General features: G+C 52.6%; 38 protein-coding genes and 1 pseudogene (1 of these 39 running past the window's edge). 19 read left to right on the forward strand and 20 right to left on the reverse strand.

Going from position 1 to position 57671, the window contains the following annotated elements:
• The 7 genes from AC0IWZ_RS09285 to AC0IWZ_RS09315 all read right to left on the reverse strand — a co-directional run.
• Positions 1-846: the 5' portion of an FGGY family carbohydrate kinase gene (locus AC0IWZ_RS09285; protein ID WP_471677503.1), read on the reverse strand. 645 nt of this gene lie to the left of the window's left edge; only the first 846 of its 1491 coding nucleotides appear in the window; the start codon lies at positions 844-846; its stop codon lies beyond the left edge, outside the window.
• A 2-nt stretch (positions 847-848) separates the two neighbouring features.
• On the reverse strand, positions 849-1793 hold the full coding sequence (locus AC0IWZ_RS09290) for a transketolase family protein (RefSeq protein ID WP_410372508.1): 945 nt from the start codon (positions 1791-1793) through the stop codon (positions 849-851).
• The gene (locus AC0IWZ_RS09295) at positions 1786-2616 is read right to left on the reverse strand and encodes a transketolase (protein ID WP_034495215.1); all 831 of its coding nucleotides are present in this window, start codon (positions 2614-2616) and stop codon (positions 1786-1788) included. The genes AC0IWZ_RS09290 and AC0IWZ_RS09295 overlap by 8 nt, the downstream gene beginning before the upstream one ends.
• Positions 2617-2702: 86 nt before the next feature.
• Positions 2703-3803 (reverse strand): ABC transporter permease, encoded by a 1101-nt coding sequence (locus AC0IWZ_RS09300; RefSeq protein WP_034495216.1) that lies wholly within the window; start codon positions 3801-3803, stop codon positions 2703-2705.
• A 1-nt stretch (position 3804) separates the two neighbouring features.
• Complete coding sequence (locus AC0IWZ_RS09305) at positions 3805-5322, reverse strand: sugar ABC transporter ATP-binding protein (protein WP_471679480.1); 1518 nt, start codon at positions 5320-5322, stop codon at positions 3805-3807.
• A complete protein-coding gene (locus AC0IWZ_RS09310; protein WP_471677501.1) occupies positions 5322-5924 on the reverse strand; it encodes a DUF2291 family protein in 603 nt (200 codons plus the stop codon). The genes AC0IWZ_RS09305 and AC0IWZ_RS09310 overlap by 1 nt, the downstream gene beginning before the upstream one ends.
• 13 nt (positions 5925-5937) lie before the next feature.
• Positions 5938-6879, reverse strand: coding sequence for a substrate-binding domain-containing protein (locus AC0IWZ_RS09315; RefSeq protein WP_471677500.1), 942 nt, complete (start codon positions 6877-6879; stop codon positions 5938-5940).
• 211 nt (positions 6880-7090) lie between these two features.
• Between AC0IWZ_RS09315 and AC0IWZ_RS09320 the strand changes: the two genes are divergently transcribed.
• The 3 genes from AC0IWZ_RS09320 to yncE all read left to right on the forward strand — a co-directional run bounded on the left by AC0IWZ_RS09320 (position 7091) and on the right by yncE (position 10855).
• Complete coding sequence (locus AC0IWZ_RS09320; protein ID WP_034495221.1) at positions 7091-8035, forward strand: sugar-binding transcriptional regulator; 945 nt, start codon at positions 7091-7093, stop codon at positions 8033-8035.
• A gap of 211 nt (positions 8036-8246) precedes the next feature.
• On the forward strand, positions 8247-9686 hold the full coding sequence (gene aldA / locus AC0IWZ_RS09325) for an aldehyde dehydrogenase (RefSeq protein ID WP_471677499.1): 1440 nt from the start codon (positions 8247-8249) through the stop codon (positions 9684-9686).
• A gap of 107 nt (positions 9687-9793) precedes the next feature.
• A complete protein-coding gene (gene yncE / locus AC0IWZ_RS09330) occupies positions 9794-10855 on the forward strand; it encodes a 7-bladed beta-propeller protein YncE (RefSeq protein WP_471677498.1) in 1062 nt (353 codons plus the stop codon).
• A gap of 75 nt (positions 10856-10930) precedes the next feature.
• Here the strand turns inward: yncE and AC0IWZ_RS09335 are convergent, their stop codons facing one another.
• Positions 10931-11884, reverse strand: a complete 954-nt coding sequence (locus AC0IWZ_RS09335) for an alpha/beta hydrolase (RefSeq protein ID WP_471677497.1) — start codon at positions 11882-11884, stop codon at positions 10931-10933.
• Between the two features lie 173 nt (positions 11885-12057).
• The gene (gene nifJ / locus AC0IWZ_RS09340) at positions 12058-15588 is read right to left on the reverse strand and encodes a pyruvate:ferredoxin (flavodoxin) oxidoreductase (protein WP_471677496.1); all 3531 of its coding nucleotides are present in this window, start codon (positions 15586-15588) and stop codon (positions 12058-12060) included.
• Between the two features lie 286 nt (positions 15589-15874).
• Between nifJ and AC0IWZ_RS09345 the strand changes: the two genes are divergently transcribed.
• Entirely contained in the window at positions 15875-16141 is a 267-nt protein-coding gene (locus AC0IWZ_RS09345; RefSeq protein WP_034495231.1) for a putative hemolysin, read from the forward strand.
• A 10-nt stretch (positions 16142-16151) separates the two neighbouring features.
• Here the strand turns inward: AC0IWZ_RS09345 and hslJ are convergent, their stop codons facing one another.
• Positions 16152-16577 (reverse strand): heat shock protein HslJ, encoded by a 426-nt coding sequence (gene hslJ, locus AC0IWZ_RS09350; protein WP_471677495.1) that lies wholly within the window; start codon positions 16575-16577, stop codon positions 16152-16154.
• A gap of 527 nt (positions 16578-17104) precedes the next feature.
• Here hslJ and AC0IWZ_RS09355 point away from each other — a divergent pair.
• Positions 17105-18462 (forward strand): IS3 family transposase gene (locus tag AC0IWZ_RS09355; RefSeq protein ID WP_471677313.1). Its coding sequence is split into 2 segments (ribosomal slippage): positions 17105-17555 and positions 17555-18462, totalling 1359 coding nucleotides; the frame shifts between segments, so codons are not numbered across the junction.
• Between the two features lie 132 nt (positions 18463-18594).
• Here AC0IWZ_RS09355 and AC0IWZ_RS09360 read toward each other — a convergent pair.
• A complete protein-coding gene (locus AC0IWZ_RS09360) occupies positions 18595-19584 on the reverse strand; it encodes a 2-hydroxyacid dehydrogenase (RefSeq protein WP_034495235.1) in 990 nt (329 codons plus the stop codon).
• A 212-nt stretch (positions 19585-19796) separates the two neighbouring features.
• Between AC0IWZ_RS09360 and AC0IWZ_RS09365 the strand changes: the two genes are divergently transcribed.
• The 5 genes from AC0IWZ_RS09365 (at position 19797) to AC0IWZ_RS09385 (ending at position 26184) form a co-directional block, all read left to right on the forward strand.
• Positions 19797-22439, forward strand: a complete 2643-nt coding sequence (locus AC0IWZ_RS09365; RefSeq protein WP_471677494.1) for a YdbH family protein — start codon at positions 19797-19799, stop codon at positions 22437-22439.
• A complete protein-coding gene (locus tag AC0IWZ_RS09370; RefSeq protein ID WP_034495239.1) occupies positions 22436-22636 on the forward strand; it encodes a YnbE family lipoprotein in 201 nt (66 codons plus the stop codon). Before AC0IWZ_RS09365 ends, AC0IWZ_RS09370 begins: the two co-directional genes overlap by 4 nt.
• 2 nt (positions 22637-22638) lie before the next feature.
• Positions 22639-22965, forward strand: coding sequence for a YdbL family probable chaperone protein (locus AC0IWZ_RS09375; RefSeq protein ID WP_259267281.1), 327 nt, complete (start codon positions 22639-22641; stop codon positions 22963-22965).
• 346 nt (positions 22966-23311) lie between these two features.
• Entirely contained in the window at positions 23312-24697 is a 1386-nt protein-coding gene (locus AC0IWZ_RS09380) for a diaminobutyrate--2-oxoglutarate transaminase (RefSeq protein WP_259267180.1), read from the forward strand.
• Between the two features lie 17 nt (positions 24698-24714).
• Entirely contained in the window at positions 24715-26184 is a 1470-nt protein-coding gene (locus AC0IWZ_RS09385) for a pyridoxal phosphate-dependent decarboxylase family protein (RefSeq protein WP_034495242.1), read from the forward strand.
• Positions 26185-26751: 567 nt separating this feature from the next.
• On the opposite strand, the gene azoR is transcribed toward AC0IWZ_RS09385, so the two are convergent.
• Positions 26752-27357, reverse strand: a complete 606-nt coding sequence (gene azoR / locus AC0IWZ_RS09390) for an FMN-dependent NADH-azoreductase (RefSeq protein WP_034495243.1) — start codon at positions 27355-27357, stop codon at positions 26752-26754.
• Between the two features lie 205 nt (positions 27358-27562).
• Here azoR and hrpA point away from each other — a divergent pair, with 205 nt between their 5' ends.
• The gene (gene hrpA, locus AC0IWZ_RS09395) at positions 27563-31462 is read left to right on the forward strand and encodes an ATP-dependent RNA helicase HrpA (RefSeq protein ID WP_410372499.1); all 3900 of its coding nucleotides are present in this window, start codon (positions 27563-27565) and stop codon (positions 31460-31462) included.
• A gap of 179 nt (positions 31463-31641) precedes the next feature.
• On the forward strand, positions 31642-32406 hold the full coding sequence (locus tag AC0IWZ_RS09400) for an SDR family oxidoreductase (RefSeq protein WP_034495256.1): 765 nt from the start codon (positions 31642-31644) through the stop codon (positions 32404-32406).
• 63 nt (positions 32407-32469) lie between these two features.
• Here the strand turns inward: AC0IWZ_RS09400 and pepT are convergent, their stop codons facing one another.
• Positions 32470-33699 (reverse strand): peptidase T, encoded by a 1230-nt coding sequence (gene pepT, locus AC0IWZ_RS09405; protein ID WP_471677493.1) that lies wholly within the window; start codon positions 33697-33699, stop codon positions 32470-32472.
• 121 nt (positions 33700-33820) lie between these two features.
• On the opposite strand from pepT, the gene AC0IWZ_RS09410 reads away from it, so the two are divergent.
• A complete protein-coding gene (locus tag AC0IWZ_RS09410; RefSeq protein ID WP_471677492.1) occupies positions 33821-35425 on the forward strand; it encodes an ABC transporter substrate-binding protein in 1605 nt (534 codons plus the stop codon).
• Positions 35426-35471: 46 nt separating this feature from the next.
• On the opposite strand, the gene AC0IWZ_RS09415 is transcribed toward AC0IWZ_RS09410, so the two are convergent.
• Positions 35472-37862, reverse strand: coding sequence for a glucose/quinate/shikimate family membrane-bound PQQ-dependent dehydrogenase (locus AC0IWZ_RS09415; RefSeq protein WP_471677491.1), 2391 nt, complete (start codon positions 37860-37862; stop codon positions 35472-35474).
• Between the two features lie 214 nt (positions 37863-38076).
• A complete protein-coding gene (locus AC0IWZ_RS09420; RefSeq protein WP_471680496.1) occupies positions 38077-40374 on the reverse strand; it encodes an FdhF/YdeP family oxidoreductase in 2298 nt (765 codons plus the stop codon).
• A gap of 246 nt (positions 40375-40620) precedes the next feature.
• On the opposite strand from AC0IWZ_RS09420, the gene AC0IWZ_RS09425 reads away from it, so the two are divergent.
• A complete protein-coding gene (locus AC0IWZ_RS09425; RefSeq protein ID WP_471677489.1) occupies positions 40621-42300 on the forward strand; it encodes a methyl-accepting chemotaxis protein in 1680 nt (559 codons plus the stop codon).
• A gap of 100 nt (positions 42301-42400) precedes the next feature.
• Here the strand turns inward: AC0IWZ_RS09425 and AC0IWZ_RS09430 are convergent, their stop codons facing one another.
• Positions 42401-44122, reverse strand: a complete 1722-nt coding sequence (locus tag AC0IWZ_RS09430) for an ABC-F family ATP-binding cassette domain-containing protein (protein WP_471680497.1) — start codon at positions 44120-44122, stop codon at positions 42401-42403.
• 385 nt (positions 44123-44507) lie between these two features.
• Here AC0IWZ_RS09430 and AC0IWZ_RS09435 point away from each other — a divergent pair, with 385 nt between their 5' ends.
• Positions 44508-45764: a putative acyl-CoA thioester hydrolase gene (locus tag AC0IWZ_RS09435; protein ID WP_471677487.1), complete on the forward strand. Its 1257-nt coding sequence runs from the start codon at positions 44508-44510 to the stop codon at positions 45762-45764.
• A gap of 333 nt (positions 45765-46097) precedes the next feature.
• Positions 46098-46597 (forward strand): annotated as a pseudogene (locus AC0IWZ_RS09440) (helix-turn-helix transcriptional regulator); the annotation flags it as partial.
• Positions 46598-47018: 421 nt separating this feature from the next.
• On the opposite strand, the gene AC0IWZ_RS09445 reads toward AC0IWZ_RS09440, so the two are convergent.
• From AC0IWZ_RS09445 to AC0IWZ_RS09455, 3 genes are read right to left on the reverse strand one after another with little or no spacing between them, the layout of a single operon-like run.
• Complete coding sequence (locus AC0IWZ_RS09445) at positions 47019-49154, reverse strand: virulence factor SrfC family protein (protein WP_471677486.1); 2136 nt, start codon at positions 49152-49154, stop codon at positions 47019-47021.
• Positions 49151-52123: a virulence factor SrfB gene (locus AC0IWZ_RS09450; RefSeq protein ID WP_471677485.1), complete on the reverse strand. Its 2973-nt coding sequence runs from the start codon at positions 52121-52123 to the stop codon at positions 49151-49153. Before AC0IWZ_RS09450 ends, AC0IWZ_RS09445 begins: the two co-directional genes overlap by 4 nt.
• Positions 52124-52125: 2 nt before the next feature.
• Positions 52126-53451, reverse strand: coding sequence for an SrfA family protein (locus tag AC0IWZ_RS09455; protein ID WP_471677484.1), 1326 nt, complete (start codon positions 53449-53451; stop codon positions 52126-52128).
• Between the two features lie 195 nt (positions 53452-53646).
• On the opposite strand from AC0IWZ_RS09455, the gene AC0IWZ_RS09460 reads away from it, so the two are divergent.
• From AC0IWZ_RS09460 to AC0IWZ_RS09470, 3 genes are all read left to right on the forward strand, one after another.
• Positions 53647-54360 (forward strand): glutamine amidotransferase, encoded by a 714-nt coding sequence (locus tag AC0IWZ_RS09460; RefSeq protein ID WP_471677483.1) that lies wholly within the window; start codon positions 53647-53649, stop codon positions 54358-54360.
• Between the two features lie 274 nt (positions 54361-54634).
• The gene (locus tag AC0IWZ_RS09465) at positions 54635-55390 is read left to right on the forward strand and encodes an alpha/beta fold hydrolase (RefSeq protein WP_471677482.1); all 756 of its coding nucleotides are present in this window, start codon (positions 54635-54637) and stop codon (positions 55388-55390) included.
• A 65-nt stretch (positions 55391-55455) separates the two neighbouring features.
• Positions 55456-55689 carry a DUF2526 family protein gene (locus AC0IWZ_RS09470; RefSeq protein WP_034495278.1) on the forward strand — a complete coding sequence of 78 codons (234 nt, stop codon included), beginning with the start codon at positions 55456-55458 and terminating at the stop codon, positions 55687-55689.
• Positions 55690-55757: 68 nt separating this feature from the next.
• On the opposite strand, the gene dtpB is transcribed toward AC0IWZ_RS09470, so the two are convergent.
• Positions 55758-57236 carry a dipeptide/tripeptide permease DtpB gene (dtpB, locus tag AC0IWZ_RS09475; RefSeq protein WP_115628686.1) on the reverse strand — a complete coding sequence of 493 codons (1479 nt, stop codon included), beginning with the start codon at positions 57234-57236 and terminating at the stop codon, positions 55758-55760.
• Positions 57237-57671: the final 435 nt, after the last annotated feature.

The raw sequence follows: 57671 nt of genomic DNA on the forward strand, positions 1-57671 counted from the left end.
ACTGCGGTTTACCGGCTCCGGGAGTGAAAGCATCAAAGAAGAACCGGTGCCATAAGTGGCTTTCACCACATGGCCACAGACACTGCGCTGCGCGTAGAGTGCCGCGTGTGAATCACCGATAAGCGCCAGCACTGGCGTGCCAATCGGCAAACCGGCAATGGTGTTGATTTGCACTTCGCCATGGTGACCGGAAGATGCGCGCACCTTCGCCAGTGCCGCACGCGGAATGCCGAATAATTTGAGTAATTCGTCGTCCCATTCGCCCCGGTAAATATTAAACAGCTGGGTGCGGGCGGCATTGGAGTAGTCGGTAGTGAACGAATGCCCGGCGGTCAGTTGCCAGTTCAACCAGGAGTCGATTGTCCCGATACACAGCTCGCCCGCGTCGGCACGTTTCATGCCGTCCGGAATGGCATCGAGCAGGGCGCGGATTTTCGCCGCCGGGAATAACGGATCGACGGGCAGGCCAGTCAGGCGAGCGATCAGTTCGCCATGCCCCTGCGTTAACAGTTGCTCGCAAGTTTGTTCTGAACGGCGATCTTGCCAGCTCACAACGGGTGTTAACGGTTTACCATCAAGGCGCTGCCACACCAACACGGATTCACGCTGGTTGCTTATCGCAACGCCCGCGACGTTGGCTGTGCCGAGTTGTCGCAGACAGCCGCTCAATGCTTCACACACGGCATGCCAAAGTGCTACGGGGTCTTGTTCTGCAAGCCCTGGTGCCGGGTGCGTCATTGCCACGCCGACACTGTAACGGGCGCAGATTTCCCCGTTACGATTCACCGCCACCACTTTGGCGTTAGTGGTGCCCTCATCAATAGCCAGAATTACCGGGCTGGACATGGCTATGCTCCTTTGCAAAGCGCCGTGGCGGAACGTGTGACTCCTGCGGCATCAATTCCATGATGAGCACGCATCTCCTTGCGATCCGCCGCAATAGCATAGCTACCGTCTGCAATGCCGAGCCGCAACAACGGTATACCGCATCCGGCTTCCGCTAAGACTTCAGCGACCAGGCTGCCGACACCGCCATTCACGTTGTGCTCTTCAACGGTTATCACGTGGCGTGAATTTTTAAGCATGGTGAGAAGTTGTGCGGTATCGCAAGGGCGGATAGACGGAACGTTGATCACCGCCGCATTAATACCCAAATCTGCGAGTTGTGCCGCCGCCGTGACGATTTCATGTACTGTTGAGCCCATGGCGACTAGTGCCACATCATCGCCTTCGCGCAGCTGATTAATGGCACCGGGTTTGAACTGATAATCTGCGTCGTGCAGTTCCGGCAATGCTTTGCCGTCAAGACGAATGTAGACCGGGCCGATGTGTTCCAGCGCGTAGTCAATAATCTGGCGGCATTCAATCGGGCACGATGGCGCATAGATTTCGATGTTGCCAAAACCGCGCAGCACGGCGATGTCGTCAATGCTGTGGTGGGTGCTGGCGAGCGGGCCATAGCTGGCTCCGGCATTGAGGCCAAACAATTTTACGTTGCTGTTGTTGTAGCAAACGTCGACTTTGATCTGTTCGTTTGCGCGCGAAATCAAAAACGGTGCCGCGTTGCAGGTGACGGCGATTTTGCCGCCCATCGACAAGCCGACCGCCGTGCCCACCAGCGTCTGCTCTGCAATGCCGACATTCACCAGTCGGTCAGGAAACTGCTTCATAAAGGGTGAAATTTTTGCCGTAGAGGTTGAGTCTGCAACCACCGGTACCAGGTCTACGCCGCGCTCGACGGCGTCAATAAAGGCATTCACCATTACGGTTGCCAGGTGTTCGCTATTACTCATCTTTCAGTTCCTCCAGCGCCAGTTCGATTTCGTCACCTTTTGGTATCCGGTGGTGCCACTCCGCGCGTCCCTGAATAAAGGAGATGCCCGCGCCTTTGGTGGTGTTGGCAATGACAACGTGCGGTTTACCGTGCGGCTGTAATCCTTCAATTGTGGCGACCACATCAGCCATGTCGTTGCCACGGCACTCGGTCACTTCCATGCCGAACGCGCGCCATTTCTCATCCAGCGGGTCGGTATTGAGAATGTCTTTGGTCGAGCCCGCGAGTTGCAGATTGTTTTTGTCGTTAATGATGATCAGGTTATCGAGCTGGTAATGTGCCGCGACTAACGCCGCTTCCCAGTTGCTGCCTTCCGCCAGCTCACCATCGCCAGTCACGACAAAGACGCGGCGCTGGCTGTTGTTGCGTTTGGCCGCCAGCGCGATGCCTACGGCGACCGGCAGACCGTGGCCTAGCGCACCTGTGTTCAGTTCAACACCCGGCGTTTTGTGTTTCACCGGGTGGCCGGGCAGGTGAGAGTCGGCATGCTGATAGGTCGGTAGCCACTCCACGGGAATAAACCCGGCTTCGGCCAGCACGCAGTAATAACCGCCTACCGCATGGCCTTTAGACTGAATGTAGATGTCACGTTCATCGCTGTTAATCAGCTGCGGCGAACAATTCAGTATTCGGAAGTACAGGGCGGTTAAGATTTCTACCTGCGATAAATCAGCCCCGGTATGACCGCCAGCTGGGCTGTTGGCATTAAGCAGGACGATGCGGCGACGGACGGCGCGCGCTCTCTTTTCCAGATCCGTAACTGACAGTGCGAACGGATTCATAGTGTTACCTCTTGCATTAAAAATCATAGATGAATAATTATTCCGTGCGGGTAAAAAAATACCCGCCATTCAGGATCTGTGACGCGCTACACCTTCCCGCTACTTTCCATGATTGCTTTCTGGGCCACGACCGCCGCTTTTTGCTGCATGCGGTTTTGCATCTGGTCGATGATGACCGCCACAATAATAACGATGCCTTTGATGACCATTTGCCAAAACTCACTCACGCCCATCATCACCAGGCCGTCAGCCAGAAAGCCAATCACGAATGCGCCGACGAGGGTGCCAAGAATGGTGCCGCGCCCGCCTGCCAGCGATGTTCCGCCGAGCACAACCGCGGCGATAGCGTTCATCTCAAATGCCGTGCCGTTTGCCGGGTGGCTGGCAACTAACTGCGCGGAAACGACAATCCCGGCGATGGCGGCGCAAAAACCGGACAGTGTGTAGACCCAAATTTTTACCTGGCGGACTTTGACGCCAGAGAGTTCAGCGGCGCGTTCGTTATCACCAATCGCGTAAACATGGCGGCCAAAGGGCAGGCGGCGAGCCACATAAGCAATGGCGATGGCGAGCACAATCATCATCCAGATAGCCCACGGGATACCGAACAAATTGCCGGAGCCAATCAGGTCGAAACCGGTATTGCCGAGCTGTGGATTGCCGGAAAGTCCGGGGAAGGTTTCACCGCCCGAGGTCAACATGGCGGCCCCGCGCAGCACATACATGGTGCCGAGCGTGCAGATAAACGGTGCGACGTTATAGCGGGTGATAATCCAGCCGTTGCCCGCGCCAATCAGCCCGCCAATCAGTAATACCAGCGGCACAATTACCCACACGCTTGGGAAAATGGCGATACCAAACATCGGCAGCACAATACCTTTGGTGATAAGCCAACCGGCAATCATGCCGCACAGCCCGAGCGTGGCGCCAATCGACAGGTCAATGCCTGCCGTGATGATGACAAACGTGATGCCGAGCGCCAGGAAGGCGTTGATAGCAATGTGTTTAATCATGATCACCATGCTGCCCATGGCGAGGAAATCCGGCACCATGATGGCGAAGAAACCGACAATCAAAAACAGCGCAATAAAGGTGCGCAGTTTGAGCAGTAACAGCAGCAGATTTTCCCGCGAGCTGAACGGCGAGCCTGGTCTGGCGTTGAGCGCGACAGTATCATTCGTTTTCATATCAGAACCCTTGTGCACTAGCGGAAACCAATGCCGACTCTTCGGCGTGTTCGCGGGGAATATCGGCGGTGACTTTGCCGCCGGACATCACCAGAATGCGGTCGGAAACCGCCATAATCTCTTTGAGATCGGAGGTGGAAAACACCACCGCAATCCCTTGTTCGGAAAGCTGAACCATCATGCGGAACACGTCGGCTTTCGCACCCACGTCGATCCCACGCGTTGGCTCATCGAGCAGCAGCAGTTTCGGGTTGGTCAGCAGCGAGCGGCCAATCACCACTTTTTGCTGGTTGCCGCCGCTCAGCGCCTGAATTTCCACTTCCGGGGATGAGACTTTAATCGAGAGGTTGCCAATGGTGCTGGCCACGACCGCCGTTTCATCAACCTGCGAAATCGCAAAACCACGCTGTAAACGCCGCCATAAACTGGCAATCGTCAGGTTGCTGGCGACCGACGATATCGGGAAAATCCCGGTACGTTTACGGTCTTCCGGCACCAGACTCATGCCCATACGAATGCGTTCGGCGGTGGCAAGGCGCGGCGGCACCGGTTTGCTGTCGAGCCATAATTTGCCCAGATAGTTGCGTTGCGTACCCAACAGGCATTCAAACAACTCCGTGCGTCCGGCACCCATCAGCCCATAAATGCCGACGATTTCACCTGCGCGTACTTGAAAACTGACGTCGTTCACCACCGTGTTTCCTGCGGAATTGACGCAGGTGATGTGTTCCGCTTCCAGAATGGCGGCACCAAAATCACGCCCCGGTTTAAGGAAGCTGGACACCGGTTCACTGCCGAGCATTTCGCGCACGATCCATGGCACGTCGATATCACACACCTGTGCTTCGGCCTGAAATTTGCCATCGCGCAAAATGGTTATCACGTCGCCAATTGCCATTAACTCTTCGAGGCGGTGGGAAATATAAATAATGGTGACGCCCTGGCGGGTGAGTTCGCGAATCACCCGGAACAGAATTTCCACTTCGGTTTTGCTTAATGCCGAGGTCGGTTCATCAAGAATTAGGATGTCCGCGTCTTCAGCCAGCGCTTTGGCGATTTCTACCAACTGCTGTTGGCCGACTTTCAGGTTTGCCACTATCTCTTTCGGGGAAATAGGCTGATCCAGGCGCTTGAGCAATTCCGCGCTGCGTGCCTGCTGCGTGGCTTCATCAATGGGCGATAAACCGTGTTGCAGTTCACGCCCGAGGAAAATGTTCTCGGCAACCGTCAGGTTTTCGAAAAGATTGAGTTCCTGGTGAACCATGCCGATGCCATGCGCGGCGGCCTGGCGGGTGCTGTTAAACTGCACCACTTCACCATTCAGGCGCATTTCACCGAGGCTCGGCTGTTGAACGCCCGCCAGAATCTTCATCAGCGTCGATTTGCCTGCACCGTTCTCACCGATGATGACGTTCACTTTGCCGCGCCAGACGTTGTAATCAATGTTGTCCAGCGCCACGGTGCCGGGGAACAGCATCGAAATACCACGGGTGCGCAGAATGATAGGATCTTGCGACATTATGGTTGCCCCCGTTCCAGTGAAATTGCCGCCGCGTCACTTAATGCACCGTTACGCATCGTTACGGCCATTACCACGGTGACCGGTTGCTGCTGCCAGCTTTCATCGACTTTCGGCAGGTGTTTTGCTGCTTCGCGGTTATAGGCTTTCGAAAGCTGCGCGAACTGCACCTGATTAGTGAAATCTTCGAACTTGTAGCCGGTCGCATCACGGATTGCGTTGCCGCGAATCATTGGCCCAATTTGCACCTGCAGCGGTTGGTCATTGACGGTCACGGTCAACGTGCGTTCGCGTTCGTTATCCAGAGAAACGCTATCGACTTTGCCTTGTACTTTGACGAATACGCTTTCGTTGTTGGCGTTGGCGGCGCGGGTTTTCAGGGTAGTACTATCCAGCGCATGGCTCTGCGCGGGCGTCAGTACTTTGCTGTTCCAGGTTTGTTGCGCTATCTGCGCGGGTGTCTGGTTTGCGAAACTCGCTTTCGCATTCGGATCTGGCGGAATAATCGGTTGCCCGTTTTCATCCAGATCCACCACCCGGCAGGCAGTGAGCAACAGGGCACTGCAACATAACCAGCCAATACCCCATTGTTTGAGCGACATACAGCCTCCTGGACTACTTAGCCAGCTTGAAGGTTTTCAGCTGATTGGCATTGCTATCGTCAATTAATACGCAGTCCATCAATTGTTTTTCCTGTAACTGCGGTTTGCCGTTTTTCAGGAAGAAATCCGCTTGTACCACCGCCATTTGCGCTTGCTCCCAACCGGGTTGCAGCACGGTGGCTTTGATATTGCTCTTGGCGATAATCGAGTCGCGCACGTAGTCGCTACCGTCAAAACCCACCACGATGACATTGGTTTTTCCGGCGGCTTTTAAGGCGGCTTCTGCGCCAAGCGCCATGGTGTCGTTACCGGAGATCACGCCGACGATGTCGGGCTGAGTTTGTAAGATGGATTCCATGCGGGTGAAGGCTTCGGTCTGGCTCCAGTTTGCGGTTTGCTGGGCCACCATTTTCATATCCGGGTAGTCGTCGAGAATGTCGTGATAACCCTGCGAGCGCACGTGGGCGTTGGTGTCTGACTGGCGGCCCAGCAATTCAACATATTTGCCTTTGCCGTTGAGCAATTTGGCAAATTTCTCTGCACCCAACTGCGCGCCCTGATAGTTATTGGAAACAATCTGCGCTACGGCAACGCCAGTTTTGTTGATTTCACGATCGATAAGGAAGGTAGGAACTCCAGCAGCTTTGGCTTTTTCTAATGGGCCGACGGTGGCATCCGCCCCAGCGTTATCCAGAATGATGGCTTTTGCTTTGCGGGCAATAGCGGTCTCAATCAGCTGGTTTTGTTTATTCACATCATCATCGTGTGACGCGACCAACGTGGTGTAGCCCAGCTCTTTTGCCTTCGCCATCGCACCATCGGCTTCTGCTTTAAAGAATGGGTTGTCATGCGATGGGGTAATAATGGCAATCAGCCCATTATCAGCGGCATAGAGATTGGCAGATGAAGCAAGCAGTGCAGCAACGAGTGAGGTCTTCAGTAGGGTAAATTTCATTTTTATCTCCACATTGAATATATATTCAAGCATGATTTATTATTCAATGTAACGATATGCCCCGCTTATGGTTCTGTCCATGTGGAATTGATTAAAATGATAAAAAGGCGAATGTGATCACAAATTGTACGAATTAACGGCAAAAGGAATGCTGTCTTGTTATTTATGCAGCCTTGAATAAAAATATCAGGTAGAGAATCAGGAGGCGCACATGTCAAAGCAGGATGAACAACGTTTGTTGGTCAAGATTGCGACGCTCTACTTTGTTGAAGGGATGAAGCAGTCAGAAATCGCCGGGTTATTGCATCTGTCGCAATCATTTGTCTCACGCGCCATCACACGCTGCCAGAAAGAGGGCGTGGTAAAAATCAGTGTTATCCAGCCCGCTAATATTTTTCTCTCGCTCGAACAGGCGCTGGAGAAAAAGTACGGTATTCGCCAGGCGATTGTGGTGGATGTCGATGAGTCAGCACCCGCCTCGCAAATCAAACACGCGATAGGCAGCGCGGCGGCGCACTATGTTGAAACGCGTTTACGGCCAAACGATCTGGTGGGGATTTCATCCTGGAGTTCCACCATTCGAGCAATGGTGGACGAGCTGCACCCGCAGAGCATTAAAGCACGCGGTGTGATTCAACTGCTCGGTGGTGTGGGGCCAAACGGCAATGTACAGGCGACGATTTTGACGCAAAACCTGGCGGCACAACTCGACTGCCCAGCCTGGTTGCTACCGTCGCAAAGTATTGAGCATTCCGTAGAAGAACGAGCAAAACTGGTCGCCAGCGACGATGTGGCCGAAGTCGTGAAAAAGTTTGCTGAAGTCGATGTGGCTATTCTCGGTATCGGTGAGCTTGAACCGTCCCAGCTGCTGAAAAATTCGGGCAACTATTATGGCGAAGCGATGCTGAAAACGCTGGCCGAACGCGGTGCGGTGGGGGATATCTGCCTGCACTATTTCAATGCGCAGGGCGAGCCGGTTTTGAGCAAAGAAGAAGATCCGGTTATCGGCATGGAGCTCAGCCAGGTTCGTGACTGCCCGCATGTGGTGGCACTTGCGGGCGGAAATGACAAAGCCAATGCCATTCGTGGAGCGCTGCACGGCGGTTATATTGACGTGCTGATAACTGACTATCCGACAGCCCGGCAACTGCTCTAATTCTCCCATAATGACCGTTTTCTGATGAAGATGCTGAAAACGGTCATTCCTATGTTTCTAATCTGTAGCTAATTTGCTGCTTTTCTGTTGTTTTTATTGAGTCCCATCACACTTCATGACCGTTTTGCCCGAATAGCTGTTGTCGAACTCTAAAGTATTCACAAATGCTTTACATAGACGAAACAAAATAGCGAACGCAAAGGAGCCGGTCATGACAGCACCTGTACAACACCCGATGTATATTGATGGTCAATTTGTTCAATGGCAGGGCGAGAAGTGGATTGATGTGATTAATCCGGCCACTGAAGCGCTGATTTCGCGCATTCCTGACGGCACCGCGCAGCAGGCGCGTGATGCGATTGATGCCGCTGCAAAAGCACAGGCAGGATGGGAAGCGTTACCCGCCATCGAGCGCGCTGGCTGGTTGCGTAAAATTTCTGCTGGTATTCGTGAGCGTGCAAAAGCCATCAGCGCATTGATTGTTGCCGAAGGCGGTAAAACGCAGCAGCTGGCCGAGGTCGAAGTGGCGTTCACCGCCGATTATCTTGATTACATGTCCGAATGGGCGCGTCGTTATGAAGGTGAAATTCTGCAAAGTGACCGCCCGGGTGAAAACATTCTGGTGTTCAAACGTGCGCTGGGCGTGACGACCGGGATTTTACCGTGGAACTTCCCGTTCTTCCTGATTGCCCGCAAACTGGCACCTGCGCTGATTACCGGTAATACCATTGTTATCAAACCCAGCGAATTTACGCCGAATAACGCCATCGCCTTTGCGGAAATTGTCCATGATATCGGGCTGCCAAAAGGTGTATTTAACCTTGTATTGGGGCGCGGTGAAACGGTCGGCCAGGAATTGGCAGGCAACCCGAAAGTGGCGATGGTCAGCATGACGGGCAGCGTCGGCGCGGGCGAGAAAATCATGGCGGCGGCGGCCAAAAACATCACCAAAGTGTGCCTGGAACTGGGCGGTAAAGCGCCAGCGATTGTGATGGATGATGCGGATCTGGATATCGCCGTGAAAGCGATTGTTGACTCGCGCATGATTAACACCGGGCAAGTGTGCAACTGCGCGGAACGTGTGTATGTGCAAAAAGGCATTTACGACGAATTTATTACTCGCCTGAGCGAAGCCTTCAAACAGGTGAGTTTTGGCGACACTGGCGAGCGTAACGATGTGTCGATGGGGCCGTTGATTAACGCCGCCGCACTGGAGCGCGTGGAGCAGAAAGTCGCTCACGCGGTAAGCGAAGGCGCACGTGTGGTAGTGGGCGGTAAAGCGCCGGAAGGAAAAGGGTATTTCTACCCGCCAACGCTGCTGGTGGATGTGCGTCAGGAAATGGCGATTATGCACGACGAAACCTTCGGCCCGGTGCTGCCTGTCACGACGTTTGAAACGCTGGAGCAAGCCCTGGAAATGGCGAACGACAGCGACTACGGCCTGACATCGTCGGTCTATACCCGCGATTTAAACACCGCCATGAAAGCGATAAAAGGGCTGAAGTTCGGCGAAACCTACATCAACCGTGAAAACTTTGAAGCGATGCAGGGCTTCCATGCGGGCTGGCGTAAATCAGGTATTGGGGGAGCGGATGGCCGCCACGGCCTGAACGAATATCTGCAAACGCAGATGGTCTATTTACAGGTGTAATGATTTACTTTCTCATCTATAAATGATAATAATTATCAATATTATTTTCACCCTTGGCTAACGCTATGTTAGCTAAGGGTTTATCCACGCTATTGATAAGGACATTTATGCCAGTTTTACCCCAAACCCGTCTGCGCGTTTTGCCTGCGCTCATGCTTTCCAGCCTGCTGTTTTCCACTTCCTTATTTGCCGACACCTCATTCACGGTTGAAAGAAAACCCGTTGGCAAAGGCGCGTATGAAATGGCCTACAGCGCAGACCAATCTGCCCTGTATGTTGCCACTTCCCAAAGCCGCAAAACGGACAAAGGTGGGGTGGTTTACCGCCTTGATCCCGCGACTCTTGAAGTGACTCAGGCGATTCATAACAACCTGAAACCGTTCGGTGTGGCGCTCAACAAAACAACAGGCACGCTGTTCCTCGGCAACACCACCAGTAGCGCGGTGACGGCGATTAACAGCAAAACGGGAGATGTGATTAAGACGCTGGTGGTGGATGAAACCAAACGCACCGAAACCACGCGTCCGCTGATGCCGCGCCAGTTGGTGGTGGATGAAGCGACCAACACGCTATACATGGGCGGGTTGGGCGAATCCAGCGTGCTGTGGGTGATTGACGGCGACACGTTAACGCTGCGCGATACAATTAAAGATCTCGGCAAAATGGCGACGGGACTGGCGATTGACGCGAAAGCATCACGCATTTACATGACCAACGCCGACAACGAATTTATCGTTATCGATAGCAAAACCGACAAAGTTGTCTCGCGCACAAAACTGGACACCGAAGGCGAGCATTTCTATCTGAATATTGCGCTGGATGCCGCAAATAACCGCGCGTTCGTCAGCGATTCTAAGACACCGCAGTTGCTGGTTGTGGATACCAAAACCAGCAAAGTGCTGAACAAAGTGGATGTGCCGCTGGGTCTGGATGTGCTGTTTAACCCGGTGCGTAACGAAATTTACGTGACACACCGCAAAGCCGGTAAAGTCAGTGTGATTGATGCGAAAAGCTACAAAGTGCTGGAAACCATCGACACGCCAGCGCTGCCAAATAGCCTCGCGTTGTCTCCTGACGGGCAGCAGTTGTATGTCAGTGTGAAACAACCGGGCAGCCGCGAAAAAGAGCCAACCAGCCCGGACGATATCGTGCGCATTAGCTTTAAGTAAGATTTAAAAATAGTTCAGAAGGTATCGGGTGGCACGACGCTTACCCGACCTTCAAAACTCCCGAAGCCGCAGCTGTCATGCACCATTTTCGCCAGAACCAGGCAACGCCTCCATCCAGTTCATCAGCAATTCAGGCCAACTGGCCGCCGGTAACCCGACCGCTCCGCGGATCCCAAAACCATGTTTACCGTGCTCAAAAAGATGCATTTCCACTGGCACGTGCTGGGCGCGTAAGGCCGAGAACATCACCAGACTGTTATCGACCGGCACGGAAGGGTCATCAACCGCGTGAACAATAAAGGTTGGCGGGGTTTGCTGCGTCACGTTCTGTTCTGGTGAATATTTCTTAATCTGTTCAGGCGTCGGATGATCGCCAATCAATGCGTTGCGTGAACCGGGATGGGCGATATTTTTATCCATGGTGATAACCGGATACATTAACGCCAGAAAGTTTGGGCGAGCACTTAGTTTGTCTATTGAATCTGTGGCGGGATAAGCCGCTTCGTCATAGCGAGTCGCCAGGCTTGCCGCGACATGACCGCCAGCCGAAAAGCCCAGCACACCGATACGCTGCGGGTCAATTTTCCACTTTTGCGCATCTGCTCGCAGTGTGCGAATCGCTCGTTGTGCGTCCACCAGTGGCGCATCGGCTCCTTCGGCGTGTCCGTCGGCGGGCATTCGGTAGGTCATGACAAACAGCGTGTAACCGTTGGCATTGAAGATTGGGGCCAGATCGCTGCCTTCTTTATCGAGCACCACACGCTGATAGGATCCGCCTGGCGTGACAAGCAGCGCAACGCCATTGGGTTTTTTAGGTAAATAAGCGGTGATGGTGGGGGTGCGTATCCCTGTTACGGCTCTGTCTGCCAGCCCACCCGTTTTACGCCTGTCGACAGTTTCTTCTTTGACGGGACTGTTTTTAGCGCCTGGGGCTTCGCCTTCCGGCCAGACAGGAAATTCAGGCAGCGCGAATGCGGCACCGCTCATAGACAGCAAAATTGAGGTAGCGAGCAGAGTTCGACCTAACATAACGTTTCCTTTTTAGAATAATTAACCGAGATATAACATACCGTTAATATCAGAAAAGGGATGGAGTGCTCATTTATGAATCAGGCGGACGAAATTATTGAAATAGTATTTTGAAGTTTATCTGAAAGAAGCGTCACGCTCACCAGATGACTGATGAGCGTGACGTTTAGCGGTTACTCGCTATCGGTTTTTTCCGCTTTCCCGGCCATTTGCGCCAGGAAATCATAGCGTTTTTGCAAATCGACGGCGGCGTCTTTCGACAGTTGCTCAGCGACTTCCGGTTGCTGCGCATTCAGGCGGCGGAAACGCTGTTCTTTCATTAGCGTATCGGCCAGCGCATCAGACGGCGGACGAGAATCCAAAGCCAGTGGCAGTTTGCCTTCATCCGCACGACGCGGGTCGAAGCGATACAGCGGCCAGAAGCCGGTGGCGGTGAGCTGGCGCATTTGGTCATGGCTCAGTGCGAGGTCGTAACCGTGCTCTTCGCAAGGGCTGTAAGCAATAATTAGCGACGGCCCCGGATACGCTTCGGCTTCCTGAATGGCTTTCACCGTCTGGTTAAGCTGTGCGCCGAGTGAAATCTGCGCCACATAAACATGCCCGTACATCATCATGCTGACACCGAGATCTTTACGCGCTTTACGCTTGCCGTGTTCGCCGAATTTAGTTACCGCACCCAATGGTGTGGCTTTCGATGCCTGGCCGCCAGTGTTGGAATAACACTGCGTATCGAGCACCAGAATATTGACGTTTTCGGTCAGGCTTAACACGTGATCCAGGCCGCCGAAACCGATGTCATACGCCCAGCCGTCGCCCCCAATCAGCCAGATAGATTTATCAACCATCGCGTCGGCGTCGGTGAGGAGCTGGCGAGCGTCCGGGTCGTCGATATTTGCCAGATGTTTGCGCAGTTCGATAACCTGTTCGCGGCGAACTTCTGGCGTGGCTTCGGTGTGAAGCTGCTCATTAAGTTCGGCGGGCAGTTGGTCAGCAAATTTATCCACCAGACGCATCACGCGGGCGCGGTGCTGGTCAACGGTTAGGCGGAAACCGAGGCCAAATTCGGCGTTATCTTCAAACAGTGAGTTTGCCCACGCCGGGCCGCGTCCGTTGCCATCGGTGGTGTACGGCGTAGAAGGCAAGTTACCGCCATAAATTGACGAGCAACCGGTGGCGTTGGCAATCAACATACGGTCGCCATACAGCTGCGTCAGCAATTTAATGTACGGCGTTTCGCCACAGCCGGAACACGCGCCTGAATATTCAAACAGCGGTTGCAGCAGCTGCGAAGTACGAATATCAATGCGTTCGAGGCTGGTGCGATCCATTTCCGGCAATTGGAGGAAGAAGTCGTAATTCTCTTTTTCTTCTTCCACATGCTCAAGGCGCGACATCATATTGATGGCCTTGATTTCTGGGTTCTGGCGGTCTTTCGCCGGGCAAACTTCGACGCACAAATTACAGCCGGTGCAATCTTCCGGTGCCACCTGCAACACGTATTTCTGACCGCGCATATCGCGGGATTTCACATCCAGTGATTGCAGTGCGGCAGGGGCGTTTTCCATCTCTTCTGGCTGCACGACTTTGGCACGAATTGCAGAGTGCGGGCAGGCGGCGACGCAGTGGTTACACTGGGTACAAATGTCCGGTTTCCAGATGGGAATTTCTTCGGCGATGTTGCGTTTTTCCCACTGCGTAGTGCCCATCGGCCAGGTGCCGTCAGGCGGCAGTGCGGAAACCGGCAGCGCGTCGCCAAGGCCTGCGAGCATGGCGGCGGTGACGGTTTTGACGAAATCTGGCGCGGCATCAGAAACGACCGGCGGGCGCATCGGGCTGGTTTCGTTGACTTCTTGCAGCGTGACTTCGGCGAGCGATTCACGCGCTAACGCCAGCGCCTGCCAGTTGCGCTCAACCAGTTCCTGGCCTTTGCTGCTGTAGCTTTTGGCGATGGCACCTTGCAACTCAGCCAGCGCGCTGTCGCCCGGCAGAATGTGGGTGAGATGGAAGAACGCCATCTGCATGACGGTGTTGATACGCGCACCCAACTGGCATTCACGGGCGATTTTCGCCGCATTCACCACGAAGAAACGCGCTTTTTTCTGGTTCAGCACCGCCTGAACTTCTTGCGGCAGTCGGTGCCACACTTCATCCGCGCCATACGGCGTGTTGAGCAGGAAAATGCCGCCGGGTTTCAGGCGTTCGGCCATTTGATATTTGTCGATAAACTGCAACTGGTGGCAGCCGACAAAATCAGCTTTATCAATCAGGTAGGTGGAATTAATCGGTTGTTCACTGACGCGCAGATGCGAAACCGTCAGACCGCCCGCTTTTTTCGAGTCATAGACGAAATAACCCTGGGTGTAAAACGGCGTCGAGTTACCGATAATCTTGATGTTGTTTTTGGTCGCTGACACGCTGCCATCGCTGCCCAGGCCGTAAAACAGCGCTTCGAGTTTGGCGCGGTTGGGCAGGGTGTTTTCTGGCAACGGCAAAGAAAGATTGGTCACGTCGTCGTAAATACCGACGGTAAAGCGCGGGCGCGGTTTGGCCTGTGTCAGTTCGTTGAACACCGCCAGCACGCAATCCGGGCCAAACTCTTTCGAAGACAGACCGTAACGCCCGCCAATCACGCGCGGCAGCGTTTCGCGCTCGGCACGGTTAAAGGCTTCGGCAAGAGAGGTCATTACATCAAGATACAGCGGTTCTGCGAGTGCACCCGGTTCTTTGGTGCGGTCGAGCACAGCAATCTGACGCGCGCTTTCTGGCAACACTTCCAGCAAATGGTCGGCGGAGAAAGGGCGGAACAGGCGAACTTTCAGCACGCCTACTTTTTCGCCGCGCGTCAGGAGTTCATCAACCACTTCCTCGCACGTACCAATGGCGGAGCCCATCAGGATAATCACGCGTTCGGCTTGCGGGTGGCCGTAGTATTCAAACGGGCGATACTGGCGGCCAGTGGCTGCGGCAAAGCTGTCCATCGCCTGCTCAACGTGTTGGTAAACCGCGTCGTACCACAGGTTGCTGGCTTCGCGAGACTGGAAATAGGTATCCGGGTTGGCGGAAGTCCCGCGAATCACAGGGTGCTCTGGGTTTAATGCCCGGGCGCGGTGTTCATCAATCTCTTTTTGCGGCAGCAGTTCCAGAAGGGTGCTGTCGGCCAGCGGGACGATTTTGTTGATTTCATGCGAAGTGCGGAAACCATCGAAGAAATGAATAAATGGCACACGGCTTTTGAGTGTCGCAATGTGTGAAATCAGCGCGAAGTCTTGAGCTTCTTGTACGCTGCTGGCACACAGCATGGCGCAGCCCGTCTGGCGAATGGCCATCACATCGGAATGGTCGCCGAAAATCGAAAGGGCGTGAGTCGCAACCGTTCGCGCCGCGACATGCAATACAAACGGCGTGAGCTGCCCGGCCAGTTTGTAGAGTGTTGGGATCATCAGCAGTAAACCCTGCGATGAAGTGAACGAGGTGGAGAGCGCGCCGGTTTGCAGAGCGCCGTGAACGGCGGCGATGGCACCTGCTTCGGACTGCATTTCTACCACGCGAGGCGTATCGCCCCAGACGTTTTTGCGCCCGTCCCCGGACCACGCATCGGCAAGTTCTGCCATGGTGGAGCTGGGAGTTATCGGGTAGATGGCAATTACTTCGCTGGCACGAAACGCGACAGACGCGACTGCACCATTGCCGTCAGTTGTGATCATGAGAACACCCTTACATTGCGCAATAAGAACTGAAATGACCCGCATGCTTGCGCGAGTCGAAGAATAATCTTTTAATTCTAGCAAAGGACACAAAAGGTGATTTTCGCTTTTGTGTCTTGCGTTGCGCTTTGATTGAGGTTGTAAAAAGAGTAATTGGTGATGTTTTGCGCAATAAAGTGATCTGCTTTGCAAAATCACACACATTTTATGGCTTTACGGCCTCGACGGAACCTAACGCCTGCGCTTATGATTCTTGGGTTTTGCAACGTTTAGGGGGAGTAGAGTCATGCGCGCTGCGTTTTTAGCCGGTTGTGCGGCAATTTTATTGTCGGCATGTAGTAATGAACCACCGCAACAAGCCACGGCGGCCCACGTTCCACCTGGAATGCGTGCGGCAATGTCGAATCAGGGTGAAGCAAGTTGTGCAATGATTGGTGGGACGCTGAGTGTTGCTCGTCAGCTGGATGGTTCGGCTATTGGTATGTGTGCGATGCCCAACGGCAAACGTTGTAGTGAAAACGCGCTTGCCGCCGGAACATGTGGAACGTACTAGCTCATCAGATCTAGTTGACCAGGTCGGCCAGTTTATAAACTAAAGTATGCTGGCTGGTTTTCAGCGTCAGCTGTTGCGGGGCTAAATCCACTTTTGCGCCGCTGGTCAGCATATCGTTAATCATATGGTCAAGCCCGTTAAGCTGCGGCTCGGCACACATCATCATGGTCATTCCCAGACCTTTCGCTTTCAGAGTGCCGTCTTCAAGTGTGGCCTGGCCCATAAAGCGGTTACACATCGCACCTGAAACATGCATATTTTCACCGAAGCTCAGTTCCGGCGTGCGATCAATGCCCGTTAACGGCTTGCCATCAACGCTTTGCAGAATATAACGATGGTGTTGCAGATCTTGCGCGGTGACAGTGGATTTCTCGTTCGATTGTGCGCAACCGGCCAGTACCATTGCAGCCAGAGCCAGTGAAGCTAATTTTTTCATCTTCTTTTCCCTAAGTTATTCAGTTCATCAATGAGTTGAATGACTATATCAAAATTATATCTGATTATTATAAGGATATTCTTAAAGCCATCCTGATGCTGAGGCTCTGATCGATAAGCCTCGCTGTTTTCCGTTCACCTGAACGTTATTCGATCCCAGACTGTTCAGTGAACGGTGAACGTATCAAGGAGAGAACGCCCTCTCCTTGATAATCCTGGCGCCCGGTCATTAAATTGCCGCTACGCGGTAAACCCCAGCTTATCCCCAACGTTCAGGGTCGTTCGCGATTCGCTCCCGGCGATCGCTCACTTTCGCTGCTCCCGGCAACTCAACCCTGACTTATGGGGAACACTGGGGCAATTTATACCGGGAACAAGGTCTAAACCGACCCAGGGACTGAAAGGAAAAACGGAGGTTTACCGCGCAGCGGCGATTTAAAGACCGGGAGCCGGGATTGCGAAGGGTGCTGCGGTTGTACTGAACCCCAGATCCTGGATCTTTGTATCCAGTATCTTGAGGTTCAAACCATGAAATATCCTGTCTCAGTCCGGCTGTCTGCCGTTCAGTATTATCTTTCCCGAAAAGGGACACTCAATGAAACAGCCCTTTTGTTTGGTGTCGGAAAATCGCCCCTGGGTCGATGGATCCGTGCATTCAGGCAGCAAGGCGAAGCCGGGCTGGAGCACCGACTTTCCCGCACTTATACTCAGGACTTCAGGCTCGGGGTTATTCGCTACATGATGAAACACAAATGCAGCAGTGCCGAAGCTTCTGCGCACTTCGCCATTCCTAATGAAACGCTCATCCAGCAATGGTTGAAGCGTTACCGTGAAGGAGGGGCGGAGGCGCTTCATCCTGTTAAAAAAGGAGTCTCTGTGCCCAAAGCAAAATCCCCTCCTGGCTCAAAACCCTTCTGTGAGATGACCCACGCTGAACTGCAGGAAGAGCTCGAATATCTGCGTGCGGAAAACGCTTATCTAAAAAAGCTGAAAGCCCTGAGAGAGGAAAATGCCCTCAGGGAGCAGCAGAAAAAACAAAAATAGTGCAGTCACTGTTACCCGCGCACCGGCTTGTTTTTCTGCTCCGTGCAGCCCGACTGGCGCGGAGTTCGTACTATTACAATGCCACGAAGCCTGCAGCGGAAACCGACAGATATGCTGGTATTGTGCGGGCTATCATGGCCATTAATGTGCGTCATATGGGGCGCTACGGTTACCGGCGTATGACGCTGGCGTTGAGAAAAGAAGGTTTTACGCTGAACCATAAGACAGTCCGCAAACTCATGAAGCAGCACGGCCTGACCTGCCACATTCGCCGCAAAAAGTATCGCTCGTACATGCCCGGTGGCGGACCAGCTTCAGATAATCTGCTGGCCCGTAACTTCAAAGCGGAAAGCAGCGGCATGAAATGGTGTACAGATGTCACGGAGTTCCGGGCCGGAGAGCATAAGCTTTATCTGTCGGTTGTCCAGGATCTGTATAGCCATGAAATCGTGGCCTGGCATACGTCGCGCAGCCCGTCTCAGCGTCTGGTATGCAAAATGCTGGATGATGCACTGAAGGTGAACTACCGGAAAAAAGGACTCATACTTCACAGTGATCAGGGCTGGCATTATAAAACGCTGATGTGGCGGGCGATGCTGGCAGATGGCGGGGTAACGCAAAGCATGTCAAGGAAGGGTAATTGCCTGGATAATGCCGTAATGGAAAACTTTTTCAGTCATCTGAAAGCGGAGATGTACCACAGGAAACGATATGACTCTGTGGAAGTGCTCAAACGAGATGTTATTGATTATATTAATTATTATAACAATGAGCGTATTAGTCTGAAAACGGGTGGAGTGAGTCCGGTAGAGTACCGGACTCAGATGGAAATACAGCAATAAACTACGTGTCCAGGTTTTGGGGTTCAGTACAGCGGTAGCACCCTTTGCGCGTTCACCGTTTCGGTGATTACAGAGAACACTAATCGTCTAGTGAACGGAACCTTCTCCTGCCTGGCAGGAATCCAGATCCCATTAGTTCACCTGATTAACACAAGGCTCGCCATTCTCTAACTGACGCAGGTTTTCCAGCGTTGTTTCGGAAATGCTGGTCAACGCTTCTGCTGTCAGGAATGCCTGATGCCCGGTAAACAGCACGTTGTGGCAGGCTGACAGGCGACGGAACACGTCATCCTGAATCACGTCATTTGATTTATCCTCGAAGAATAAATCGCGTTCGTTTTCATAGACGTCCATGCCCAGCGCACCAATTTTTTGGTTTTTCAGCGCATCAATTGCTGCCTGGGAATCAATCAAACCACCACGGCTGGTGTTGATCACCATCACGCCATCTTTCATTTGATCAAACGCTGCATGGTTAAGTAAATGGTAGTTTTCCGGCGTCAGCGGGCAGTGCAGGGAAATCACATCTGACTGCGCGAACAGCGTCGGCAAATCGACGTATTCCACGCCAAGCTCAAGCGCTGCAGCACTTGGGTATGGGTCGAATGCCAACAAACGCATACCAAAACCTTTCAAAATTCGCAGCGTTGCGATGCCAATTTTACCGGTACCAATGACACCTGCCGTTTTACCGTACATGGTAAAGCCGGTCAGCCCTTCGAGTGAGAAGTTGGCATCACGGGTACGTTGATAAGCGCGGTGAATACGACGGTTCAGGCACATCATCATACCGATGGCGTGCTCGGCGACCGCTTCAGGGGAATAGGCTGGAACGCGCACGACAGGCAAGCCGAGTTCTTTGGCCGCGTCGAGATCGACGTTGTTAAAGCCCGCGCAGCGCAGCGCGATAAACTTCACACCTTGCTTTTTAAGCTCTTCGAGAACCGGACGGCTACCGTCGTCATTAACGAAGATACACACCCCGTCACAGCCATGAGCAGTTTTGGCTGTTTTTTCGGTTAGTAAGAAGTCATAAAATTCAAGAGAGAAGCCATATTCATTGTTAACCTGCTCCAGATACTTTTTGTCGTACTGTTTTGTGCTATACACTGCGAGTTTCATGGGACTTATCTCCAGAATGATATTAGTGTAAAATTACCACGCTTAAAAAATTCTTACAAATTTTAAAATTTATTTTTAGCGACATAATTCTGCTGCTGACTGAAGGTTAGCTAAGCTTAAATCAGACACGACCTTCACGCCCGGTCCGAATCATGCAAGAATCATCTCATATGTCGGCTTAAATTGTCGCTGAATCAGGATATTAACCACCCATGAAGGGTAAATATAAAGCCATTATTGCACTGGTGCTGATACTCATTCTGTTGCCACTAACGCTCTTGATGACTATAGCCCATTGGCTACCGACGCTTGCCGGAATTTGGCTGCCGCAAGGGACGCGAATCGCCATGGAGGCCAGCCCACGTTTTGCCCGGGGTGCCATTCTGGTGCCCGATCTGCGCTACCTCGCCGGGGATTGTGAACTCGCCACCCTCAAAGACGCCACGCTCAGTCACCCAAAACGCTGGCGCATCCATCTGAACACGCTGAATCTGAACGTTGATTGCCTGAGTAAAATTCCGTCTGACGCCTCCGCACCTGCGGCACCTCGCTCTTTGCAAGAGTGGCAATCATTGCTGCCTGAAAGCTTGTTAACTATAGATAGGGTCAATGTGACCCCGTTTCAACAGTTCTCCGGCGCTTTGCGTCTGGCGTTGACTCCCCAGCAACAATCTCTGCATTACGATGGGCCATCAATAAATGTTGATGCGCAGTTGAACGGTCAAATACTGGAACTGAAAAAGCTAAAAATTCAGGCATTGGCGGGCATGGAACCGCTGGAGTTAGCCGGAACCGTCACACTGCCGTTAATGACTGATGGAGTGCCGGAACAGGGGCATTTATCCACGAAGTTGCGCATTCCGCAGGAGCCTGAACTGGTGGATCTGGTGCTGGACTGGAGTGAAGAAGAGGGCACCTTTATCGTGTCTAAACCTGGCTCCGCCGAAGCGCTGCTCAGTCTACCGTGGGCAATCAGTGAAAACATTTTTGAAGTGAATGGTGGACAGTGGTTCTGGCCGCATGCCGGTTTCCCGTTGCGTGGTGGGGTTGCCCTGCGGGTGGATGACTGGAAGAAGGGGCTGGAAAACGCGGTGATCAGCGGTCGGATGAACGTCATCACTCAGGGCAGCGCGGGTAAAGGCAATGCGGTGCTCAATATTGGCCCAGGGAAACTCAGCCTCGAAAACAGCGCATTGCCGGTACAGTTAACCGGTGAGGCAAAGCAAAATGGGATGGTGTTTTACGCGATGTTGCCAGGGGAAATTAGCGGTGCCATTGCCGACCCGAAACTGCTGTTCCGCCCTGGCGCGCTTTTACGTTCACGTGGCCGGGTTATTGATTCTATAGATGTGGATGAAATTCGTTGGCCGCTGGCGGGTGTCAGTGTCTCGCAGCAAGGTGTGGATGGGCGTTTGCAGGCGATTGTTCGCGCTCATGAAAACGAGATGGGAAGTTTCGTGCTTCATCTGGATGGGCGAGCGGACAACTTTTTACCCGATGCCGGATTGTGGCGCTGGAAATACTGGGGTAATGGCGAGTTCAAGCCGATGCAGGCGAAGTGGGATGTGCGTGGTCAGGGTGAATGGCGCGATAGCGTTATCGAACTCAGCTCGCTTTCCACAGGGTTTGATAAACTTCAGTATGGCTCGATGTTAGTTACTCAACCGCGCCTGAAACTGGAAAAACCATTGCACTGGCAACGCGCCGGGAATGCGCCGTCGTTTGATGGAACATTCACGCTAAACGCCGGAGAAACTACTTTTAGCGGCGGCAGCACGCTCCCTCCTTCAATATTAACGTTCAGCGTGAACGGCGAAGACCCGACTTCGTTCCAGTATAAAGGAGACTTACACGCGGGGGCGATTGGCCCGGTGCGTGTGAATGGCCGCTGGGATGGCGAGCGCCTGCGAGGCAATGCGTGGTGGCCGCAGCAGGGCCTGACCGTGTTCCAGCCGCTTATCCCCGCCGACTGGAAGATGACCTTAAAAGAGGGAACGCTGTATTCGCAGGTCGCCTTTTCCGCGGCTGCCGGGCAGGGGTTTGAAGCTGGTGGTCATGGCGTGGTGAAAAACGGCAGCGTCTGGATGCCCGATAACCAGATTAATGGCGTCGATTTTGTGCTGCCGTTTCGCTTTAGCCATAGCACGTGGCAATTGGGAACGGACGGCCCGGTCACGCTGCGCATTGCCGAAGTTAAAAACCAATTCAGCTCCACCAATATAACCGCCGATCTTGAAGGCTGGTATCCGTGGAGCGAAGCGCAGCCGCTGATGCTCAGTAACGTGAATGTCGATATTCTTGGCGGAAAACTTCGTGTGCAGCAGCTCCGCCTGCCACAGCACGACGCCGCCTTGCTACGCTTAGAGAACATCTCTTCGAGTGAATTGGTGACGGCGGTCAATCCTAAACAATTTACCATGTCCGGGCGCGTTAACGGGGCGCTACCTCTGTGGCTCAACCATCCGCAGTGGATCATTAAAGATGGCTGGCTAACCAACCCTGGGCCGTTGACGTTAAGGTTGGATAAAGACATGGCGGATGCCATTGTCGAAAACAATATTGCCGCAGGTGTTGCGGTTAACTGGTTGCGATATATGGAAATTTCTCATTCCTGGACCCATATCAATTTAGATAATCTGGGCGTGCTAACTTTGCAGGCGAATGTGCAGGGCATAAGCCAGGTTGAAGGGAAAAGGAATGCGGTTCGGCTGAACTATAGCCATCAGGAAAACCTCTTTACGCTTTGGCGCAGTTTGCGTTTTGGGGATAATTTGCAAACCTGGCTTGAGCAACATACCGAATTGCCGGATGTGCGTTGTCAGACACGGGATAAAGCTTGTGAGGAAACACAATGAAAATCGTCATCGCCACGCTCATGATTTTAGGGTTTGCCACCCTGACGGGATGCACGCCGCGTATTGAAGTCGCCGCACCCAAGGAACCTATCACCATTAATATGAACGTAAAAATTGAGCATGAGATTCATATTAAGGTAGATAAAGACGTTGAAACCCTGCTTAAAAACCGCAGTGATCTGTTCGGCCAGGAGTGAGCCTGATGAAAACTATCCTCAAGGCTGTTTTATTGACGAGCTTGTTGATGAGCCAGCAGGTTATGGCGTTGACGCTCACCGAGGCGCGTCAGCAAGGGCGCGTAGGTGAAACCTATAGCGGTTATATTGCGCCGATTAAACAAGATAAAGAGACGCTGGCCCTGGTAAAAAGTATCAACGAAGCGCGTTCACAAAATTATCAGAAGCTGGCAGATAGCAATAACATCTCGGCAAATCAGGTTGCGGAGCTGGCAGGGCAGAAGTTAGTGGCACGCGCGCAAGCGGGTGAGTATGTCCGTGGAATAAATGGGCAGTGGATGCGTAAATAATAATATGCCTATAACAGAGCTTTATATTGTTCAAAATATATCTCTTAATGTTTATAAGTGTTTACCCTTCCAAGAAAGATCCTGCCGCAAAAACCCCATATCCAGATTTTAACTCCGCTCGAACATGATTTGGCAGAGTTAACGGCTGTTGATTATATAACGCACTGATTTTCATAAAATAAGTACAAGATAAAAACATTAAGACAACATACAGACATTAATAAAATAAAATATTGAGTAGAGAGAGAAAAGAACCTATATTGACGGCGTTTTTTACAGAGTGGTCAGTTTTTCTACATTTAATTATTCAACGGCTGATTAACGAATCGGCAGTTGTGGGAGAGATATGATGACGGATAAAGTCCGTATTGATAGTTTAGGTGCTAATTCATTAAATGGTAACAATGAAACCTATTTGGCCCGACAGGCTGAATTTGAATCGAATGTCAGGAGTTATCCGCGCAAACTGCCTTTAGCTATCGCTCAGGCAAACGGCGTTTGGATCACCGATGTGGAGAATAATCAATATCTTGATTGTCTGGCTGGTGCAGGTACGCTTGCCCTTGGTCATAATCACCCTGATGTGCTGCAAAGCATCCAAAACGTCATTACCAGCGGCTTGCCGTTACATACTTTGGATCTGACAACTCCGTTGAAAGATCAGTTCTCTGAATATCTTCTCTCTTTATTGCCAGGACAGGGTAAAGAGTATTGCCTGCAATTCACTGGCCCATCCGGTGCGGATGCGGTTGAAGCGGCGCTGAAACTGGCTAAGAAAGTCACAGGCCGTGCAGGCATTATCAGCTTCTCTGGCGGCTACCATGGCATGACGCATGGCGCACTTTCTGTAACAGGTAACCTGTCTCCGAAAGAAGCGGTTGACGGCATGATGCCAGAAGTCCAGTTCATGCCTTACCCGCATCAGTACCGCTGCCCACTGGGTATTGGCGGTGAAGCTGGCGTTAAAGCATTAACTTACTACTTCGAAAACCTGATCAACGACGTTGAGAGTGGCGTGCGCAAACCTGCGGCTGTCATTCTGGAAGCGGTTCAGGGTGAAGGCGGCGTTAACCCGGCACCTGCCGAATGGTTGCAGCGCATCCGTAAAGTCACTAAAGAGCACGGCATTCTGTTGATTATTGATGAAGTCCAGGCTGGCTTCTGCCGTACCGGTAAACTGTTTGCTTACGAGCACGCCGGTATTGAGCCAGACATCATCGTTATGTCTAAAGCAGTGGGCGGTGGCTTGCCACTGGCTGTATTGGGCATTAAGAAAGAATTCGATGCATGGTCACCAGGTCACCACACCGGTACATTCCGTGGTAACCAACTGGCGATGGCAACCGGCCTGACAACACTGAAGCATCTGACTGAAAACAAGATTGCTGACAAAGTTGCCGCACAGGGCGAATGGCTGAAAGGCCAACTGGCTAACCTGCAAAAACGTTACCCGGTTATCGGCCAGGTTCGTGGTCTGGGCTTAATGATCGGTATCGAGATTGTTAAACCAAACGAAGCGCAAGATCACATGGGTTGCTACCCGTCTGATCCAGAACTGTCCGCACTGTTGCAGAAAAACTGCTTCAAAGCTGGCCTGATTCTGGAGCGCGGTGGTCGTAATGGTTGCGTACTGCGTCTGCTGCCATCCCTGCTTATCACCAACGATGAGCTGGCTATTTTCCTCGATAAGTTTGAGCAAGCGCTGCTGGCGTCTGGCATCAAACCTGTTTGAGTGGAGTGAGTGACCTGATGTCCGAACTAAACCCAATTCTGGCAGGCTCAGCCGAAAGCACTGAAGCCTACCAGCAGGCGATTGCACAGACCAGCGCGGCTGTTGTGCAATGGCTACAGCAACCTGAGATGTATCAGGGTAAATCCGTGACTGAATTGCGCGAGCGCATTCAGCTGGATTTCAATCCTCAGGGCCTGGGCAACCAGGTCGCTATTGAACGTGCGATTGAGTTTTTCTTAAAAGACAGTCTGTCAGTGCATCACCCGCAGTGTGTTGCGCACTTGCATTGCCCAAGTCTGGTTATCAGCCAGGCGGCAGAAGTGCTGATCAACGCCACTAACCAGAGCATGGACTCCTGGGACCAAAGCCCGTCAGCCACCATCATCGAGATGAAGCTGATTGAATGGCTGCGTGCTCAGGTTGGTTATCAGGCTGGCGACGCAGGCGTATTCACCAGCGGCGGCACTCAGAGCAACCTGATGGGCCTGATGCTGGCGCGTGATGCGTTCTTTGCGCGTCAGGGTCATTCCATCCAACAAGATGGCCTGGTTGGCGATCTGCGTAAGATTAAAGTCCTGTGTTCTGAACATGCACACTTCTCCGTGCAGAAAAACATGGCTTTGATGGGCCTTGGTTATCAGTCCGTGACGTTGGTGAAAACTGACGAGTTCGCGCGTATGGATATTAACGATCTGCGCGAGAAAGTGGCACAAGCTCAGGCCAACGGCGAGCAAATCCTGGCAATTGTCGCGACTGCCGGTACCACTGATGCGGGCGCTATCGACCCACTGCGTGAAATCGCAGCCCTTGCGGCGCAGCACCAGATTTGGGTGCACGTTGATGCGGCGTGGGGCGGGGCATTGCTGATGTCCGAGAAGTACCGTGACTATCTGGACGGTATTGAATTAGTGGATTCCATTACCCTGGACTTCCATAAGCAATACTTCCAGACCATCAGCTGCGGTGCATTCTTGCTCAAAGAGGCACGTCACTATGAATTGATGCGCTACCAGGCGGCTTATCTGAACTCTGAGTTCGATGAAGCGGCTGGCGTACCGAATCTGGTATCTAAATCTTTGCAGACCACTCGTCGTTTCGATGCGCTGAAACTGTGGATGGGCCTCGAAGCGTTAGGTCAGAAGCAATATGCCGCGATCATCGACCACGGTGTGACGCTTGCGCAGCAAGTTGCGCAGTACGTGACTGAACAACCGTCTCTGGAACTGGTGATGAAACCACAACTGGCGAGCGTGCTGTTCCGTTTCCGTCCTGAACAACTGGCTGGCAGCGATGACGCAGCCATTGCGCTGCTGAACCAGAAAATCGGTGATGCTCTGCTGGATTCTGGCCGTGCGAACGTGGGTGTGACCGAGCACAACGGCGTGACCTGTCTGAAAATGACATTGCTGAACCCAACCGTAACGCTGGAAGATATTAAACTTCTGCTGGCGTTGGTTGAGAAGACAGCCCAGCCATTAATCGGCTAATTATGTTACCAAAGAGAGGCGGTTTTAAACCGCCTCTCTTATATTCCACTTCTGATTTATTCCCCGTTAATATTCATCTCGATATAATTTGTTTCGTGAATACATTGTTCAAGTTGTATATATTAAAGTTATTCATTCCTGTTTAATTAAATTCAAATCATTGATTTAACGTGCTTATTTTTATTTATTAGAATTAATTAACACTAATTGCAAAACAATTTCCAGACAGTTAATATTGCTTGAAATTTATTCCGTTCATAATCAGCTTATACAGTGTTCATTCACTGACTGTGCCTGCGTTTCAAGGATGACAACGTTTTGATTATTCTGACAACATTAACTATTTTTATTCTACGACTCTGTTACCCACAATATGACTGGAGTGGACTGCGCAAGCGCATTTTCCTTTGGTGGGTGATGAATTGCTTGTTCGCTTTTGCATTGCTTTATACAGAGTGGTTTGGGCTTTCTTTTTTAGTCTCGGCGTTCTTATTGATCTTTATGTTGTTATAAAAATAAAAACGGCAAACATGACGTTTGCCGTTTTCAAAAATTAATATCGAACGATTAAGCAGTAACGATGCTATCAATCGCCGCTTTCGCGTCAGATTGTGCTTTAGTCGCCACTTCAGGGCCGTAAGCAATACCTTCAGCGAACACGTAGTTCACATCGGTAATACCGATAAAGCCCAGGAAAATGTTCAGATACGGAACCAGCAGATCGGTTGGGGTATCTTTATGAATACCGCCACGGCTGGTCAGAACCACAGCACGTTTACCGGTAACCAGGCCTTCTGGGCCTTTTTCGGTGTAACGGAAAGTCACACCAGCACGTGCAACCAGGTCGAAATAGTTCTTCAACTGTGTTGGAATGTTGAAGTTGTACATTGGTGCGTTGATCACAATCACATCGTGAGCTTTCAGCTCAGCAATCAGTTCGTCAGACAGCGCCAGCGCTTCTTGCTGACGTGGAGACAGTGGGGCATCGCTTGGACGCAGTGCACCAACCAACTCGCCATCCAATACCGGGATTGGGTTTGCAGCTAAATCACGCACGGTGATTTCATCTGCGCTATGCTCTTCACGCCATTGTTCAACGAAATAGTCAGACAGCTGATTTGACTGAGAGTAACCTGCCAGGATGCTGGACTTCAGAACTAATACTTTGCTCATGGGTGATTCCTTTGTTGTGTTCATTCGGACAAATTGCCCGTTTCTGTGAAGTACTTTATTCACAATCCGATTGCAGTGATAGCGCAATATATCGAACTCTATGTTCGATTTTATTGAACAAGGCGTCAAAAGGCGTGATGTGCTAATCTAGCGCCAATTCACGATACAGACTTACCAGGCAGTGCGCTGCCCAGATGACTACGCAATGGAAAACATAAAACCCTCACTGTCCTCATTATTCTCTCGCCTCGACGGCTTAATGCTACGCGACAGACAACGCTTCTCCCGTCGAATCCATGGCGCGAAGAAGGTGAAAAATCCTGAATCGCAACAGGCGGTGTTAGATGCACTGGCCCAGGAAATCGAAGCGGCAGCCGGTAAGGTTCTGCTGCGCGCAGCCTCGCGCCCAAAAATCACTTACCCTGAAAACCTGCCTGTTAGCCAGAAGAAACAGGATATTTACGACGCCATTCGTGATAACCAGGTCGTTATCGTGGCGGGCGAAACTGGCTCAGGTAAAACCACGCAGTTGCCAAAAATTTGCATGGAACTGGGGCGCGGGTTAACAGGGCTGATTGGTCACACGCAGCCGCGCCGTCTGGCGGCGCGAACCGTCGCCAACCGTATTGCCGAAGAGTTGCAAACCGAACCGGGCGGGTGCGTCGGGTACAAGGTGCGTTTCACCGATCACGTCAGTGAAAACACCATGGTCAAACTGATGACCGACGGCATCCTGCTGGCTGAAATTCAGCAAGACCGACTGCTGATGCAGTACGACACCATCATCATTGATGAAGCGCACGAACGCAGTCTGAACATTGATTTCCTGCTGGGCTATTTGCGTGAATTATTGCCGCGTCGCCCGGATCTGAAAATCATTATTACCTCAGCGACCATCGACCCGGAACGCTTCTCGCGCCATTTCAACAATGCGCCGATTATCGAAGTTTCTGGCCGTACTTACCCGGTGGAAGTGCGTTATCGCCCGATTGTTGAAGATGCTGACGATACAGACCGTGACCAGCTACAGGCGATTTTTGATGCGGTTGATGAGCTAGGCCACGAAAGCGCCGGAGACATTCTGATTTTCATGAGCGGTGAGCGCGAAATTCGCGACACCGCTGATGCGCTCAACAAGCTGAATCTGCCGCACACCGAAGTGCTGCCGCTGTATGCACGCTTATCAAATAGCGAACAAAACCGGGTGTTCCAGTCGCACGTCGGGCGTCGCATCGTGCTGGCGACAAACGTGGCTGAAACCTCGCTCACCGTGCCGGGCATTAAATACGTCATTGACCCCGGCACGGCGCGTATCAGCCGTTATAGCTACCGTACCAAAGTGCAGCGCTTGCCGATTGAACCGGTTTCGCAGGCGTCGGCAAACCAGCGTAAAGGCCGTTGCGGGCGTGTCTCCGACGGGATCTGTATTCGTCTGTATTCCGAAGACGATTTCCTGTCGCGCCCGGAATTTACCGACCCGGAAATTCTGCGCACCAACCTGGCGTCCGTTATCTTGCAGATGACTTCGCTGGGCCTTGGCGATATTGCCGCATTCCCGTTCGTTGAAGCGCCGGACAAACGCAATATTCAGGACGGTGTGCGCTTGCTTGAAGAACTTGGCGCGATTACCAGCGAGGCCGATCTCAGCGTCTACAAGTTAACGTCTTCTGGCCGTCAGCTTGCACAATTGCCGGTCGACCCACGCCTTGCGCGTATGGTGCTGGAAGCGCAGAAATTTGGCTGCGTGCGTGAAGTGATGATCATCACCGCCGGTTTGTCGATTCAGGACCCGCGCGAGCGCCCGATGGACAAACAGCAGGCGTCTGACGAAAAACATCGTCGTTTCCACGATAAAGAATCTGATTTCCTGGCCTATGTGAACCTGTGGAACTACCTCGGCGAGCAGCAAAAAGAGCTGTCGTCGAACCAGTTCCGCCGCCAGTGCAAACTCGATTATCTCAACTACCTGCGCGTGCGCGAGTGGCAGGACATCTACACCCAATTGCGCCAGGTGGTGAAAGAACTTGGTTTGCCGATCAACAGCGAACCAGCGGATTTCCGCTCCGTTCATTGTGCATTACTGACCGGCTTGCTTTCCCATATCGGCCAGAAAGATGCCGATAAACAGGAATACACCGGGGCGCGTAACGCCCGTTTCTCCATCTTCCCAGGCTCCGGTTTATTCAAGAAACCGCCAAAATGGACGATGGTCGCCGAACTGGTGGAAACCAGCCGCCTGTGGGGGCGCATTGCGGCCCGTATCGACCCGGAATGGGTAGAGCCGCTGGCGCAGCACTTACTCAAACGCTCATACAGCGAACCGCACTGGGAGAAATCGCAGGGTGCGGTCATGGCGACAGAAAAAGTCACGTTGTACGGTTTGCCGATTGTTGCCGCCCGCAGCGTGAACTACAGCCAGATTGACCCGGCACTTTGCCGTGAGCTGTTTATTCGCCATGCGTTAGTTGAAGGCGACTGGCAGACCCGCCATGCGTTCTTCCGCGACAACCTCAAGTTGCGCAATGAAATTGAAGAACTTGAGCACAAGTCCCGCCGCCGCGACATCCTGGTGGACGACGACACGCTGTTTGAGTTTTACGACCAACGCATTGCGCACGATGTCATTTCTGCTCGCCACTTTGATAACTGGTGGAAAAAGACCAGTAAAGAGACGCCGGACCTGCTCAATTTCGAAAAGAGCATGTTGATCAAAGAGGGCGCGGAACAGGTCAGCAAGCTCGACTATCCGAACTTTTGGCATCAGGGCAATCTCAAGCTGCGTCTGACTTACCAGTTTGAACCGGGCGCGGATGCCGATGGTGTCACCGTGCATATTCCGCTGCCGCTGTTAAACCAGGTTGAAGAGGCCGGTTTTGAATGGCAGATCCCGGGTGTGCGCCGTGAACTGGTCATTGCGCTGATCAAGTCATTGCCTAAGCCAGTACGCCGCAATTTTGTGCCTGCGCCAAACTACGCCGAAGCGTTTTTAGGTCGTGCCACGCCGCTGGAATTGCCGCTGCTGGAAAGTTTAGAGCGCGAATTCCGCCGTATGTCGGGCATTACCATTGACCGTGAAGACTGGCATTGGGATCAGGTGCCCGATCACCTGAAAATGACGTTCCGTATCGTTGATGAGCACAATAAAAAGCTCAAAGAGGGTAAAGACCTCACCGAGTTGAAAGGGGGGCTGAAAGACAAAGTTCAGCAAACCCTCTCGGCGGTCGCAGACGACGGTATCGAACAAAGCGGCCTACACATCTGGAGCTTTGGTTCACTGCCGGAAAGCTACGAGCAAAAACGCGGCAATTACCGCATGAAGGCATTCCCGGCGCTGGTGGATGAAAAAGAGAGCGTGGCTATCAAGCTGTTTGATAATCCGCTCGAACAGCAACAGGCGATGTGGCGGGGTTTGCGCCGTTTACTGCTGCTGAATATTCCATCGCCGATTAAATACCTGCATGAAAAGCTGCCGAACAAAGCCAAACTCGGCCTGTACTTTAACCCGTACGGCAAAGTGATGGATTTGATTGATGACTGTATTTCTTGCGGCGTCGATAAGCTGATTGCGCAGGCCGGTGGCCCGGTCTGGAGCGAAGAGGGTTTTGCGGCGCTGCATGAGAAAGTTCGCGCAGAACTCAACGAAACCGTGGTGGAAATTGCGAAGCAGGTCGAACAAATCCTCACGGCGGTGTTCAACATCAACAAACGGCTGAAAGGGCGCGTGGACATGACCATGGCGCTCGGTTTGTCAGATGTGAAAGCGCAAATGAGCGGCCTGGTGTATCGCGGTTTTGTCACCGGAAATGGCTACAAACGTTTAGGCGATACGCTGCGTTATCTGAATGCTATCGAGAAACGCCTTGAGAAAATGGCGGTCGATCCGCATCGTGACCGGGTGCAAATGCTGAAAGTGGAACATGTGCAGCAAACCTGGCAGCAGTGGCTGAATAAACTGCCGCCAGCCCGCCGCGTTGACGACGACGTACAGGAAATCCGCTGGATGATTGAAGAGCTGCGCGTCAGCTTCTTCGCACAGCAATTAGGCACACCGTACCCGATTTCTGATAAGCGCATTTTGCAGGCGATGGAACAGATTACGTCGTAATCAAAAACAACCCTCATCCTAACCCTCTCCCTGAGGGAGAAGGGATCGCTTGGTTTTCTCCCTCTCCAGGGGGAGAGGGCCGGGGTGAGGGCGCCCATATAGCCAACAATGCAATAATCGCATCCCGATACCATACTCCATGGGCGGTCAAATTCTGACCGCTTCACTGGGGTCTTCTCATGAAACGATTAGCCGATAAAGTTGCCATTGTTACCGGAGCCAGTTCTGGCATCGGATATGTCACCGCCAAACTGTTCGCCGCTGAAGGCGCAAAAGTGGTCGTCGGTGCCAGGCGTGAAGCCGAACTTGCTCAACTGGTTGATGAAATCAAAGCTGCGGGAGGCGAGGCCGTCGCCGTAACGGGCGATGTGCGCGAAGAAGCCTACGCTAAAGCGCTGGTGGATAAAGCAGTGCAAACATGGGGGCGTCTGGATATCGCCTTCAACAATGCGGGGACGTTAGGTGAAAACGGCCCGAGTACTGAAGTCTCAGCTGAAGGGTTTGCCAATGCGGTTGCCATCAATCTGACCGGATCTTTCCTCGGAGCTAAACACCAAATTGCCGAAATGCTCAAACACGGTGGCGGCTCGGTTATCTTCACTTCAACTTTCGTTGGCTACAGTTTCGCATTCCCGCAAGTCGCCTCGTATGCCGCCAGCAAAGCCGGGTTAATTGGGCTGACGCAGGCGTTAGCATCGGAATTTGGTCCGCAGAATATTCGCGTCAATTCTGTTTTACCGGGCGCGGTGGATACCGATATGTATCGCGATATGAATGATACGGCGGAATCGCAGGCATTTATTACCGGGCTGCACGCGCTCAAACGCGTTGGGAAACCTGAAGAAATCGCGCGCGCCGTATTATGGCTGGCGTCTGATGAATCGTCATTTGTGACGGGTACTGCGTCCTTAGTGGACGGAGGGGCGTCGATTAACGGCGTATAGTCATTATTCTTTTTGTAGGGTGGATGAATGCCGATTCATCCACCGTTTTGTAAATGACCGGACTTATTTAGCCGCTAACAGACAAAGTTTCAGCGCCACGTTATAAGAGGCTTCAAACGCTCTCAACGGCAAAAATTCAAACTTAGAATGGAAATTATGCGCACCGGTAAAGAAGTTCGGCGTTAATAACCCTTTTGCTGAAAGTGCCGCACCATCGGTGCCACCGCGCATAGGAATAACCTTAGGTTCGATATCTAATTCCTTCATGGCCTCGAAAATAAGATCAATAGCGCGACGGTCGTCTTTAATGGCATTACTGATATTGCTGTATGTGTCGCTGATAGTAATTTCAACTTTTGCGGTAGGGTGTTGCGCGGCAATTTTTTCTGCGACATCGCGTAATTGCTGTTTACGCGCTTCAAAATTCTGCGTGTCAAAATCACGAATATTGGCTTTCAGTATTGCGTCGTTTTGTGTGGTGTTCATGCCGTTAAACCAAATATAACCTTCGCGGCCTTCGGTATTCTCTGGGGTTTGCTGGCGGTCGAAATGGCTGATGAAATCATGCGCCATTAGCAGCGGGTTCACTAATACACCTTTGGCGGACATCGGGTGCGCGGTGACGCCGGTAAAACGAATTTCAGCATGAGCGGCGTTGAAGTTTTCGTACACCACTTCACCTAATTCACAGCAGTCGATGGTCCAGGCAAAATCAACGGCAAAACGGGCCAGATCCAGCGCTTTTGCACCGCATAAACCTATCTCTTCATCCGGGACAAATGCGACCACAATATCGCCGTGCTTCATATCCTCCGTCAGGTTTTCCAGCAGCGTCATCACTACAGTGACGGCAGATTTATTATCCGCGCCCAGCACGCTGGTGCCATCGCTGAAAATGATCTCTTCGTTCGGATAAGCCAGGATTTCCGGGTGTTCAGCGGTACGCAGCCAGATATCTTTCTCTGGGTTAAGACACAAATCATCGCCGGTAAAGCGCAGCACCTGCGGGTGAATATCCGGTGAAAGCCCCACATCAACCGTATCAATGTGCGTGATAAACCCCACGCGCGGCGCACCGGGAACATTGCCTTTTTTGACGGCGGTCACGGTGGCGTGCTCGTCGATAACTACATCATCCAGACCGAATTCACGCAACTCTTGCGCCAGTAATTTTGCCATTTCATGTTGGCCGGGCGTGCTTGGCAATGTGGCAGCGCCAGCCTGACTTTGGCTGGTAATCGCCAGATAGCGGAAGAAGCGTTGTGTTAATTGGTCTGCAAGTGGCGATGACATTGTTATTCCTTTATTGAATATATTCGTTTGTTTGCAATCGATATTTAATGTTATGTATTACGTTGTTGAGTACAAGCGTTATTCTTTCTGGGTCAGGAAAATTATAAATAATAGGGCAAATATGAACATTCACATCACAAGAAAAGCCACAAAGCTTGCATTGATAATAGCGGCGGTAACAGTCAGTTCCACTGTTGCGGCAAAAACTCTGGTTTATTGTTCTGAAGGATCGCCGGAAAACTTTAACCCACAGTTATATACCTCGGGCACCAGTGTTGATGCTAGCGCAGTACCAGTTTATAACCGACTGGTGGATTTTAAAGTGGGCACCACTGAGTTACAGCCAAGCCTCGCAGAAAGCTGGGATGTCAGCGAAGACGGTAAGGTTTATACCTTCCACTTACGTAAAGGGGTGAAATTCCAGAGCAACAAATATTTTAAGCCGACGCGCGATTTCAACGCTGACGATGTCATTTTCTCGTTTATGCGTCAGAAAGATCCAAAGCATCCCTACCATAATGTTTCCAACGGAAACTATTCCAATTTCGAAAGTTTAGAATTCGGTAAATTAATCACCGCTATTGATAAGGTCGATGATAATACGGTGCGCTTCACCCTGACTCACCCCGAAGCACCCTTTATTGCCGATCTCGGCTGGTATTTCGCTTCTATTCTTTCGGCTGAATATGCCGATAACATGTTAAAAGCCGGTACGCCGGAACGCGTGGATATGGACCCGATTGGCACCGGGCCGTTCCGCCTGGCGCAATACCAAAAAGACTCGCGCATTCTGTTTACCGCATTCCCGGAATACTGGCAGGGCAAAGCAAAAATCGACAAACTGGTATTCTCGATAACGCCGGATGCTTCGGTACGCGTCGCAAAACTTGAAAAGAATGAATGTCAGGTGATGCCATTCCCTAATCCGGCAGATCTCCCGCGCCTGAAGGAAAACGCCGATATTAATCTGATGCAAAAAGCAGGGCTGAATACCGGTTTCCTGTCTTTTAACACGCAAAAAGCACCAACGGATAATGTGAAAGTTCGCCAGGCGCTGGCCATGGCTATCAACAAACCTGCGATTATTGACGCGGTATTCCGTGGTACCGGAACCGCGGCGAAAAACCTGCTCCCGCCAGGCGTATGGAGTGCTGACGAGTCGCTGAAAGATTACGAATACGACCCGGAAAAAGCCAAAGCGTTGCTTAAAGAGGCGGGCTTTGCCGATGGGTTGACTATCGACCTGTGGGCGATGCCGGTGCAGCGTCCGTATAACCCGAATGCTAAACGCATGGCCGAGATGATTCAGGCCGACTGGGCCAAAATTGGCGTGACGGCAAAAGTGGTGACTTACGAGTGGGGCGAGTATTTAAAACGCGTGAAAGACGGTGAGCATCAGGCAGCGCTGATGGGCTGGACCACGGCAACCGGCGACCCGGATAATTTCTTCGGCCCGCTGTTTACCTGCCGTGCAGCTGATGGCGGCTCTAACTCGGCGAAATGGTGTTATCAGCCGTTTGATAAACTGATTCTTGAAGCTCGAGCTTCAGGCGACCATGAAAAACGCGTCGAATTGTATAAAGAAGCGCAGCAGATGATGCATGACCAAATGCCTGCGGTGATGATTGCGCACTCGACGATTTTCGAGCCGGTTCGCAAAGAAGTGACGGGCTATGAAGTTGATCCGTTTGGTAAACACATTTTCTACCAGGTGGATGTGAAGTAATGACTTAATGTAGAAACGGGTGCCAAAAGCACCCGTTTTTTTGGGCTTATTTCGCGTCTGGCAACGCGTAAGCAATAATGTAATCGCCACGGTCTGGAGACTGACGCGCTCCGCCTGCGTTAATCACAATGTATTGCTTGCCGGTCTTCGGTGACACATAGGTCATCGGGCCGGACTGGCTGCCCACTGGCAGGCGAGACTTCCAGATTTCCTTGCCGTTTGCGGTATCAAACGCGCGCAGATAGAAATCTTGCGTACCCGCAAAGAACAGCAGGCCTGACTGGGTTGAAAGCGATGCGCCCAGCGTTGGCATACCGATTGGGATTGGCAGATGCATACGAATGCCCAGCGGACCGGTGTCCTGCACGGTGCCTACCGGAACCTGCCACACCACTTTCCCTGATTTCAGATCGATGGCTGACATCGTCCCAAACGGCGGTTTCTGGCATGGAATACCCAGCGGTGAGAGGAAACGCTCGCGCATTGCCCCAAACGGCGTGCCGTCCATCGGAACAATACCCATCTCAATGCCACTGGCATTTTTCGCTACATTAGCGCGTGGCACCATGTAGTTCGCCAGGCCCAGACGCATATCGTTAACAAACATCAGGCTGTTGTTCGGGTCAACGGAAACGCTGCCCCAGTTCATGCCGCCGAGCGATCCTGGATATTGCAGCGAGCGATCCAGGCCCGGAGGCGTGTAAACACCTTCGTGGCGCATGCCTTTGAACTCGATACGGCAAATCAGCAAATCGATCGGCGTCGCCCCCCACATATCCGACTCTTTCAGTGTTTCATTGCCAATCATTGGCATCCCGACGGAGTACGGCTGGGTTTTTGAATAGCGCTCGCCTTCAATGTTGCCTTGTGGAACCGGGCGTTCTTCCACCTTCGCGACCGGTTCACCCGTTTCGCGGTTGAGCATGAAAATCATGCCTTGTTTGGATGTCTGCACGATCACCGGCGTGGTGCTGCCTTTACCATCTGGCAGGTCATAAAGCAGCGGCTGTGACGGTAAATCGAAGTCCCACAAATCGTGGTGAGTGGTCTGGAAATGCCAGCGCACCTGACCGGTTGCCGCATCTACCGCGACAATTGACGAGCTGTATTTGTCGTCTTGCGCAGTACGCGTGCCGCCGAAGAAATCAGGCGTCGCGTTACCGGTCGGCAAATAAATCAGCCCCAGCTTCGCGTCATATGACATCGCGGACCACACGTTTGGTGTGCCGCGCGTGTAGGTTTGCCCTTCCGGTGGCAGACCGGTAATCGCTGGATTGCCCGGATCCCAGGCCCATGCCAGTTTGCCGGTATGCACGTCATAAGCACGAACCACGCCCGGAGGCTCGCCGGTGGAGAAGTTATCCGCCACGCGCCCACCGACCACCACCACATTCCCGGCGACAAGCGGCGTGGAAGTTTGCTGGTAGTAACCCGGTTTCACTTCGCCCATACCCGCTTTGAGATCGACCGTACCGTGTTCGCCAAAGTCTTCGCACAGCTTGCCGTTATCCGCGTTAATCGCCAGCAGGCGCGCATCGGTAGTTGGCAGGAACAGCCGGCGAGGGCACGCCACAGGCTGCGCCGGTTCAGCGAGTGTCGCTGCGGCTTTCTGCGTGGTTTCTTCGAAATAGCCTAAACCCCGGCAACGCTGCCAGTTTGGTGCCGTGGCGTGGCTGTCAAAACGCCATTTTTCTTTGCCAGAATCGACATCCAGCGCCAGCACTTTGCTGTACGGCGTGCAGACAAACAGCGTGTCGCCAACCTGCAATGGCGTGTTCTGATCCTCAGCGCCGGAACCGTTGCTCTGCGGGATATCCCCGGTATGTGCAGTCCAGGCCACTTTTAAATCTGAAACGTTGCCTTTGTTGATTTGATCAAGGGCAGCGAAACGGTCGCCGTGAGTGGTGTTGCCCCAGTGCTTCCAGTCTTTTTGCGCATCACCTGGTGCCACTGGTTTCACGGGCACATCTTCGTTGGCCGTCACCTGCACCTGTGGCACAAACATCCAGCCTGCGCTCACCAGCATGCAAATCGCGAGCAGCGCGGCGAGACTATAAGCCGGCGCTTTTTTTACCGGAGCATGACTATTGGCTGCACGCAAAATCGGCCAGGCAATCGCGGCCAGAAATGCCAGCACAGCAAACGTAAACAAGCGTGAGAATAGCGGCCAGAAATCCCAACCTGCATCACTGATTGCCCAAATAATCGAGCCGATAAATGCCGCGCCGTACAGCACCAGCCCGGAGGTTTTCTTTCTCAAAATCAGTACGGCGGAAATAAGCATGACGATGCCCATCACCAGGAAATACCCGCTGCCGCCGAGCGCGACCAGGTAAGCGCCGCCAATACCTATCGCGAGGCCAATAAGCGCCATTAGCCCGCTGAGAACCCATAACAGCCCTAATGCCAGGCCGCGTGGGGGGGTGTAAATTGCCATAACGTTCTCCTGTCGAAGCATTTTCCTTTTGCTTCTTTATGATAAAACCGCATAACGAACCAAATGGTTAATTGTGCGGGTATCATAATCTCCCGTTATAATATTGCAAAGTTGTTAATGAGAAATCTCGCATTTATTGCGAATAGGTAATGGAGTGGGTTGCGAGGTCGGATAACAGGGCGTTATCCGACATTAATGGGCAAGGGCGGGGAGATTACGCGATACGCTGGCTTTCAACAGAAACGGTGCGGCTGATTTTTACCGGTACGGATTTTGAAGTCGGCGTGCCTGTATCATCACCAACACTGGTTAAAGGAACCAATGGGTTCGTTTCCGGGTAATAGGCGGCCAGATTGCCACGCGGAATGTTGTAAGGGACGATTTTAAAGCCGCTAACTTTGCGAGTGATGCCATCATTCCAGACGGTTTCGATATCCACTAAATCGCCGTCTTGCAGCCCAAGTTCCGCCAGATCTTCTGCGTTGATAAACAACACTTCGCGTTGCCCATAAACCCCACGGTAACGGTCATCCAGCCCGTAAATCGTGGTGTTGTACTGGTCGTGTGAGCGCAAAGTTTGCAGCGTAAACGGCGCGTTCAATTCGCCGAATAACGAGTCAGGGAGTGGGGCGGCGCTAAATTCGGCTTTGCCGGTTGGCGTGTTAAAACGCAGTTGCGCGGCGGCGTTGCCAAGATAGAAACCACCGGGTTTTTCACACTGCTGATTGAAATCTTTAAAGCCCGGCAGCGTGGCGGCGATATGGTTACGAATCAGGTTGTAATCATCAGCCAGCGCCAGCCAGTTCATCTTTTCTTGCCCAAGCACCGCATTCGCTATCCCGCACACAATCGCGGTTTCAGAGCGTTGTGTATCAGCAATCGGTTTGCCGATACCTTCCGACGCATGCACCATGCTGAACGAGTCCTCAACGGTGATGAACTGCCGCCCGCTGGCTTGCATATCTTCTTCGGTGCGTCCAAGTGTCGGTAAAATCAGCGCGGCTTTGCCGGGGACAAGGTGACTGCGGTTCAGTTTGGTGCTGATATGAACCGTCAGGCCGCATCGCTTGAGCGCTTCTTCAGTGCGCGGACTGTCCGGCGCGGCAGCGGCTAAATTGCCACCCAAAGCAATAAGAACTTTCACCTCATCGCGCAGCATCGCGGCAATGGCTTCAACGGTGTTATGGCCTTGCTTGCGCGGCGGTTCAAAATCGAAATGGGCCGCGAGGCTATCAAGTAATGCTGCTGAGGGTTTTTCATCAATCCCCATGGTGCGATTTCCCTGCACATTACTGTGGCCGCGCACCGGGCAAAGACCCGCGCCAGGTTTACCCAGATGGCCGCCCAGCAGTTGCAGGTTGACGATTTCGCGCACCGTATTCAGCGAATGTTTGTGTTGCGTAATCCCCATCGCCCAGGTGCAAATCACGCGCTCGGCCTGCTGCCAGACGCTGGCGGCATCGCGCAATTGCGGCTCGCTTAAACCCGACTGATGAGTAATGTGCGTCCAGGCCGTGTTGTCGATTTCGGCAAACCATGCCTCAACGCCGTGGGTATTTTCATCAATAAATGACTGGTCAAAAATACCATTTTCACCGTTCGCCAGTTGCAGACAATGCGTTTCCAACAGGGCTTTCGCCATGCCGCGAATGGCGGCCATATCACCGCCTAAATTCGGCTGGTAATAATAAGTGCTGATGGTGCCAGCAAGAGGCGTAACGATTTCCAGCGGTTTTTGCGGATCGGCAAAACGCTCAAGCCCGCGTTCGCGCAGGGTATTAAAAGTGACAATTTGCGCACCGTTTTCAGCGGCGTGACGCAAGCTGTGCAGCATACGCGGGTGGTTGGTGCCGGGGTTTTGGCCAAACACAAAAATGGCGTTAGCTTTGTCAAAATCGTTCAGATGAATGGTGCCTTTGCCGACGCCTATGCTGCGCTTCAGGCCGCCACCGCTGGCCTCATGGCACATATTCGAACAATCCGGGAAGTTATTGGTGCCTGTCATGCGCCCGAACACCTGATACAGATACGAGGCTTCGTTGCTGGCACGCCCGGATGTGTACAGCTCCATTTGGTCGGGGTGGTCCATTGCCTTTATATGCTGGGCAATCAGCGCAAACGCGTCATCCCAACGGATGGCTTCGTAATGGTCTGTTTGTGGGTTATAGCGCAGCGGTTCAGTGAGTCGCCCTTGATATTCAAGGAAATAATCGCTTTGTTGATAGAGTTTGCTGACGCTGTGTTGCGCGAAAAATTCGTGGTCGATGAAGCGGCGAGTCGCTTCCCACGTTACGGCTTTTGCGCCATTTTCGCAGAAGCTAAAAGTACTTTTGTTATCGTCACCCCACGCGCAGCCAGGGCAGTCAAAGCCTTTGGCTTTATTCATGCGCATCAGATTGCGCAGGTTTTTCAGGGCGTGTTTGCTGTCGATAACAAAACGAGTAGTGGCTTCGAGTGAACCCCAGCCGCCCGCCGCAGCATGATAGGGTTTAATGGCAGATTTAAATTTCATAACGCTTATTCATTGTCCTGTGAGCGACCGCACGCGGCTACGCCATTTACTGTTACGTAGAGTTTACTCCTGTTTAACTTCGATGTAAGCCTTACAAAAACCATGGATAAGTGTGATCGCCTTAACTATTTACTAGCGATTTGTTAACCCCGCCACAAAACCACAACTTATTGCTCAACCTTTTGTTTCTCAAGGCCGATGACCTTTTTACAGCAACCTCCCTACATAAGATGAGAAACCAAGGATATGGCAAACACAACAACCTCCGTTCGTTTCTGGCATCACATTCGCCTTGTGCCGTTATTTACCTCGATACTCGCGGGGATCTTAATCCTGTTCGCCTTATGCGTGGGCATGGCGAGCTACTTCCTGATTCAAAGCGATAAAGCGCTGCAAGACGTCACCAATGAAATCCAGGTGCGCATTGGTCTTTCGGACAGTTCTGCGAATCTGCGCAGTGCACGCTTAAACATCATTCATGCGGGTGCCGCAGGGCGCGTGGCTGACATGGAGGATATGAAATTTAATATCGCCGAGGCCGATCGCCTGATTAAGCAGGCGCAGTCCAGTTTCGATATTTATATGGCGCGTGCGGATAAAGTTGAAGAAGGGGACGCGCTGGATAGCCAACTGCGCACCCGGTTCGACGATTACCTGAATAAAGGCATGGCGCCGATGATGAAATATGCCAAAAACGGTATGTTCGAGGCCATCATCAACCATGAAAACGAAGAAGCCCGCAAACTGGATGCTGATTACAGCAAGGTATTAGTGCAGGCGGCGCAGATTCGTACGGACCGTGCCGAAGCGCTGAAAGACCAGGCTCAGACGCGTTCACATCTGAGCGTCATGTTGATGGCAGGCGCTTTCGCTCTGGCGGTGTTCTTAACTATTTTCACTTTTGTCGTGCTGCGTCGCGTGGTGGTGCAACCGCTGCAACAAGCGGCGACACGCATCGAACATATTGCGCAGGGCGATTTAACCCTGGCTCCGCAATCTTTCGGTAACAGCGAAATTGGCAAGCTGAACCAGAATTTGCAGGAGATGCAGGTTTCGCTGGTGAACACTGTGGGAGCGGTACGCAACGGTGCCGAAGCGATTTATCAGGGCACCAGTGAAATCTCGGCCGGGAATACGGATTTGTCGGCGCGGACCGAGCAACAAGTGGCCGCCCTTGAAGAAACCGCCGCCAGCATGGAGCAGCTAACCGCCACCGTGAAGCAAAATGCCGATAACGCCCATCATGCGACAAAACTGGCGGAAGAAGCCTCGCATAAAGCCAGCGACGGCGGACGTATTGTCTCCGGCGTGGTCAGCACCATGAACAACATTTCTGCCAGTTCGAGAAAGATTTCCGAGATAACAGCGGTCATTAATAGCATCGCCTTCCAGACCAATATTCTGGCCCTGAATGCGGCGGTAGAAGCGGCACGAGCCGGTGAGCAAGGGCGTGGATTTGCGGTTGTGGCAACGGAAGTACGCACACTGGCACAACGCAGTGCCCAGGCGGCTAAAGAAATTGAAGGGCTGATCAGCGAGTCGGTATCGTTAGTTGAAAATGGCTCAAAACAGGTGGCTCATGCCGGGGAAACCATGACCGGCATTGTTGGCGCTGTGCGGCGTGTGACCGATATTATGCAAGAAATTGCCGCCGCGTCTGATGAACAAAGCCGTGGCATTGAGCAGGTTGGTATCGCGATAAACGAGATGGATAATGTGACGCAGCAAAATGCTTCGCTGGTTGAAGAAGCCTCTGCGGCGGCAAACTCACTGGAGGAACAGGCCGCACGCTTGACTGCCGCGGTGGGGATTTTCCGCCTGAATAACCGGCCTCAGAGCGTGTCAACGCCCATTGTAAAACCCAAGAAACCCTCTCAGACATCTCGCGCCATCATAGACGAAGACGATAATTGGGCGACATTCTAGTTTTTTGTAAAAAGGTGGATGTCGGCTACGGCTAATCCACCCTACAACACCAAAATCAAACGTAGGTCGGATGAGCGTTAGCGACATCCGACACTTTGTCTTACTCCAGTTCTAACCGCAGATTAAGCGCGGCTATCTCTTCGCGCCACGCCTGCTGCAATGCGGGTTTCTGGTGGCTTTGCTTACGCGCTAAATCCTGCGCAAGTTTTTCCTCCAGTTCCACCAGTCGTTCTAGCCAGGCTTCCGTTTCCGTATGGATAACCGTTTCGACGACTTGTCTTGGTGACAATATCTCAGCTGCATTTTCATCCGTTAACTGCGCGTAAAGCCCGTCCAGAGAGTGCCATTCGCTTAGCTCGGCGTTATCAATCAGCCAGAAGCGATTACAGCTTTTGGCGATTAACGTCCGGTCGTGCGTCACCAGTAACACTCCACCATCGTAACTTTGCAGTGTTTCCGCCAGCGCCTCTTTGCCTTCCATATCCAGGTGGTTAGTCGGCTCATCGAGCAGCAGGAGCGAATAACGCGCCAGCGTCAGCCCGACAAACAGCAAGCGAGAACGCTCGCCACCGCTTAACGTGCTGACGGTCTGCCCATGGCGCAACCAGGCAAATCCAGCGCTGATTAACGCCATTTTGCGGTCGTGCTCGGTTAACGCCGCGAAAGGCTCCAGCGCTTCAAGCAGCGTGTCACCATCCCTTAACTGATGCAGCGTCTGGTCGTAATAACCCATATTCACCCGCGGATGCAGGCGAATGGCGTCGTCATTTTGCGGTTGCTGATAATGCTGCCACAGCAGGCGCAACAGCGACGATTTGCCACAACCGTTACGGCCAATAATGGCAACCCGATCGCCACTTTTCAGGCGCTGCATCGGGAGATTAAACAGCGGTGGACAATCGGGCGCTGGGCTAACCGCCAGGTTTTCCATTTCCAGCAATCGGTCCGCCGGTAACGCTTCACCTTTGAGGATTAATTGCCATTGATTCAGGGCCGCAAGTTCAGTCTGGCTGTCCTTTAATTTGTCGACGCGCTTTTCCATTTGTTTGGCTTTGCGGGCGAGGTCTTCGTTGTCGTAAACCCGCCCCCAAATGGCGAGCCGCTTCGCACTGGCCGCAATCCGGTCGATTTCTTTCTGTTCCGCCTGATGACGATGGGCGTCGGTTTTGTCTCGCTCAACTAACGCCGCACGTGCTTCAGTGCAGGGAAGCTGGAAGAAACTCAGCCGCTGGTCGCGCAAAATCCACGTGCCATTGGTGACGTTATCCAGCAGATGTTGGTCATGAGAAACCAGTACAAAACTGCCGTGCCAGTCACGTAAGAATTGCTCCAGCCACAGCAACGTCGGCAGATCGAGGTGGTTACTCGGTTCATCGAGCAGCAGAAGATCCGGGTCGGTGATCAGCGCCCGCGCCAATAACAGACGCGTGTGCTGCCCGCCGCTCAAGGTTCCGGCAGTCAGTTGCCACGCCGATTCGTCAAATCCCATACTTGCCAGCAGCGCTTGCGCTCGCCAGCCGTCGGTGTGTTGTTGCGCTTCATTAAGACGCGCCATCACCGCATCCAGAAGCGTCAGCGTTTGCAAATCTTCAGGCAAATGCTGCTCAACACGTGCCAGCAGGCAGTGATGCGCACGCGTCACGCTGCCACTATTGGGAGAAATAGTGCCATCGAGCAGTTTCAGAAGGGTGCTTTTGCCGCAGCCGTTATGGCCGATTAAGCCCAGTCGGTCGCCTTTTTTCAGCGTAAAGGTGATGTCAGCCAGCAGAGGGCCAAAAGCGGTATCAAGGCTAAGAGATTGTGCGGTTAATAATGTGCTCATTTTGCTTACTCAAGAGTCAGGCGATAGAACGCCTCGTCAGATTCGACGATAACCCGGTAAGCCCGAGGGAAGGGTTTTCAGTGGTTTGCTTCGCTCAAGCCGGATTATCGCAGTGCGATATCGATAACGCTTGAGCTCAGGCGATCACCAAGAGGATGTGAAAGAAATACAACTTCACAAAACTGCATGGGGGCCTCCTTATATATTCAGTAGGTTGATAGATGTGAGAATCCTGGCAGAAAAGATAAATAAATGCCACCTACCGATTTCTTCCTTATGACGAATGCGAAAATGCCAGTTTGCTCAAGTTTTTAAAATGACGTTTTATTTAAATTGGCTTTTGGTTTTGTAAATAAAACATTAATAAAAGACAGGGGCTTAACTTATGTCATTACCTCGTTACTCTGCTTTAGCTGTGCTGTGTTTCCCTCTGGTATTGCAAGGATGTACTTCATCGACCACCTCACACCGACAGGCTCCGGGCAGCCAACCCCGGCCGATTTTAAGCCAGTCTGAAGCGCAAAGTTTCACCCAGCAGCATTACTTTGCTCGAGGAGGAATGATTGCGGGGGCGCAAAACGACCCGTGGACGCCTGAGACATTGGATTTTAAGGGTATTGATACCCCCTGGATTGTCGGAAAAAATGCGCCGTATCAGACCGTACAACAGGCCGTGAACGCCGCCATAAAAGCGGCAAAATCTCATCAGCGAATCGTGATAATAATTCTTCCGGGGGTGTACGAAGGCACGGTTTACATTCCGATGGATGCACCGCCAGTGACGTTATTGGGCGGGGGCGAAAAGCCCGAGCAAGTGACGATACAGCTGGCGCTGGATTCGATGATTTCACCGGAAGTCTGGCGGAAAACAGTCAATCCAAATGCGCAATATCAACCTGGCGATCCGGCCTGGGAAATGTACCAAACCTGCGCCACCAAAACCGCTGCGGCAGTGGCAACAACCTGTGCGGCAGTGCTTTGGTCGCAAAACCATGGCTTCCAGTTAATGAACCTGAGCGTGGTTAACTCTCTGCTCGATACCGTAGATGACGGGCCGCATCAGGGAGTGGCTTTACGCACTGATGGCGATAAAGTTCAAATCGAAAATGTGCGCTTAATTGGCCGCCAGGACACGTTCTTTGTGAACACCAGCGACGCGAAAAACCGCTACGTGACAGACCGAATCAGCCGTGTGCTGGTGAAGGACAGCTACATCGAAGGCGATGTGGATTACGTATTTGGCCGTGCGAATGCGGTGTTTGATAACGTCCATTTCCACACCGTTTCTTCACGCCAGAAGAACGAAGCTTTCGTGCTGGCACCGAATACGCTACCTGATAATCCTTACGGGTTCCTGGTGAAAAATAGCCGCTTTACGACCGATGCAGGTTTTAAAAACGGTTACTTTGCAAAACTGGGGCGCGCGTGGGATCAAGGGGCAAAAGCGACCGGGTACGTAGCGGGGAAAACCTCGAATAGCCAGGCCGTTATCATGAATTCAACTATTGATGGCGGCTATGATTCTCTATCGCCATGGGGCAGTGCCGCAACCACCGCTCGCCCGTTTAACGGCAATATCGCGCCGGACAGAAATCTCAATGACGTGAATTTCAATCGACTGTGGGAATTCAATAACCGTTGAGTTATAAAAACATCGGGTGAGCGTTTCGGCACAAAATAAAATCATCTGTGCACAACACAGGGAAGCGACACCTTTTACATTGGTGACTCAATTCAATAATGAGGAAAACCAATGAAAAGAGTCGCCACCCTGGCCGCAGGAATCGTAGCCGCAATCAGTTTTAATGTTTCAGCGGCTCAGAGTTTTACGCTCACCAGCAGCGATATCTCAGCCAATAAACCCTTGACTGAAAACCAAATTTTTCAGGGTTTCGGCTGTAGCGGCGCAAACATCTCGCCGCAGTTGTCATGGCGCATGTCCTCCGGCTGGGGAAAAACCCCATCGTTACCAGTCTCGCAAGGTACATTTCGCTCGGAATTATTACTGTTATCCCCGGAATTACTGGCCGCCTTTAAAACACATTATATTCAGGACTACCCGCCAGCCAGGTACGTGTCTTTATGCGCGCCAATGAGCCAGGGGCTGAAGTTTATGTGGGGGAATTTATTGCACGCCGTGCGTGATGATTTGCCGCTACTGATCGAGCGCCGTTACAATCTGACCGAACAGGTACGGCAAATCATCATGATGTCGCCAGCAAAACTCTGGACGGCGCAAGAGATTGCCCAGCATTTATCGTTGGGCGCTTCAACCTTGCGCAGGCGACTGCAACAGGAATCCCGGAGCTATCGGCAAATTGTCGAAGAGGTGCGCATGTCCTTTGCGCTGGCGCAATTGCAAACCACAACGTTGCCGATTGGCGAAATTGCTTCGCGCAGCGGTATCTTTCCAGTTCGCGATTTACTGCCCGGTTTCGTCAGCATTACGGCTGTTTGCCGAAAAACGTGCGATAAGCAGAGCACCCGCATGTCGCGGGTACTGTTTTAATATTCGGTTTCGCTATTCATCTCAACAATCAACTCTTTCACCGGAAAACTTCACCCGTGTAACCGGTATAAAAACGCAGTACCGGCCGGCAATTACGCGCGAAGATCGTGATTTGTTGTGGAGCCGGGAGATTAACGCGCAGGCATTAACCTGGGAGCAATTCCTGCAAACCACGTGTTGGCAGGGTGAAGGGGTTCTTTTGGTGGATGAGGGATGTTATAGCCGTTTGCCTGTGGAGATCAGCGAGAGGTTTTTGTGGTCGAGTGGGATAAACCTGGGGACGATTATGGTTGCCGGATGTGATTGCTCCGGCAACCGGAGAGACTTTTGTGTTGTGAAAATAGGCTTATTGAGCGGGGTAATATCAGCCTTGTTTTCTCCCTAATCCTACAAAGCCAATAGATCTTTCAGCGCTTTTTTCTGCACATCACTCACATCCAGCGGATGGCGATAACCGATGTTTTCCACGGCGCGGGCGTATAACGCGACCAGCCAGTCGTACACATAAATAGTGTTACCGCGCGCCGGTTGTTCGCCCAGACGCACCAGGCGCACGTTAGCTGTTGCTTGTTTTTGTGGAGCAAATACTGGCGAGCCTTTGTTGACGCGGCTTGCCGGGCGCAGTGTTGGTTCGATATGCGCGTAACCCAACCAGCTGACAAAATCACCCAGTACGGCGCTCACGCAGGTGATTTCCTGCGCCATGCTGCCGTCTCCGTGGCGCAGTGCGGTTTCCAGTTGTTCCGGTAATTTCAGGCGATAACTGGCAATAATCAGCAACTGGCAAAGCGCCTGAAGCTGCGTGTTATCCAGCCCGGATAGTTGGGCGACTTCCCGGCGTGCTGCCAGTTGGCGCAGATGGTTTACCCAGTGCAAATGCACCACGCTGGCAAAACTGTCCGGGGCGTGATTCGGCGCATCGTGGCCGTCATCTTCTGCGAACAAGTCGATATCAAGCCTGAAATCAGCAGGTTGTTGGATGCGGGATTGTTGATGGCTTAACCAGCGCTGTTGCAGCGCCTGGCGTTCAGGCATCAGGCTGGCGAGCAATTCACCGTGCTGGGCCGCGTTGGCTTGCAGGGCGCGCACCAGCTCTTCGGCCTGCGAACGCGCACGCTCCGGGGTGATATTGTCAGCGTCGATAACAGGCGAGAACAGGGTGCTGATTTCCTGGTTCAGCGCGGCCTGTAACATCTCAATGCGCAGTGTGCGCTGAGCCGGAACCACGGCATCCGCCAGCCATTCCAGCAAACGATGCATATTACGGCTATCCAGCGCCTGCAACGTGCCCCAGCGTTTACCCGGCAGGCCGATAATTCTCTGCACGCCGTGGTCCAGATTGGCACCGCTAAAGCGTGCATCTTCTGGGGTAATCGCCCAAATCAGGCCCGGTGTCGTGGCGTTGCTGGCCTGGGTTTTATCCACCCAACGTGCCAGCATTTTACCTGCCGCGTTCACATCCGCGCGTTCGGCGGCGGCATTGCACACCACCAGTTTATCGGGTTGTAACCAGGGGGCGTAATCGTCGAGCTGCACCGTGGGAATATCCACCACATCGACCTGAGCCAGTTTCGGCTGATGGTTGAGCGAGAGCGTAATTTCAGCGCACAGTTGCTGTAAATCGCGCTGTGCCAGGCTGACTTGCGTGCCGATTTCATGATTGAAAAGTGGGCAGACCATGACGTCCGCGCCCATTTCGGGTTCATCTGGTGTTCCGGGAATCAGGAAACCTTCAACCGGCAATAAGAACGTGTCTACCAAAAGGCTTGCCGGGGCTAAAACCTGTTGGGCATTCCCCAGATGATTCAGCGTTTCGGCCAGATGCTGCCACTGCATGGTTATTGCGCTGTTATCGCCCCAAAGCGGGGCCAGCAACGCGGCTTGATCCGCACAATTCAACCAGGGAAGCAGGTCGGCGATTTGCTGCCACAGGGCATTTTCAAGATAATGTTGGCGGCGCACCACCTGTTGATAAGTCTGCGCGATATCAGAGGCTTGCAGCTGCGTTATCGCTGCTGTCGATTGCGTCTGGCGGCGAACCTGAAGCTCTTTGAGTCTCGCGGCGATCGTTTCGTGGCGGGCAAATCGTGCGCCCGGTTCAGCGTGATACTGGCGAATCAAACGCTGCGCCAGCGTGGAGCTGCTACAAAGGGTAATCAGTAACGGATAGTGTTCCGCAATGGGCAATTCACGGCGCGTAAAGCGCACGGCAACATTCGGCGCATGGCCGGGGTTAATGTGCGTCAGGTAATCCAGCACTTTGCCGCCAAGCGAGATTTCAATGCGATCGTGATGATCGCCCAACAGCATGGTCAACAAATGATGTTTACCAGAAACCGAGTGGCCATAAAGTCCAATGGTTAGTGGTTGCTCCGCCTGCAAGTCTATATGTTGCTGGCGATTCTGAAGCACAGCCAATTTTTGCAACAGACCATCGGCTTCATTTTCAATCCGCGGTACGGACTGGCGAGTGTGTTGGATCCAGTCCACCAAAGGGTGCAGCGTTGAGGTTATTGGCTTCATTTTTGGTACACGCTCCCGCTGTCAATCCAGTAATGGCTGGCTCCGCTATAGCTTCCTGCCAGGGTATTCAATTTAAAACTCAGTTGATTGAGCGGCACTTTGCTGCCGTCCTGCAACCAGGCTTCTGCCAGCACGAAAGCATCGGCTTCGCGGGTTTGTTGCAGACGCACGTTTAACACGCCTTCACCGGCAATGGCTTTTGCCAACTGCGGGGAATTGATCGCCAGCGTGTACAACGGCGTTGCGGGCCAGCGGGCGTCATCAAGCTGCCGGAATCCGAGGCACGCGTTGCCGCGCAGCGGGAAATGCAGACGCGTATCGAGTGTCGATTTTGGGTCATCAAGGCAGATATCGCGATACCAGACGTTCTCATCCACAAGCCGGTTGTTGCCGTCGAGCATGCCGAGGAAACGCACGGTGGAATAGGCCTGAATATCCGACGCTTTGAAGTTAAAACCTGGCAGGCGCAGGTCCATCGCCAGGCTGCATAACATCGCGCCGACGGCGGCGGTCGATTTCGGGTTGCCAATACGGCCTTGTTGGCTGAACGGATACCATTCATGAGTCTGATAGTTATCCAGCCAGACGATGCGATTCACCGGCACCGGCTGTTGATAGCGCAGCAGCGCCTGAACACCAGGTAAACAGGCCGGGCGGCCCGTCACCAGCAGCACATCGCAGCAATAATGGCTGATCACTTCGCACAGGGCTTGCAGCGGGGCGGTCAGAGTGAATTGCCCGGCGAGCAGCGCGTCCTGCAACGCCGATAACTCAACTTGCAACGGCACGCTGAACAGATCGAACGCCGGGGCATCGGCAGGCAGCGCGTGTTGCACGGCTTGCTGAACGTAATTAATCACGTTATCGGTTGGGCGCTGGGTGAGCAGTTCGCCAAATGTTGCTTCGAGAGCGGCGTGTTTGTCTTCCGGGTCGCTGTTTTCCCAGAAAGAGAGCACCGCGTGGCCGAGCGGAATAAACAGTTGTAGCGCAGTTTGCTGGCGCAGCGTGCCGCGTGTGTCCATGCGCCCGGACTCGCCGAACAGCGTAGTCATTAAACCTGTGGTATCCACGACGCCCGCCTGGTGAATTTGCGCCTGTAGCGCCGGGAGCACGCAGCGCTGAATCACATCCAGCAAAATATCATCGCCTGCGACTTTAAAACCTTCGCGGAACAGCAGGCGCGGGGCGATTTTCACATTGCTACCCACGCCGTCATCAAGTTGATATTGCGTGATAGCCATGTCGGTCGTGCCGCCGCCGATGTCAATCGACGCCACGCGCAGCGTTTTGCCTGGCAATTCGTCTGCGGCTAAATGGCGATCCGGGCGGGCGAGGCTCTGGAAGAAGTTTCCGGTTTGCCCGGCATAGTTCACCAGCGCTTCGTTATACAGCCACACCAGTTGGCCGCAGGTCGCTTCGTCCCACTCCATCTGCACGTCAGGCACCGGAACCACGCTTTTCTGGAAATCGCGTTCGCTGTCAAAACCGTCGTCGGTCGGGTGCCATTCCATCGCTTTCCACACCAGCCCGACCGCTTCCTGCATGCGCTGGCGGAAGATCTCACGCTCTTGTTTTGGCATGGCGGAAGGTAACGTGAGGATTAAATGGCGTAGCTGACGTGGCGCATTAAGGTGCCCCATGCTTTGCCGCGAACCGACGCTGTTGATTTGCATCAGCGCCTGCGCCAGCAATTCGCAGAGCATCAAGGTCATTAACGAACTGCGGCTGTATTGCGGTGAAAACACCGGCAAGCGTTCGTCAAGCGGCAGCGAATACAACGGTTGCCCGTCGTCATTCATCAGGTTCATTAAGGGAAACGCTGTCGCCAGCGGTTCGCGTTGGGTTTTCACTCCCATCTGGCTAAAGCGCCAGTCCTGACTGGCAGGAGTTTCGTCCCACAGATAGCGGCGCGGGCTGGAGATGCCGCTTGCGCCGTCGGTGCCTAAACGGGCGGAGGCCATACTGCGTGCTTCGTCACCCACGCGGGCAATCGACGGCCAGACAAACGCATCGTCGCGGCCACTTTCTACCGAGAAGTGTTGTTTGCCGAACTTAGCTTCTGAGAACTCAAGACGGCTGGTGAACATCGCATCGTTGATGGTTTGCGGTTCGCTGAGTGAGCGAATTTGCAGCTCGGCAGTCTGACGCAAGCCGTCATTGGCTTCGCCGTGATCTTCAATCAACACGCCGCAGGTATGGGTGTTGCCGACATCCAGCACAAGATCGACCGGAATAGCCGGGGCTTGTAGCGTGGCGGTGACGATTTTGACCTCTGGCACCGCCAGTTGCGCACCGAGCATCTCGATAATATTGAGATAATGCGCCTGATATTCGAACGTTTTCAGCGCGTTGCTGATTTCACGTTCGGTTCGGGATTCATTGCGTGTGGCAAATTGGGTGAACACTTCGCGCAGCCAGCCATCAACCCAGGTCTGGTCGATAAAGTCGTTGATCTCTTCGTTTTGCCAGGCAAGGGCAAAGCGCGCGCCGTTGCGTACATCGTTGAGCGTCGGAGTCAGATGCGCTGCCGGGTTGTCGTCCGCAAGGATTTTAGTATCCAGCGCAATGGTGATTCGCACCGTATTGCCTGAGGAGTCTGGCGTTTCGAGGCAACGAATCTGCACACGCGCCCAGTTGTGCGGCCCACCAACAAAAGTGCGCGGCGGGTTAAAACGCAGGAACGGCAGCGGCAGCCAGGTTTTATCGAGCAGTTTCAGCGAATGGCCCAGCGTAATCGTGCTTTCGGGTTTCACGACTTCAGGCGCGGAGCCCGAAGCACCTGGCAGGGTAAATTTGCCTGGAATGACATCATAATCCAGGCGCAGCAGTGGGCCGTTTGCTGTTTTACGCACAAAGCGCCCGGTATGTGGCGCGTTTGGCTGAGGTGCGAGACCGAAGTCCAGAAACTGAATGCCGCTGTCTTTAATGAGCGTCACGCTCGGCTTATAAGGATACAAAGTGGCAAACATGATTAATCACTCACTTTTTTAAATGTCACAGGCACCACGGTGTCGCTGTCGTAGCGCCCACTGCACTGAGCCACATCGTTCTCGTCGGGCTTGCAGGAAATTTCTGGCAGCGGATAACGCGAACCATCGCTGCAACGCGCATTACCACGGGTTTTGATCATCAACGTGCCGGACTGCATCAGGCCGGAAAACACTTCCGCTTTGCAGACGATATTGTCGCCATGCACCAGGCGCACGTTGCCTTTGTTATTGGCGATTTGGTAACGCAGCGTCGGCGGTTTGCCAGTGATGGAATCTTTAATATTGATGGCGACGCGCCAGCTGCCGTTGAGGAATTTTGTCGAGCCGACTTTTAGCGCGTCGGCGGGTAAAATCAGCGCGCCTTTGGGTACGTCAGCGGGCGTTGTTGCGGCGATGACAACCGGCTCTGGTTCTGGTGCGGGCGCTTCGACAACAGCGGCCTGGGCAACAGGCAGCGTGGAAACATGCTCGACAACGGGTTGAGCCTGCATCGGCGCAGGGGCAATGGCTTGCGGTTTAACGTCTTCGACTTTCTGCGCTAAAGGCTCGGCGTGGGGAGCCGATACCACAAAATATGACACTGGAGCAGCGATAGCCGCCACGATGGCCGCCGCAACGGGCCATATCCAGCGTTTCGGTTTTTTCACTGCCGCAGGTGTGACAATTTCTTCGACTGGCGCAGGCTGCGGCGGTAATTCTGGCAACGGTGCAAGGGGGGTTGGCGCGGCTATCGAATACAGCGGTTCATCCGGTTCACTCAAGACGATAACGGGCGGTGCGGCAGGGGGTGGCTCCGGAAGGAACTCGATAACGGGTTCGTGTTCTTCGGTAATGCGTAAGCAATCGAGAGGGTCGGGGCGGGCGCTATTGTTAAGGCTGACAAATCCCCAAAACGTCAGCACCGGTTTGCCATCAACCAGGTAAACATGCTGGCTGCCAGGAAACTGCAATGCGTTGGCGAGCAAGGAGCCAAAAAGTTGAATCGCCGTTTTTTCTGACTGCCCGCAGCGCTGAATCAGCGAGGCGACGTTGGCCTGGCAATTATCGAGATAGCGCAGCGCTTTTTTGCGTTGTTCATCGCTGGCCGCAGCCCAACTGATGACTGAACCTTCGCAGGGCGCGTACCAGTCAACCCGGTCGCCTTCATCGTTTGGCTGAGGAATCGCCAGGCTATCGACCACCGCTTGCTGTTTGCGTAAGCGCAATGTTTCGCGAATTTGTAGTGCCGAGTCGAATACTGTCTGCCCGTTTTCGCCTAGCGAAAGAAAGTCATCTAAGCATCCGCTGCGCAATAATGTTTTTGCCACGTCATCAATCCTGCTGTTTTCAGCTCCGCTTGAGCCATTTTCACACTTTCCATTTTACGGATTCCCGGCCCAGGCAAACGGCGGAGGAAGCGGCACTTTTTTCTAATTATCGGGCGATTGCACTTAAGTCATTGGGTGACGCGACGGTTTTGTGCTACTGATTATTCTTCTCTACATCGCCGGAGTGCTTAATCAATGTCAGAAAAATTGCCGTTATTACTGGTTCAGATGGGCCATCCACCGCTGGATATTCGTCAAGCCGTCGGCGAGCAGCCACAGTGGTTTCACGACGCATTAGGTGATGTTGGCCCGGTGACTGTGGTGTGTCCGTTTGAAGGTGAAGCACTTCCCGCTGTTGGCACGTTTAGCGGCGCGGTGATTACCGGTTCATGGGCAATGGTGACGGACCATGAAGAGTGGAGCGAACGCACCGCCGAGTGGGCGCGTGAAGTTATCGAGGCGGGCGTGCCGGTTTTGGGTGTGTGTTATGGGCACCAGTTAATGGCTTACGCACTCGGAGGCTCGGTGGATTACCATCCGCAGGGTAGCGAAGTGGGGCAAATTGCCGTCACGCTGAATGACGCCGCCCAACACGACCCGCTGCTTAGCGGCCTGCCAAATTCGTTCGATACCTTTTTAAGCCACGAGCAAAGCGTGCTCGCGCTGCCAAAAGGTGCGGTGGTATTGGGCGCATCCAGCCATGACCCGCATCAGATAGTTCGTTACTCGCCAACCGCATTCTCGGTGCAATTCCACCCGGAATTTAGCGCCCCGGTGATGAATAAAATCATCACCAGCCGCAGCGAAAGAGTGGCGATGAAAGGTAAAGACCGCGACGCACTGCTGGCAAAAGTCAGCGACACGCCTGAATCCAGAGCGATATTGCAGCGGTTTGTTGCGTTATTGTAATAATAAATGGCGGTAGATCGTGCTGGCAAATGGCAAAACTTTCTATGCCACTCGCAGCAATGTGACGGGTTACACCGTCAGCCTGAACGGCAGCGATTTCTCGAAAGCAAAATTGAACTGATAATCTTTATTGTAGGTCGGATTAGCGTAGCGACCTCCGACAATATTGGCATTAATGGTGGATGACGCCTTCGGCTTATCCCCCTACATGACAGCAGTTGTAGGGGGGATGAATGTTAGCGACCTCGACCGTTAAAAAGACAGGAGTCACGACATGGAGTCATTTTTTTCAACGACTGCAAATTGCCGCGTCCGCTGGTTGGACTTGCCCGGTAGCGGTACGCCGCTGGTGTTTGTTCACGGCCTGGGATGTGCGTCATCTTATGAATATCCGCGAGTGGTTGCAGATAAGAACTTTTCCGGCAGAAGGGCGATTCTTATCGATCTTCCCGGTTACGGATACAGCGAAAAACCCCGCGATTTCAGTTATTCAATTAAAGAACAGGCGCAAGTGGTGGCTGAACTTATTGGTCATCTGAAACTGGATAAGTATTTTCTCTATGGTCATAGCATGGGTGGCAGTATCTGTATTGAAGCAGCAGAATTATTGACGGCAAATTTATCCGGGCTGATCGTTTCAGAGCCTAATTTCCATGCGGGAGGCGGCTTTTTTAGCCAACAGATTTGCAGCGTAAATGAAGCGAATTATGTCTCAGATCGACATAGCTCATTGATTAACGATGAAAATGGCCCATGGTCTGGAAGTCTAGCGGCTGCGGCCCCCTGGGCTGTATGGCGCGGAGCAGAAAGTTTGATCAAGGGTAATCATTGGTTAACGATTTTCGCGCAACTGGAAAAACCACGTTCGCTGATCTTTGGTGAGCAATCGCTGCCCGATAATGATTTCACCCAAGTTCAAAACTGGGGTATCAACACATCGGTATTAGCCGAATGCGGGCATTGCATGTCATGGGAGAATCCAGCGGCATTAGCCGGAGCGTTAGATTCATTCTGTAAACAGCACGAATGATTAATGAGCTTGAGAATATTATCGGGGAGTCATAAAGTATACCCTCAAAATTTAAGGAGATAGTTATGGCGCACCTGGAAGATGTTATTGCCCGCGTAGACGCGGCGGTGGCGGAGAATGTGATTGAGCATATGAATGAGTTGCTGATTGAACTGAGCGACGATGCTGAGTTAACCCGCGAAGATCGTTACGCGCAGCAGCAGCGTTTGCGTATCGCCATCGCGCAGAAGGGCCATCACCATAAAGCAGAAGTGGAACAGCGCCGCGAGGATTTAACCAAAGGCGGCACCATTATTTAAGTTTTAAAACGTGTTATTAAAAACCGCCTTCGTTGAAGGCGGCGTGAAAAGAAACCAAGGCGTAGAAATTAAGCGGTTTTCACTTCCGGTTGCATATTCATCATACGGTTTAGCCACGGCACCATCGCGGCCATAATCAGCGCGATAACAAAGGTCGTGATGCCAATTTTGCTGAACACGCCGGTATAAATCGGCAATGTTTGCAGCGGATCGTTAAGGGATTCCGGCACTGCCGTGAAGGTGGCAACGTAGCCGCCGAGCAGGAAGGCTGCGGCCTGGGTCAGGAACCACATCCCGAGAATAAAGCCCATCATATATTGCGGCACCAGTGCGGCGACCATCGCTAAACCTAACGCACTGATCATTAGCTCACCCAGGCTCTGGAACAAATAAACCAGCACGATAAACCACGGGGAAGTCAGCCCTTGTGCGTCAGCAAACCACATGCCAGCAGCGGCGGCAGTTAAAAAACCTAACGAACACAGGAACATGCCGAGAGTAAATTTGGCAGGCATCGTCAGATCTTTGCCTTTGGCACCAAAACGGGTATACAGCGTGGCCAGAATGGGGCTGGCAACCACCACCCAGAATGGGTTCAGAGCCTGAAAACTGACGGGGTTGATAGTAAAGCCGAGAATTTCATGGCGCACATTATTGATAGCAAAGAAGTTCAGCGACGTTGGCATCTGGGCATACAGAATGTAAAACAGCACCGCTTCAATCATCAGCACAAAGGCGACGTACATGCGGTTGCGATCGCTTTTGTTTTGTTTCGCGGCCTCGCGGAAGAAGAGGAAAATCACGATGATGGACAGCACAATTAACACGATATTCGCCACTTTCACGTTATGCATCAGCCACGCACAGACGTAAATCATCACCACTGTTCCTGCTAAAACCAGCAGTAAATTTTTGTAGCTCATTGGCTTGCTATCGGGTTCCGAGCCGATGTCACGCACCATGCCACGGCAGCAGAAATAAACCAGCAATGCGAAGACTAAGCCAATGCCGCACAGGTTGTAGGTCACGGCGTAGCCATATTTGTTGGCAATGACGGGCGCGAGCGACAAAGACAGCAAAGAACCGATGTTAATAGACATGTAAAACAGGGTGAATGCGCCGTCCAGACGGGGATCCTTTGGTGGATAGCATTTTGAAAGCAAACTGGCTGGATTGGCTTTGAATAGCCCATTGCCCACCGCGATGGTGCCCAGAGCAATAAAGATCATATCAGGATTATGCAGCGACAAACCGGTCATAAAGTAGCCCAGCGCCAGGACCACGGCACCAAGAACCATCGTGCGTTTTGTGCCTAATAAATGATCGCCAACATAGCCACCGATAGAGATCAGCCCGTAAACCAGAGCGGCAAAGGCACCAAAGGTGACAAAGGCTTGTTCCTGTGAAAAACCGAGCTCTTTAACGAAAAATACGGCCAGAATACCCTGCACGCCGTAGTATCCAAAACGCTCCCATAACTCAACAAAAAAAATCATAAAAAACGGTTTAGGTTGCTGCAATAAACCGGTAGGGGCGGGCTTAGTCATGTTCGTTTGCCTTTAGACATTTTAAGGAAGTATAGGCGGCTATTGGCGCTATACCTAAGTTCGATCTGGGATGGAATCGTATTCTATTTTTGTACATCAACATGATGTATTAATGCCGATTTTGAGACGATGTTTAGGGTATTGTATGGTTAACTTGCTTTCCTGGTGGTTGATCACACTATCAAATCATGGGCGTGACATTTTTTATGTCTGTATGGGAATTTTCGTAGGTCGGATAAGCGCAAGGGTCATCCGACACACGCTTGCCGATTTATAAAAGAATATAAGAAAATAATATGACAGTGTTTATTTGCACCTTTCTGGATAAATAATTTAAATCCTCGCTCTATAAGAGTGCGAAAAAAGAATAAAGCGCGCCTTATTATATTCAAATCTGTTGATTATCAGCGTTATAAATACCTGGCACGTTTAATG

This window comes from Buttiauxella sp. AC142, from assembly GCF_979253435.1.

Coding starts and splice junctions, on each gene's coding strand:
- AC0IWZ_RS09290 (WP_410372508.1), bottom strand. CDS start 1,793: ATGAGTAATAGCGAACACCTGGCAACCGTAATGGTGAATGCCTTTATT.
- AC0IWZ_RS09295 (WP_034495215.1), bottom strand. CDS start 2,616: ATGAATCCGTTCGCACTGTCAGTTACGGATCTGGAAAAGAGAGCGCGC.
- AC0IWZ_RS09300 (WP_034495216.1), bottom strand. CDS start 3,803: ATGAAAACGAATGATACTGTCGCGCTCAACGCCAGACCAGGCTCGCCG.
- AC0IWZ_RS09305 (WP_471679480.1), bottom strand. CDS start 5,322: ATGTCGCAAGATCCTATCATTCTGCGCACCCGTGGTATTTCGATGCTG.
- AC0IWZ_RS09310 (WP_471677501.1), bottom strand. CDS start 5,924: ATGTCGCTCAAACAATGGGGTATTGGCTGGTTATGTTGCAGTGCCCTG.
- AC0IWZ_RS09315 (WP_471677500.1), bottom strand. CDS start 6,879: ATGAAATTTACCCTACTGAAGACCTCACTCGTTGCTGCACTGCTTGCT.
- AC0IWZ_RS09320 (WP_034495221.1), top strand. CDS start 7,091: ATGTCAAAGCAGGATGAACAACGTTTGTTGGTCAAGATTGCGACGCTC.
- aldA (WP_471677499.1), top strand. CDS start 8,247: ATGACAGCACCTGTACAACACCCGATGTATATTGATGGTCAATTTGTT.
- yncE (WP_471677498.1), top strand. CDS start 9,794: ATGCCAGTTTTACCCCAAACCCGTCTGCGCGTTTTGCCTGCGCTCATG.
- AC0IWZ_RS09335 (WP_471677497.1), bottom strand. CDS start 11,884: ATGTTAGGTCGAACTCTGCTCGCTACCTCAATTTTGCTGTCTATGAGC.
- nifJ (WP_471677496.1), bottom strand. CDS start 15,588: ATGATCACAACTGACGGCAATGGTGCAGTCGCGTCTGTCGCGTTTCGT.
- AC0IWZ_RS09345 (WP_034495231.1), top strand. CDS start 15,875: ATGCGCGCTGCGTTTTTAGCCGGTTGTGCGGCAATTTTATTGTCGGCA.
- hslJ (WP_471677495.1), bottom strand. CDS start 16,577: ATGAAAAAATTAGCTTCACTGGCTCTGGCTGCAATGGTACTGGCCGGT.
- AC0IWZ_RS09360 (WP_034495235.1), bottom strand. CDS start 19,584: ATGAAACTCGCAGTGTATAGCACAAAACAGTACGACAAAAAGTATCTG.
- AC0IWZ_RS09365 (WP_471677494.1), top strand. CDS start 19,797: ATGAAGGGTAAATATAAAGCCATTATTGCACTGGTGCTGATACTCATT.
- AC0IWZ_RS09370 (WP_034495239.1), top strand. CDS start 22,436: ATGAAAATCGTCATCGCCACGCTCATGATTTTAGGGTTTGCCACCCTG.
- AC0IWZ_RS09380 (WP_259267180.1), top strand. CDS start 23,312: ATGATGACGGATAAAGTCCGTATTGATAGTTTAGGTGCTAATTCATTA.
- AC0IWZ_RS09385 (WP_034495242.1), top strand. CDS start 24,715: ATGTCCGAACTAAACCCAATTCTGGCAGGCTCAGCCGAAAGCACTGAA.
- azoR (WP_034495243.1), bottom strand. CDS start 27,357: ATGAGCAAAGTATTAGTTCTGAAGTCCAGCATCCTGGCAGGTTACTCT.
- hrpA (WP_410372499.1), top strand. CDS start 27,563: ATGGAAAACATAAAACCCTCACTGTCCTCATTATTCTCTCGCCTCGAC.
- AC0IWZ_RS09400 (WP_034495256.1), top strand. CDS start 31,642: ATGAAACGATTAGCCGATAAAGTTGCCATTGTTACCGGAGCCAGTTCT.
- pepT (WP_471677493.1), bottom strand. CDS start 33,699: ATGTCATCGCCACTTGCAGACCAATTAACACAACGCTTCTTCCGCTAT.
- AC0IWZ_RS09410 (WP_471677492.1), top strand. CDS start 33,821: ATGAACATTCACATCACAAGAAAAGCCACAAAGCTTGCATTGATAATA.
- AC0IWZ_RS09415 (WP_471677491.1), bottom strand. CDS start 37,862: ATGGCAATTTACACCCCCCCACGCGGCCTGGCATTAGGGCTGTTATGG.
- AC0IWZ_RS09420 (WP_471680496.1), bottom strand. CDS start 40,374: ATGAAATTTAAATCTGCCATTAAACCCTATCATGCTGCGGCGGGCGGC.
- AC0IWZ_RS09425 (WP_471677489.1), top strand. CDS start 40,621: ATGGCAAACACAACAACCTCCGTTCGTTTCTGGCATCACATTCGCCTT.
- AC0IWZ_RS09430 (WP_471680497.1), bottom strand. CDS start 44,122: ATGAGCACATTATTAACCGCACAATCTCTTAGCCTTGATACCGCTTTT.
- AC0IWZ_RS09435 (WP_471677487.1), top strand. CDS start 44,508: ATGTCATTACCTCGTTACTCTGCTTTAGCTGTGCTGTGTTTCCCTCTG.
- AC0IWZ_RS09445 (WP_471677486.1), bottom strand. CDS start 49,154: ATGAAGCCAATAACCTCAACGCTGCACCCTTTGGTGGACTGGATCCAA.
- AC0IWZ_RS09450 (WP_471677485.1), bottom strand. CDS start 52,123: ATGTTTGCCACTTTGTATCCTTATAAGCCGAGCGTGACGCTCATTAAA.
- AC0IWZ_RS09460 (WP_471677483.1), top strand. CDS start 53,647: ATGTCAGAAAAATTGCCGTTATTACTGGTTCAGATGGGCCATCCACCG.
- AC0IWZ_RS09465 (WP_471677482.1), top strand. CDS start 54,635: ATGGAGTCATTTTTTTCAACGACTGCAAATTGCCGCGTCCGCTGGTTG.
- AC0IWZ_RS09470 (WP_034495278.1), top strand. CDS start 55,456: ATGGCGCACCTGGAAGATGTTATTGCCCGCGTAGACGCGGCGGTGGCG.
- dtpB (WP_115628686.1), bottom strand. CDS start 57,236: ATGACTAAGCCCGCCCCTACCGGTTTATTGCAGCAACCTAAACCGTTT.